This window comes from Acinetobacter endophylla (assembly GCF_053543775.1).
Map to the genome: position 1 here is coordinate 1 of NZ_JBLVOM010000029.1, position 57671 is coordinate 57671.

The 57671-nt window shown below is 45.6% G+C and carries 55 protein-coding genes and 1 riboswitch (1 of these 56 running past the window's edge); of the genes, 29 read left to right on the forward strand and 26 right to left on the reverse strand.

Going from position 1 to position 57671, the window contains the following annotated elements:
- Positions 1 to 445 (reverse strand): DUF4372 domain-containing protein (locus tag ACNPNW_RS03420; protein WP_448766528.1); only part of this gene is annotated, 445 nt, incomplete at its 3' end.
- Positions 446 to 576: 131 nt separating this feature from the next.
- Positions 577 to 1197, reverse strand: a complete 621-nt coding sequence (locus ACNPNW_RS03425) for an LOG family protein (protein ID WP_004732555.1) — start codon at positions 1195 to 1197, stop codon at positions 577 to 579.
- Between the two features lie 332 nt (positions 1198 to 1529).
- Here ACNPNW_RS03425 and ACNPNW_RS03430 point away from each other — a divergent pair, with 332 nt between their 5' ends.
- From ACNPNW_RS03430 to ACNPNW_RS03455, 6 genes are all read left to right on the forward strand, one after another.
- A complete protein-coding gene (locus ACNPNW_RS03430; protein WP_448766529.1) occupies positions 1530 to 3107 on the forward strand; it encodes a TerC family protein in 1578 nt (525 codons plus the stop codon).
- 73 nt (positions 3108 to 3180) lie between these two features.
- Entirely contained in the window at positions 3181 to 3645 is a 465-nt protein-coding gene (locus ACNPNW_RS03435; protein ID WP_253147161.1) for a YchJ family protein, read from the forward strand.
- Positions 3646 to 3706: 61 nt separating this feature from the next.
- Positions 3707 to 4351 carry a trimeric intracellular cation channel family protein gene (locus ACNPNW_RS03440; protein WP_004644893.1) on the forward strand — a complete coding sequence of 215 codons (645 nt, stop codon included), beginning with the start codon at positions 3707 to 3709 and terminating at the stop codon, positions 4349 to 4351.
- Between the two features lie 129 nt (positions 4352 to 4480).
- The gene (niaP, locus tag ACNPNW_RS03445) at positions 4481 to 5800 is read left to right on the forward strand and encodes a niacin transporter NiaP (protein ID WP_448766530.1); all 1320 of its coding nucleotides are present in this window, start codon (positions 4481 to 4483) and stop codon (positions 5798 to 5800) included.
- Between the two features lie 165 nt (positions 5801 to 5965).
- Positions 5966 to 8185: a DNA topoisomerase IV subunit A gene (parC, locus tag ACNPNW_RS03450; protein ID WP_448766531.1), complete on the forward strand. Its 2220-nt coding sequence runs from the start codon at positions 5966 to 5968 to the stop codon at positions 8183 to 8185.
- A 150-nt stretch (positions 8186 to 8335) separates the two neighbouring features.
- Positions 8336 to 10012, forward strand: coding sequence for an AMP-binding protein (locus ACNPNW_RS03455; protein WP_216986393.1), 1677 nt, complete (start codon positions 8336 to 8338; stop codon positions 10010 to 10012).
- A gap of 50 nt (positions 10013 to 10062) precedes the next feature.
- On the opposite strand, the gene ACNPNW_RS03460 is transcribed toward ACNPNW_RS03455, so the two are convergent.
- A complete protein-coding gene (locus tag ACNPNW_RS03460; RefSeq protein WP_004732541.1) occupies positions 10063 to 10443 on the reverse strand; it encodes a hypothetical protein in 381 nt (126 codons plus the stop codon).
- Between the two features lie 100 nt (positions 10444 to 10543).
- Here ACNPNW_RS03460 and ACNPNW_RS03465 point away from each other — a divergent pair, with 100 nt between their 5' ends.
- Together ACNPNW_RS03465 and ppa are read left to right on the forward strand one after the other, a co-directional pair.
- The gene (locus ACNPNW_RS03465) at positions 10544 to 10942 is read left to right on the forward strand and encodes an MAPEG family protein (protein WP_005108437.1); all 399 of its coding nucleotides are present in this window, start codon (positions 10544 to 10546) and stop codon (positions 10940 to 10942) included.
- Between the two features lie 117 nt (positions 10943 to 11059).
- Positions 11060 to 11596: an inorganic diphosphatase gene (gene ppa, locus ACNPNW_RS03470; protein WP_004281037.1), complete on the forward strand. Its 537-nt coding sequence runs from the start codon at positions 11060 to 11062 to the stop codon at positions 11594 to 11596.
- Between the two features lie 97 nt (positions 11597 to 11693).
- Here the strand turns inward: ppa and ACNPNW_RS03475 are convergent, their stop codons facing one another.
- Entirely contained in the window at positions 11694 to 13040 is a 1347-nt protein-coding gene (locus ACNPNW_RS03475; RefSeq protein WP_004732534.1) for an OprD family outer membrane porin, read from the reverse strand.
- Positions 13041 to 13639: 599 nt separating this feature from the next.
- On the opposite strand from ACNPNW_RS03475, the gene ACNPNW_RS03480 reads away from it, so the two are divergent.
- The gene (locus tag ACNPNW_RS03480; RefSeq protein ID WP_420937554.1) at positions 13640 to 14368 is read left to right on the forward strand and encodes a TorF family putative porin; all 729 of its coding nucleotides are present in this window, start codon (positions 13640 to 13642) and stop codon (positions 14366 to 14368) included.
- A 48-nt stretch (positions 14369 to 14416) separates the two neighbouring features.
- On the opposite strand, the gene ACNPNW_RS03485 is transcribed toward ACNPNW_RS03480, so the two are convergent.
- Together ACNPNW_RS03485 and ACNPNW_RS03490 are read right to left on the reverse strand one after the other, a co-directional pair.
- Complete coding sequence (locus ACNPNW_RS03485) at positions 14417 to 15907, reverse strand: YifB family Mg chelatase-like AAA ATPase (protein ID WP_448766532.1); 1491 nt, start codon at positions 15905 to 15907, stop codon at positions 14417 to 14419.
- A gap of 66 nt (positions 15908 to 15973) precedes the next feature.
- Positions 15974 to 16201, reverse strand: coding sequence for an accessory factor UbiK family protein (locus tag ACNPNW_RS03490; protein ID WP_004732524.1), 228 nt, complete (start codon positions 16199 to 16201; stop codon positions 15974 to 15976).
- A gap of 277 nt (positions 16202 to 16478) precedes the next feature.
- On the opposite strand from ACNPNW_RS03490, the gene glnK reads away from it, so the two are divergent.
- The 7 genes from glnK to ACNPNW_RS03525 all read left to right on the forward strand — a co-directional run bounded on the left by glnK (position 16479) and on the right by ACNPNW_RS03525 (position 22611).
- Positions 16479 to 16817: a P-II family nitrogen regulator gene (glnK, locus tag ACNPNW_RS03495; RefSeq protein WP_004281042.1), complete on the forward strand. Its 339-nt coding sequence runs from the start codon at positions 16479 to 16481 to the stop codon at positions 16815 to 16817.
- A gap of 59 nt (positions 16818 to 16876) precedes the next feature.
- A complete protein-coding gene (locus ACNPNW_RS03500; RefSeq protein WP_004644905.1) occupies positions 16877 to 18289 on the forward strand; it encodes an ammonium transporter in 1413 nt (470 codons plus the stop codon).
- Positions 18290 to 18429: 140 nt separating this feature from the next.
- A complete protein-coding gene (gene nrdR, locus ACNPNW_RS03505; RefSeq protein WP_004281044.1) occupies positions 18430 to 18894 on the forward strand; it encodes a transcriptional regulator NrdR in 465 nt (154 codons plus the stop codon).
- 2 nt (positions 18895 to 18896) lie between these two features.
- On the forward strand, positions 18897 to 19985 hold the full coding sequence (gene ribD / locus ACNPNW_RS03510) for a bifunctional diaminohydroxyphosphoribosylaminopyrimidine deaminase/5-amino-6-(5-phosphoribosylamino)uracil reductase RibD (RefSeq protein WP_409654575.1): 1089 nt from the start codon (positions 18897 to 18899) through the stop codon (positions 19983 to 19985).
- The gene (locus tag ACNPNW_RS03515; protein ID WP_004644908.1) at positions 19982 to 21274 is read left to right on the forward strand and encodes a DNA adenine methylase; all 1293 of its coding nucleotides are present in this window, start codon (positions 19982 to 19984) and stop codon (positions 21272 to 21274) included. Before ribD ends, ACNPNW_RS03515 begins: the two co-directional genes overlap by 4 nt.
- A 22-nt stretch (positions 21275 to 21296) precedes the next feature.
- Positions 21297 to 21956: a riboflavin synthase gene (locus tag ACNPNW_RS03520; protein WP_420937557.1), complete on the forward strand. Its 660-nt coding sequence runs from the start codon at positions 21297 to 21299 to the stop codon at positions 21954 to 21956.
- Between the two features lie 109 nt (positions 21957 to 22065).
- A complete protein-coding gene (locus tag ACNPNW_RS03525; protein ID WP_086044360.1) occupies positions 22066 to 22611 on the forward strand; it encodes a VTT domain-containing protein in 546 nt (181 codons plus the stop codon).
- A 61-nt stretch (positions 22612 to 22672) separates the two neighbouring features.
- Here ACNPNW_RS03525 and blhA read toward each other — a convergent pair whose 3' ends face one another.
- Genes blhA through ACNPNW_RS03540 form a run of 3 tightly spaced genes read right to left on the reverse strand, consistent with a single transcriptional unit; the run spans position 22673 to position 25177 of the window.
- Positions 22673 to 23302, reverse strand: a complete 630-nt coding sequence (gene blhA / locus ACNPNW_RS03530) for a cell division protein BlhA (protein WP_420937558.1) — start codon at positions 23300 to 23302, stop codon at positions 22673 to 22675.
- A gap of 26 nt (positions 23303 to 23328) precedes the next feature.
- Complete coding sequence (locus ACNPNW_RS03535) at positions 23329 to 23736, reverse strand: DNA polymerase III subunit chi (RefSeq protein WP_448766533.1); 408 nt, start codon at positions 23734 to 23736, stop codon at positions 23329 to 23331.
- Positions 23729 to 25177 carry a leucyl aminopeptidase gene (locus ACNPNW_RS03540; RefSeq protein ID WP_253148003.1) on the reverse strand — a complete coding sequence of 483 codons (1449 nt, stop codon included), beginning with the start codon at positions 25175 to 25177 and terminating at the stop codon, positions 23729 to 23731. Before ACNPNW_RS03540 ends, ACNPNW_RS03535 begins: the two co-directional genes overlap by 8 nt.
- A gap of 156 nt (positions 25178 to 25333) precedes the next feature.
- Here ACNPNW_RS03540 and lptF point away from each other — a divergent pair, with 156 nt between their 5' ends.
- The 4 genes from lptF to ACNPNW_RS03560 all read left to right on the forward strand — a co-directional run bounded on the left by lptF (position 25334) and on the right by ACNPNW_RS03560 (position 30383).
- The gene (gene lptF / locus ACNPNW_RS03545; protein ID WP_448766534.1) at positions 25334 to 26434 is read left to right on the forward strand and encodes an LPS export ABC transporter permease LptF; all 1101 of its coding nucleotides are present in this window, start codon (positions 25334 to 25336) and stop codon (positions 26432 to 26434) included.
- 2 nt (positions 26435 to 26436) lie between these two features.
- Positions 26437 to 27507: an LPS export ABC transporter permease LptG gene (gene lptG, locus ACNPNW_RS03550; protein WP_448766535.1), complete on the forward strand. Its 1071-nt coding sequence runs from the start codon at positions 26437 to 26439 to the stop codon at positions 27505 to 27507.
- Positions 27508 to 27631: 124 nt separating this feature from the next.
- Positions 27632 to 29179, forward strand: coding sequence for a 2,3-bisphosphoglycerate-independent phosphoglycerate mutase (gene gpmI / locus ACNPNW_RS03555; RefSeq protein ID WP_180086768.1), 1548 nt, complete (start codon positions 27632 to 27634; stop codon positions 29177 to 29179).
- Positions 29180 to 29210: 31 nt separating this feature from the next.
- Positions 29211 to 30383: a S41 family peptidase gene (locus ACNPNW_RS03560; protein WP_005263947.1), complete on the forward strand. Its 1173-nt coding sequence runs from the start codon at positions 29211 to 29213 to the stop codon at positions 30381 to 30383.
- Here ACNPNW_RS03560 and ACNPNW_RS03565 read toward each other — a convergent pair whose 3' ends face one another.
- From ACNPNW_RS03565 to gacA, 3 genes are read right to left on the reverse strand one after another with little or no spacing between them, the layout of a single operon-like run.
- Positions 30384 to 31808 (reverse strand): sigma-54-dependent transcriptional regulator, encoded by a 1425-nt coding sequence (locus ACNPNW_RS03565; protein WP_448766536.1) that lies wholly within the window; start codon positions 31806 to 31808, stop codon positions 30384 to 30386.
- A 14-nt stretch (positions 31809 to 31822) separates the two neighbouring features.
- Positions 31823 to 33388 (reverse strand): sensor histidine kinase, encoded by a 1566-nt coding sequence (locus ACNPNW_RS03570; protein ID WP_448766545.1) that lies wholly within the window; start codon positions 33386 to 33388, stop codon positions 31823 to 31825.
- 22 nt (positions 33389 to 33410) lie between these two features.
- Positions 33411 to 34046 (reverse strand): response regulator transcription factor GacA, encoded by a 636-nt coding sequence (gene gacA / locus ACNPNW_RS03575; protein WP_005108454.1) that lies wholly within the window; start codon positions 34044 to 34046, stop codon positions 33411 to 33413.
- A gap of 219 nt (positions 34047 to 34265) precedes the next feature.
- On the opposite strand from gacA, the gene ACNPNW_RS03580 reads away from it, so the two are divergent.
- Positions 34266 to 35327 carry a serine hydrolase gene (locus ACNPNW_RS03580; protein ID WP_420937564.1) on the forward strand — a complete coding sequence of 354 codons (1062 nt, stop codon included), beginning with the start codon at positions 34266 to 34268 and terminating at the stop codon, positions 35325 to 35327.
- A gap of 58 nt (positions 35328 to 35385) precedes the next feature.
- On the opposite strand, the gene thrC is transcribed toward ACNPNW_RS03580, so the two are convergent.
- The 4 genes from thrC to xerD form a co-directional block, all read right to left on the reverse strand.
- On the reverse strand, positions 35386 to 36525 hold the full coding sequence (gene thrC, locus ACNPNW_RS03585; RefSeq protein ID WP_005169011.1) for a threonine synthase: 1140 nt from the start codon (positions 36523 to 36525) through the stop codon (positions 35386 to 35388).
- 56 nt (positions 36526 to 36581) lie between these two features.
- Positions 36582 to 37889 (reverse strand): homoserine dehydrogenase, encoded by a 1308-nt coding sequence (locus tag ACNPNW_RS03590; protein WP_034438395.1) that lies wholly within the window; start codon positions 37887 to 37889, stop codon positions 36582 to 36584.
- Between the two features lie 127 nt (positions 37890 to 38016).
- Entirely contained in the window at positions 38017 to 38826 is an 810-nt protein-coding gene (locus ACNPNW_RS03595) for a DsbC family protein (RefSeq protein WP_448766537.1), read from the reverse strand.
- A 99-nt stretch (positions 38827 to 38925) separates the two neighbouring features.
- The gene (xerD, locus tag ACNPNW_RS03600; protein WP_253102044.1) at positions 38926 to 39843 is read right to left on the reverse strand and encodes a site-specific tyrosine recombinase XerD; all 918 of its coding nucleotides are present in this window, start codon (positions 39841 to 39843) and stop codon (positions 38926 to 38928) included.
- A 174-nt stretch (positions 39844 to 40017) separates the two neighbouring features.
- On the opposite strand from xerD, the gene ACNPNW_RS03605 reads away from it, so the two are divergent.
- The 5 genes from ACNPNW_RS03605 to ftsW all read left to right on the forward strand — a co-directional run bounded on the left by ACNPNW_RS03605 (position 40018) and on the right by ftsW (position 45167).
- Entirely contained in the window at positions 40018 to 40278 is a 261-nt protein-coding gene (locus ACNPNW_RS03605) for a FeoA family protein (protein WP_004281065.1), read from the forward strand.
- On the forward strand, positions 40275 to 42131 hold the full coding sequence (gene feoB / locus ACNPNW_RS03610) for a ferrous iron transporter B (RefSeq protein WP_420937566.1): 1857 nt from the start codon (positions 40275 to 40277) through the stop codon (positions 42129 to 42131). Before ACNPNW_RS03605 ends, feoB begins: the two co-directional genes overlap by 4 nt.
- A 59-nt stretch (positions 42132 to 42190) precedes the next feature.
- Complete coding sequence (locus ACNPNW_RS03615; RefSeq protein WP_420937567.1) at positions 42191 to 42442, forward strand: DUF6587 family protein; 252 nt, start codon at positions 42191 to 42193, stop codon at positions 42440 to 42442.
- A gap of 161 nt (positions 42443 to 42603) precedes the next feature.
- Positions 42604 to 43950 carry a UDP-N-acetylmuramoyl-L-alanine--D-glutamate ligase gene (murD, locus tag ACNPNW_RS03620; RefSeq protein WP_448766538.1) on the forward strand — a complete coding sequence of 449 codons (1347 nt, stop codon included), beginning with the start codon at positions 42604 to 42606 and terminating at the stop codon, positions 43948 to 43950.
- Positions 43951 to 43970: 20 nt separating this feature from the next.
- Positions 43971 to 45167: a putative lipid II flippase FtsW gene (ftsW, locus tag ACNPNW_RS03625; RefSeq protein ID WP_448766539.1), complete on the forward strand. Its 1197-nt coding sequence runs from the start codon at positions 43971 to 43973 to the stop codon at positions 45165 to 45167.
- Here ftsW and ACNPNW_RS03630 read toward each other — a convergent pair.
- The 7 genes from ACNPNW_RS03630 to ACNPNW_RS03660 form a co-directional block, all read right to left on the reverse strand.
- A complete protein-coding gene (locus ACNPNW_RS03630) occupies positions 45156 to 45416 on the reverse strand; it encodes a zinc ribbon domain-containing protein (protein WP_420937569.1) in 261 nt (86 codons plus the stop codon). The genes ftsW and ACNPNW_RS03630 overlap by 12 nt on opposite strands.
- Positions 45417 to 45473: 57 nt before the next feature.
- Positions 45474 to 46394 (reverse strand): tRNA glutamyl-Q(34) synthetase GluQRS, encoded by a 921-nt coding sequence (gluQRS, locus tag ACNPNW_RS03635; protein WP_448766540.1) that lies wholly within the window; start codon positions 46392 to 46394, stop codon positions 45474 to 45476.
- Positions 46395 to 46396: 2 nt separating this feature from the next.
- Entirely contained in the window at positions 46397 to 46924 is a 528-nt protein-coding gene (gene dksA / locus ACNPNW_RS03640; RefSeq protein WP_448766541.1) for an RNA polymerase-binding protein DksA, read from the reverse strand.
- Between the two features lie 210 nt (positions 46925 to 47134).
- Positions 47135 to 47941, reverse strand: coding sequence for a metallophosphoesterase (locus ACNPNW_RS03645; RefSeq protein ID WP_448766542.1), 807 nt, complete (start codon positions 47939 to 47941; stop codon positions 47135 to 47137).
- Positions 47938 to 48573, reverse strand: coding sequence for an NUDIX domain-containing protein (locus tag ACNPNW_RS03650; RefSeq protein ID WP_180037285.1), 636 nt, complete (start codon positions 48571 to 48573; stop codon positions 47938 to 47940). Before ACNPNW_RS03650 ends, ACNPNW_RS03645 begins: the two co-directional genes overlap by 4 nt.
- Positions 48574 to 48649: 76 nt before the next feature.
- Complete coding sequence (gene thiC / locus ACNPNW_RS03655; RefSeq protein WP_180037284.1) at positions 48650 to 50545, reverse strand: phosphomethylpyrimidine synthase ThiC; 1896 nt, start codon at positions 50543 to 50545, stop codon at positions 48650 to 48652.
- Positions 50546 to 50633: 88 nt separating this feature from the next.
- Positions 50634 to 50766: riboswitch (TPP riboswitch) on the reverse strand.
- A gap of 106 nt (positions 50767 to 50872) precedes the next feature.
- Positions 50873 to 51904 carry a hypothetical protein gene (locus ACNPNW_RS03660; protein ID WP_180037283.1) on the reverse strand — a complete coding sequence of 344 codons (1032 nt, stop codon included), beginning with the start codon at positions 51902 to 51904 and terminating at the stop codon, positions 50873 to 50875.
- Between the two features lie 289 nt (positions 51905 to 52193).
- Here ACNPNW_RS03660 and abuO point away from each other — a divergent pair, with 289 nt between their 5' ends.
- The gene (gene abuO / locus ACNPNW_RS03665; protein ID WP_180037282.1) at positions 52194 to 53555 is read left to right on the forward strand and encodes a multidrug efflux outer membrane protein AbuO; all 1362 of its coding nucleotides are present in this window, start codon (positions 52194 to 52196) and stop codon (positions 53553 to 53555) included.
- Positions 53556 to 53646: 91 nt separating this feature from the next.
- On the forward strand, positions 53647 to 54366 hold the full coding sequence (gene phoU / locus ACNPNW_RS03670; protein WP_005108465.1) for a phosphate signaling complex protein PhoU: 720 nt from the start codon (positions 53647 to 53649) through the stop codon (positions 54364 to 54366).
- Between the two features lie 60 nt (positions 54367 to 54426).
- Here phoU and ACNPNW_RS03675 read toward each other — a convergent pair whose 3' ends face one another.
- Complete coding sequence (locus ACNPNW_RS03675) at positions 54427 to 56229, reverse strand: ABC transporter ATP-binding protein (RefSeq protein ID WP_253138221.1); 1803 nt, start codon at positions 56227 to 56229, stop codon at positions 54427 to 54429.
- Positions 56230 to 56380: 151 nt separating this feature from the next.
- Here ACNPNW_RS03675 and ACNPNW_RS03680 point away from each other — a divergent pair, with 151 nt between their 5' ends.
- Positions 56381 to 57001 carry an alpha-ketoglutarate-dependent dioxygenase AlkB family protein gene (locus ACNPNW_RS03680; protein WP_195725481.1) on the forward strand — a complete coding sequence of 207 codons (621 nt, stop codon included), beginning with the start codon at positions 56381 to 56383 and terminating at the stop codon, positions 56999 to 57001.
- A gap of 64 nt (positions 57002 to 57065) precedes the next feature.
- Here ACNPNW_RS03680 and ruvX read toward each other — a convergent pair whose 3' ends face one another.
- Both ruvX and ACNPNW_RS03690 read right to left on the reverse strand, forming a co-directional pair.
- Positions 57066 to 57509 carry a Holliday junction resolvase RuvX gene (gene ruvX, locus ACNPNW_RS03685; RefSeq protein WP_148334353.1) on the reverse strand — a complete coding sequence of 148 codons (444 nt, stop codon included), beginning with the start codon at positions 57507 to 57509 and terminating at the stop codon, positions 57066 to 57068.
- Positions 57502 to 57671, reverse strand: partial view of a YqgE/AlgH family protein gene (locus ACNPNW_RS03690; RefSeq protein WP_004281085.1) — the end only. 385 nt of this gene lie beyond the right edge of the window; the window shows 170 of its 555 coding nt (coding positions 386-555); the start codon falls outside the window, past its right edge; its stop codon occupies positions 57502 to 57504. Before ACNPNW_RS03690 ends, ruvX begins: the two co-directional genes overlap by 8 nt.

Below are 57671 nucleotides of genomic sequence, written 5' to 3' on the forward strand. Positions count from 1 at the left end.
TCATGCTGGCTTTTGAGTCGTGAACTTTGGCCCATTCACATAAGGAAAGCGACAGGTCAATATGACTGGCATCCAGGGAATATAATGGATTCTTAAAGCGAAATTTATGGGCTACTTTTGAGTGTTCATAGTATTTAAGCAACTTGTAAAAGAGCTGTTGATACAAGGCAGCAGGCTGCTGCTCATTGATTCGTGCCAGTGTACTTCGGGGAATAGACTTTGCTCCGAAATGACTCAGTTTGTCCTGTTGGCACTCCAGATTGGATTGAATATCTCTCAGACTTTGCCTGCAGGAAAGTTGAGACATCAAGATGGCAATAAACTGATCCCATCTTGAAGCCGCTCTAAATTTCTGTCCAACATGGTGTACTTTAGCAAGTTGCTCAAAATCCTGTCGCACGACGGGTTTAATAAGCTGATGAAATACGGTATTCTGATGTGACAAAACCTGAATCCTGGTCGTTAAAGTGTTTGTTTGCACTCATATTTTAACGATTTGGACTCAGGTTTTTTATTTAAATCAAACTATGGGACAGCAGTGAGCCAGGTGCTCGCTTTTTTCTTAATTGGAACGGTTTAAACCACAAATCTTTGCGGATGGCCTAAATTGGTTAAAGTTGTATAAATTTCTTCTTCGTGTTCGCAAATGATCAGTTTGGCGCGATGCTGTGGCGGTAAAAAACCATCTTCGACCGCACGGTCCAGCTGTGCAATCAAGGCATCATAGAAACCATTCACGTTATACAGCATCATCGGTTTCTGGTGCTGGTTCAGCTGCCCCCAGGTGGCAATTTCCAGAATTTCCTCAAACGTGCCCAGTCCACCCGGTAGTGCTACAAAGGCACAGGCCCGCTCAGCCATCATAGCCTTGCGTTGATGCATGCTGGTCACCACATGTAATTCAGTGAGCTGGTTATGGGCAATTTCATAATCCAGCATAAATTCGGGAATCACCCCAACGGCTTCACCGCCGTGCTGGATCATGGCATCCGCGACCTGTCCCATCAGGCCGATACTGGCGCCACCATAGACCAGTCCGAAACCATGTTCTGCCAGTCCTTGCGAGAGATGAATGGCTTTTTCTAAATAAACCGGTTTGTTGCCTGCACGTGAACCACAATAGAGTGCCACTAGAGGGCGAGTTGTTTTTGGGGAGTTGTCTTTAAAATAATCTGTCATTTGAATTACGCTTTGCATTTATTTTCTTCACCTTATCATTTTTCTTTCTTGTGACTCTAGCTTAATTAATAAATATGACAATTCTGTGAGCAGCTGCATTTTCACTGCATTACAGCCAGGCAAAATTCATCGATAAACAGCCATGAAAAAGGGTGAATTTCGATTTGATCTTGCTATACTAAAAATTGGTTTCACAACAATAGAACGACGATGGGTAGTGGTAGTTGGCCGTTTAACTTTATAAATCTACGCCAAAAAATTGATCTTATTCAATATAAAAAATTCTGTTTTGCTGTGTCACAGCGTCAGGTGATTCCATGCTGCAGTCCTGAGCTTCAGGAGCCAAGCGTATGATCTTTGAATGGATGTCAGACCCTTCAGCCTGGGTCGGTTTACTCACGTTGATTGTTCTTGAGATTGTACTCGGGATCGACAATCTGGTTTTCATTGCTATTTTGGCGGAGAAACTGCCACCAGAACAACGTAATACGGCGCGGATTGTCGGCTTGATGCTGGCCCTGCTGATGCGTTTGATCTTACTGGCCTCGATTGCCTGGGTAGTGACCCTCACTGATCCACTATTCCACATCTTTGATCATGCTTTCTCGGGCCGCGATCTGATTCTATTGTTTGGTGGGGTGTTCCTGCTGTTTAAAGGCACCATGGAACTGCATGAGCGTCTGGAAGCCAAACCCGTCATCAAAGAAGAAAATCCGGTCCATGCGGTATTCTGGATGGTGATTGTCCAGATCGTGGTGCTGGACGCCGTATTCTCATTAGACAGCGTGATTACTGCGGTTGGTATGGTCAAAGACCTGTCAGTGATGATGATTGCCGTGATTATTGCCATCGGGATTATGCTCTGGGCATCCAAAGCTCTGATGGATTTCGTCAACAGACATCCGACCGTGGTGATTCTGTGTCTGGGCTTCCTGATGATGATCGGCTTCTCGCTGGTGGTCGAAGGCTTCGGTTTCCATATTCCGAAAGGTTACCTGTATGCTGCAATTGGCTTCTCGGTGATTGTCGAATTTATTAACCAGACCATGAAACGCAATCAGGAAAAAATGGTGACCACCACCGACATGCGCTACCGTACTGCTTCAGCAGTGATGCGCATGCTCGGCGGCAAACCTGCTCAGGACAATGATTCTTCTGAGCCGGAAGATGTTCTGGCGACACGTGCCTTTGCTGATGAAGTCTTTAATGATGACAATGGCATCTATCATAGTGTCATGGTACAGGGCGTACTGGGTCTGTCTGAACGTCCGGTCAAATCAGTGATGACACCGCGTCCTGAGCTAGAATGGATTGATCTGGACAATGATGCTGACAGTATCAAAGAACAGTTATTGCAGATGAGCCACTCGCGTCTGATTATCGCCCGGGGTGAACTGGATAATATTGCCGGTGTGGTACTGACCCATAAAGTCCTCAACGAATACATTGAAACCGGGGTGCTGGATTTTGAAAAGCATTTACGTGAGCCAGTCATCGTGCATGAAAATGCCCAGGTACTGATGGTGATGGAGCAATTGCGTCAGGCTCCATTGCAGATGGCGATTGTCCTGAATGAATATGGTTCGATTGAAGGGATTGCCACCCCAATTGATGTACTGGAAGCGATTGCTGGTGAATTCCCGGATGAAGATGAGCTGCAAGCCGCCGCAGAAAGCCTGGAAGATGGTAGCCTGATTCTGGATGGTTCTACCGATATTCGTCACGTTTCCTTATTGCTGGATCGTGATCTGGTCAATGAAACCGAAGAATATTCAACTTTATCTGGTTATGTATTGTTCCATATGGCACGTTTACCGCATAGTGGTGAAAAGTTTGAAGCAGACGGGCATATCTTTGAGGTCGTGACGATGGACGGTCATAAGATCGACAAAGTGCATATCATTCCGCAGCTTCCTGCACAGGACTAGACTCTAGCCAATGTTTGGCCTGTAAAGTTTGCTAAAATAGCCCGCATTGTCGGGCTATTTTTATGGAACTGAAATGTCAGAAGCATGTCCATGTGGACAAGGCGAATATCACAGCTGTTGTCAGCCACTGCATGCAGAGCAAAAGGTCGCAGAGACTGCACAGCAACTCATGCGTTCCCGTTACAGTGCCTTTGCCAAGCATGAAATCGATTACATTAAAACCACGACTGCGCTGGGTCAGCAACAGGCGCTGGACCTGCAGGCAATTAGTGAATGGAGTAAAGCCAATCAGTGGTTAAAACTTGAACTTGTTCAAATCAATGAAAAACTAGATAAAAATCATGCCTTGGTCGAGTTTAAGGCACATTATCATGATGGCAAGCAGGCACAGGTTCATCATGAAGCTTCGCATTTTGTGAAGTTTGAAGGTCGCTGGTATTTTCTGGATCCGACTACAAACCAGACCATCACCATGAAACAGGCCTGCATTTGTGGTTCGGGGAAAAAATTTAAGCAATGTTGTGCCGGATTCTTATAACTTTCACACAGATTTAGCTTAGAATAGCCGCCATCTCATAGCCTCAGGTGGAAGCAGGGCGATGTTACTGACCGTCATCTATATTATTGCAATTACCGCTGAAGCCATGACCGGGGCACTGTCCGCTGGCCGGCGCAGCATGGACTGGTTTGGCGTGATGATTATTGCCTGTGTCACGGCACTGGGCGGTGGTTCGGTCCGTGATGTTCTGCTCGGACATTATCCCTTGACTTGGGTCAAACATCCCGAATATCTGGTGCTGACCTGTTGCGCCGCCTTCGTCACCATCCTGATTGCCAAATGGATGCGACAGTTACGTAATGTCTTCCTGGTACTGGATGCCTTGGGGCTCATTGGCTTTACCATTATTGGCTGTCAGATTGCCCTGGAAATGGGACATGGTTTTGTGGTCAGCGCCGTTGCGGGTGTCTTGACCGGTGTGTCTGGCGGGATTTTGCGTGATATTTTATGTAATGACGTACCGCTGGTGTTCCGCCGTGAACTGTATGCCAGTATTGCCTTTGTTTCAGTGATTTTTTACTGGTTATGTAGTCACTACGGCTTGTCGCAGGATCTGACCATTCTGTCTACCCTGATTTTTGGTTTTAGCTTACGTTTGATCGCCATCTATTTTGGTCTGGAAATGCCAAAATTCATTTATAAAGATGATGATGAACACTCGGCATCCTCCAAAGACGAATCTTGATTTTTAAATGTATGAAGTGCGGCAATAAAAATAGCCGCATTCAGCTCAATTCGTAGTATAAAAAGTATAAAGCAGCCCACCTGTTGAGAAAGCAGCATCTCCCGTTCCACCTGATCAGAGATTTTTGTTATGGATTTAGTTTCTCGCATACAACGCTTACCAATTTGTAGGTTTCACTATACCTTGCTGGTGGTGATTGGACTGGGCTGGATGTTTGATGCCATGGATACCGGATTGATTTCCTTTATCCTGGCAAAAATGGCTGAAGACTGGCAGATGACTGCCGATCAGAAAAGCTGGGTGGTATCCATCGGTTTTGTTGGCATGGCAATCGGGGCGATTTGTTCAGGTGGTCTGGCCGACCGGTTTGGGCGTAAAACAGTCTTTGCTGCAACGCTGGTCATTTACAGTCTGGCCACGGCAGCTTGTGCTTTTGCACCGAATCTGACCTGGCTGCTGGTATTCCGTTTTATCGTCGGGTTGGGTCTGGGTGGGCAGTTGCCCGTAGCGGTGACGCTGGTCAGCGAATATATTCCTGCGCATGTGCGTGGCCGTTTTATTGTGTTGCTGGAAAGCTTCTGGGGACTGGGCTGGTTAGTTGCTGCCTTGGTATCTCGTTTTGTCATTCCTGATTTTGGCTGGCAAACTGCCTTCCTGATCGGTGGCTTGCCGGCACTCTATGCGATTGTGATCTGGAAAATGGTGCCGGAATCGATTCCTTTCCTGATTAACCGTGGCCGTATAGAAGAAGCCTCGGCACTGGTCAAAAAGATTGAGCGTCAATGTGGCGTTCAAGTCTATGAAATTTTTGAAGTGAAACCAGTCGCAGAGAAGCAGCATATTTCATTTTCCCAGCTATGGTCGGGTATCTTTGCGCGCCGTACGCTCATGCTCTGGCTGATCTGGTTCGGTATTATATTTTCTTATTATGGCATCTTTACTTGGTTGCCAAGTTTGCTGGTCAAAGAAGGCTATAGCATCGTCCAGTCCTTTGAATACGTGCTGATTATGATTTTAGCGCAGTTGCCCGGTTATCTGGTGGCAGCATGGCTGGTCGAAAAACTCGGTCGTAAACCGACCTTGGCAGGTTTCATCGGCATGTGTGCCATCTCGGCATATTTCTTTGGCCAGTCGGGCAGTGTCACCGAAATTGTGATCTGGGGCTGTCTGATGTCCTTCTTTAATCTGGGTGCCTGGGGTGTGCTTTATACCTATACCCCGGAACAATATCCGACCAATATCCGTGCCTTTGGTTCAGGCTGGGCTGGCGCCGTAGGCCGGATTGGCGGTATCGCGGCACCTTTTGCCGTAACCCATCTGATGGGTATGCCGAATGGCTTTAGCTATGTCTTTACCATGTTTACGGCAGTTCTGGTCGCTGTCGCGATTGTGATTCTGGTCTTGGGTGAAGAAACCAAAGGCAAGACCCTCGAATCGATGGGCTTATAAAGGGAATGATTTTTTAGTTGCTTAGGGCCTATAAAGTGGATATTTTTAGGCCATAAGACACAAATTGTCGCGCTGAACGATTTGATGCCCTTGTGTCATCTACAGCCACGACTTAGCATAAGAAACATTGATACAAAAACGAATTATTTAGGACTATAGGTTGTTATGACAAGCCTTGCGCATCATGCGACAGAAAACCGCTCCGTAGCAGAATTTACCGAACAAGCTTATCTGAATTACGCCATGTACGTGATTATGGATCGGGCACTCCCTCATATTAGCGATGGCCTGAAACCGGTACAGCGCCGGATTGTCTATGCCATGAGTGAGCTGGGCCTGAAATGGACCAGCAAACCAAAGAAATCGGCACGTACAGTCGGTGACGTACTGGGTAAATACCATCCGCATGGTGACTCGGCCTGCTATGAAGCCATGGTGCTGATGGCACAGCCCTTTAGTTATCGTTACCCGTTTATTGAAGGGCAGGGCAACTGGGGTTCACCAGATGATCCAAAGTCTTTCGCAGCGATGCGTTATACCGAAGCCAAGCTTTCCCAGTACAGTGAACTATTACTGTCTGAACTGGGACAAGGCACCTGTGAATGGCAGGACAACTTTGACGGTTCCATGAAAGAACCGGTGAACTTGCCGGCACGTGTACCGAATATCTTGCTGAATGGGACCACTGGCATTGCAGTCGGTATGGCCACTGACATTCCACCGCATAACCTGCGTGAAGTGGTCAAAGGTACCATTGCGCTGATTCGTAATCCGAACCTGACCGATGAAAAAATTGCAGAATATATTCCTGCGCCCGATTTGCCGACCAAAGCCGAAATTATCACGCCGCCTGCTGAACTGTTAAAGATTCAAACCACAGGTCGTGGCAGCTACCGCATGCGTGCGGTCTATAGCGTCGATAAAAACGAAATTATCATTACCGAACTGCCTTATCAGGTGTCAGGTTCCAAAATCATCACCCAGATTGCCGATCAGATGCAGGCCAAAAAATTACCACTGGTCAGCGATGTAAGGGATGAATCGGATCATGCCAATCCAACCCGTTTGGTCATTGTCCTGCGTTCGAATCGTATCGATGCCGAATCGGTGATGAGTCACTTGTTTGCTACGACCGATCTGGAATCGAGCTACCGCGTCAACATGAACATGATTGGTGCGGATGGTCGTCCACAGGTAAAATCGATTCGTCGTATTTTGCTGGAATGGATCGAGATTCGTAAAACCACGGTAACGCGCCGTCTGCAATATCATCTGAATAAGATCGAAAAACGTCTGCATATTCTCGGTGGTCTGATCATTGCTTATCTGAATATTGATGAAGTGATTCAGATTATTCGTGAAGAAGATCAGCCCAAGCCGGTACTGATGCAGCGTTTTAATATTGACGAAATTCAGGCCGAAGCAATTCTGGAACTGAAATTGCGTCATTTAGCCAAGCTTGAAGAAATGGAAATGCGCCGTGAGCAGGAAGAACTGGAAGCAAAAGCGGCAGTAATTCGTGAACAACTGGCCAATCCAGAATCTTTAAAAAGCCTGATCATTTCTGAACTGAAAGACGATGCCAAGAAATTTGGTGATGATCGCCGTTCGCCAATCGTGCAGCGCGCTGAAGCGGCGGCAATTAATGAAAATGAAATGTTGCCGGCCGATCCTGTAACAGTGGTGTTATCAGAAGCTGGCTGGATTCGCTGTGCCAAAGGTCATGAAGTCGATGCAGAAAATCTGAATTTCCGTGCCGGTGATCACTACTTGAGTCATGCACAGGGCAAATCCAACCAACGCGTTTATGTATTAGATGACACTGGGCGTAGCTATGCCTTGGCCATCAATACGCTACCATCTGCGCGTGGTCTCGGCGAACCGCTCAGTTCAAAACTGTCTCCTGGCAGTGGGGTAGGTTTTAAACAGGTTCTGGTGGCAGAGGATGAAACTGAAATTCTAGCAGCAAGCAACAAAGGCTATGGCTTTAAAACCCAGGCCAAGCAGCTGGATACCAGTGCCAAAGCCGGGAAAGCTTTCCTGAATTTATCTGAAGGGGCAGAGGTCATGAACCTGCAGCCACTCGATGATGCCACGCATGTTGCACTGCTCAGTTCAGCAGGACGCCTGTTGATTGTTGATTTAGCAGAATTACCTGTATTGAACAAAGGTAAAGGAAATAAATTGATACAACTTGAAGGGTGTGATCAAATTTTGTCCATGACAATATTCAAGCTTGATGAAATAATTCAAGTGCTTGCAGGACAACAGCAGTTAAAATTAAAAGGGGATGATTTGCGCAAATATATCGGCAAGCGCGGTGCGAAAGGACAGCTTTTACCACGCGGATATCAAAAAGCAAATAAACTGTTGATTCAAAGATAAGACTAGCATCCATCCTGTGAAATACGTTATATATGAACAACGATTCAACAAGATGGATGCAATATTGCACATATACAAGTCTAAAAATGGCGTGTGATATTGAAAAAAACAGTTGAAATACTAAGGATTATGATTGGAGAGATGGCCATTATGGAAAAAATTTGGTTTGCTGAATACCAAAAAACAGGGATTCCAGAAACAGTAGAATTACCAGCAGAAAATACTTCTCTAGTAGATGTTTTTGAGCGTAATTTCCAAAAATTCGGCTCGCGTGATGCCTTTATCTTTATGGATAAGGCCATGACTTTCAATGAACTGGAAGAGGCGAGCCGTAAGTTTGCAACTTATCTACAAAGCTTGGGGTTGGCAAAAGGTTCACGTGTGGCAGTGATGATGCCAAACGTTCTTCAGTATCCGGTTGTGGCACTTGGGGTGTTCCGCGCAGGTTTGGTACTGGTCAACGTGAATCCACTCTACACATCGCGTGAACTTGAGCATCAATTGAATGACTCTGGCGCTGAAGTGCTGGTGATTATTGAGAACTTTGCTTCTGTTTATCAAGCAATTATTGGTAAAACACCAGTGAAGCATGTCGTAGTAGCTTCTGTCGGTGACATGCTGGGTGCCTTGAAAGGAACACTGGTAAATTTTGTATTGCGTTCTGTACGCAAGCAAATTCCAGCTTGGGATATTCCAGGCCATGTGAGATTTAATACGGCGTTATCTAAAGTTAATCCAAGCAACTATAAACGCCCTGAATTGACCCTTAGCGATACAGCAGTTCTTCAGTACACAGGTGGTACGACGGGTGTATCTAAAGGTGCTGAACTGACACATCGTAACCTAGTTGCGAACATGTTGCAGTGTGACGGGATCTTCCAGAGTAAATTTGGTGCGCAAGATGGTCAGCCAGATGACCGTATTTTCTGTGCTTTGCCGCTTTATCATATCTTTGCATTCATGGTATGCGCACTTTACGGTATGTACAAAGGTCAGGCGAACGTTCTGATTCCAAACCCGCGTGATTTACCTGCGGTGATGAAAGAACTACGTAAATATCAACCGACTTTCTTCCCGGCAGTAAACACGCTGTTCAATGCGTTGGTAAACAATGAAGAGTTCAAGCAACTTGATCATAGCAAACTGAAAATGGCGATGGGCGGCGGTATGGCCGTACTTCCTTCTACTGCAGCAGCATGGAAGAAAGTCACTGGAACCAATATCGTTGAAGGTTATGGCTTGTCTGAAACTTCTCCGGTTGCAACAGCAAACCCACCTGCGTCTGAAGAATTCAGCGGCACTATTGGCATTCCATTGCCATTGACTGAAGTGGCTATTCTGGATGATGAAGGCAATGAAGTTCCACTGGGTGAGCAAGGTGAAATTTCAATTCGTGGTCCTCAGGTCATGAAAGGCTACTGGAACCGTCCAGATGAAACTGAAAAAGTCATGGTGAACGGCTTCTTCCGTACCGGTGATATCGGTGTCATGGATTCACGTGGTTATGTGAAAATCGTAGACCGTAAGAAAGACATGATTCTAGTGTCTGGTTTTAACGTCTATCCATCTGAGATTGAAGAAGTTGTAGCAACTCATCCAAAAGTACTGGAAGTGGCCGCGATTGGTGTGCCAGATGAAAAATCAGGTGAAGTACCAAAATTGTTTGTCGTGAAAAAAGATCCATCTTTAACCACAGAAGAAGTTTTAGCATTTGCTAAAGAAAACCTGACCGGTTATAAACGTCCACGTTATGTCGAGTTTATGGATGAATTGCCAAAATCAAACGTAGGTAAAATCCTGCGTAAAGATCTGCGTAAAACAGCCTAATACCTCAAAGAAAAAAAGCGCCGTTAGGCGCTTTTTTTGATTTAGGCTTTTTATTTTTTCATTAACCAGCGGTCAAAATACGGACGGCCTACGCCAACCACCCCCAAGAAGATAAACATGGTGCCAAACTGACGGGTAAATCCGGTTTGATTAAAGCTGCCATAACTTAGAATGTTATCGATCACACAATAAACCAGAATCGCGACCAGCCAGTGCCAGAGAGGCGTACGCTTGATACCTACGAAATAAAAGGCAATCCATAAAATGGCAAAGGTGAAGATTGGCGACCAGATATTCATATTGGCACAAATGACGGCCATTAAAAATGCCACGATCGGTAGGACAATTTTTAATACGCGATCCACTTGACGTTGATGCTGGCGTTGTTTCTCGAGGACATCGAACATTTCATTTTGATCAGGTGCGACCATAGTGAATCCTTAACAAGTAATAAAAAGCACTCTATTTAACAAAATTTATTCACGAAATGCCATGCTATGATAGAGATAAAATTTTCATGAGAAAAAACAGATGCACAGCATTAGTGGGGTTATTTATCTCATTTTGGCCGCTTGTCTTTTGCCTTATGTGTTTACATTGATTGCAAAAAAATCAGCAGGCTTCAGCAGCAAAGACAATCAGAACCCACGGGCATTTTTAGAAAAGTCTTCAGGACTGGCCAGTCGCGCCAATGCTGCCCAGCAGAACAGCTTTGAAAGTTTACCACTCTTTATTGCTGCTATTTTAATGGCGGAATATATGGTAGTACCGCAAAGTGTAGTGATGACTTTTGGTGTGGCTTATCTGGTTTTTCGTGTGTTGTACGGAATCTGCTATTTGGCCAACTGGGCGACTTTACGCTCCATCGTATGGTTACTCTCGATGTTATGTCCGGTGGCTTTATTGCTGCTGATCATCAAGTTGGTTTAAGTCATCAAGTCTGCGGACATATTTACAGTTCGATATTTTAAAATCCAAAAAAATCTTTAAAAACCGTTATAATTGTCGCGGTTTTTTAAAAGATATAACTTGTTAAAGAGTGATGCTATGAGCTACAGCAATATCCCAGCGGGTAAAGATGCGCCAAACGATATCTATGTGATCATCGAAATTCCTGCAAATGCAGCACCAATCAAATACGAAATCGATAAAGATTCTGATGCGTTATTTGTAGACCGTTTCATGGGTACAGCAATGTTCTACCCAGCAAACTACGGTTATGTACCAAACACACTATCGCTTGATGGTGATCCATTAGACGTACTGGTTGTAACGCCTCATCCAGTAGAGCCAGGTTCTGTGATTCGTTGCCGTCCTGTCGGTAAATTGAACATGGAAGATGACGGTGGTGTTGATGCGAAACTGGTTGCAGTTCCACATGACAAACTGACTCCAATCTACAAAGATGTTCAGGAATATACTGATCTTCCTCCATTGTTGATTAGCCAGATCGAACATTTCTTCCAGCACTACAAAGATTTAGAGCCAGGAAAATGGGTCAAGCTCAGTGGTTGGGAAGGTGCTGATGTTGCGAAGCAAGAAGTACTGGACTCAATTGCTGCTTATGCAGAAGCAAACAAATAATTGCTTTTTGTTGTCCAGGTTTTAACTTTTTAAAGCCTGCAATAAAAAAAACCTGCACAATGTGCAGGTTTTTTTTATTGCTTGAAATTCGTGTGAATTAGAATAATTTCACAGGAATATCTAACCAGATACGCCATTCATTAGTGTCACCAATGTAGTTGCCAGCTTGGTAGTTATCGCTAGCACGTAGGTAAGAGTGACGAACACGTAAGCTGCTATCTTTGGCAAAACCAGATTGAACCGTATATTTTACCTGGTTAAAGAACTCACGTTCTTGAGCATCACCAGTGATTAATTGAGAGCGATCATTTTGATTAGCAACATCAATATCCCAACCATATACAAATGCAGAAGTCCAAGATAGGCCAGGAACATTCATTGCACTGAAATCGTAAGTGTATTGAAGCTGTGCTGATTTTTCATCATTACCAATGAAGTCAGACAGGTATGAGTTCGGCATATAAATGGTTTGATGACCATCACCTACACCTTGACCTAAACCATAGTCATAACCTGTATTACCTGTATTTTGTTGGTAAGCTAGCATGACATTGTGTGGGCCTTTATTATAGGTCGTAGAAATTGCCCAAATATTGTTGCTTAACTTATTTAGATCATTTGTGGTATGCGAATAAGTGTATGCACCACCATCTGACTTTTTATCCCAATCAGTATGATAGCCACTAAAGTCATGAGTTAAAGTACTACCATTCGCCAATGCATAACTATAGTTTGCATTAACATAATGACGCTCTAGGCGGTCTTTAATGTCTGTACCATAGTAAGAAGCATTCACTGCATCATTAAATTTGTATTTTGCACCCCAAACTATTGCGCGATCCAATTCATTACCATCAGATTTGATCTGGCTTGAACGCTGGTTTTCAGTAAATTTACCAGCAACGAGGCTTAAGTTTTCGATTTCATTACTTTCAACCAATACACCTGTAAAGTATTCAGGTACTAAACGCGCAGTATTGCTTGCAAGTACAGGTAAGTCTAAAACCTGAGTACCATAAGTAGCAGTCGTGTTTGAAACACGTGCTTTTACATATGCGCCGCCACGTGCCCAATGATCATAAGCTGAACCATCCGGATGTTGAGGAATCATGTCATTACCGGCATGTGCATTTTCACCCAATTTGAAAGATGCATCACCGATAATACCGGCACCAAAGCCGACTACACCTTTGGTAAAACCAGAGTCTAATTTAACGATCGCAGTCTGAGCAGCTGAACTTGTATCATTAACAACTTCACGTGCACCGGTTTGATTGTCGTTATAGTTTGTTTTATCGCGGTGCAAATAGCCGGTACGGAAAAGTACAGAACCTTCTGCGTCTTCTACAAAACCTTTCGATTCGCTTTGCTCGCTAGCGAAAGCGGTAGAAACCAAAGCAGCCTGAATCAAAACTGCTAATGTTAATTTTTTTGAATTTTGCATTGGGAAGAGAGCCTTATACAAATTGATCGGAATTTTTTAGGAATTGTATAAGAATTGCTGAAAAAATGTCATTTTTTATTGGATATATTCCACTAAAGTTTAGATTTTTTTAACTCAAATTAAACAATAGCAAGGATTTGAGGTGATTAATTTCTAACCTATCGGTAAAAATTGAGTAAAAACATAATTTTATTGGAAAGTATAAATGATATTTCTAAAGTGGTGAAATGAATGTGATCAGCTTATTTATTTTGAAACGTGCGAAAAATATGATCAAAAATTACGCACTATTTTCCAGCAGAAATTTCATTCATTGTAAAAATGGAATCAAAATGGGGCAAATTGTAAACAATTATGTATAAGTATTAAAAAAGTGAATAAATACGCTTGAATGCTTTTATTTAAGAAAAGGCCAAAATAGTTCAGTTTTTCAAAATTAATTTTTTTAATTAAAAACAATTACTTAAGTTTTATTTGTGTTTTTAGATTTATTATTTTGATTGCTTTTATCCAGATTGGCATAGCTCTTGCAGATTTTGAACTTGAGTTTAATCAATGACCATAAAAAACGTCTCAGGACGATCTGGGGGAGTCGAAGAATGAAATTTATATTAAAAACATTATCAATCGCGGTACTAGGAGCCGCATCAACTCTCAGTTTTGCTGAGGAACCTACTGCTGAACATACGGTTTCAGGAAATATCAGCGTGCTTTCAAGCTATAACTTGCGCGGTATTACCAATGCTCCTGAAAATAGCGGAGCGACCTTGCAAGGTGGGCTGGATTACAACCATGCATCAGGCTTCTATGCAGGCTGGTGGGGATCAACATTAGACTATGGCGATGATTTGCCAAATGCCTTTGAAAATGACTTTTATGCAGGTTATAACGGTTCAATTAATGAGGATTGGGGTTATACAGCAGGTTTAGCTTATTATTACTATTATGATATTGGCAATACCGGTTCAAATGGTTTTGAAACCATGCTCGGTCTGACTTATAAAGATTTTGGTGTTACTGCTCAAACATTACTTGAAGATCTTGATTGGGGTAATGCAGGGGATACTTATCTAAAAGGAACCTATAGCTACGCACTGCCAAAAGACTTTAGCCTGGATACCGCACTTGGCTTATATATCTATGCAAAAGATGGGGATATAGAAGGTACGGAAAACAGTTTCGGTTTTCGTCATTTCGATATAGGTCTCAGCAAGCCACTGGGTGATACAGGTGTGACTGCAAGCATGAATTATACGGTTGGAGGTTATGATCGTTTTGAAGAAAAACAAAAGAATAAAGTGGTATTTGGACTTGGCTATAGCTTCTAATTCTATTTAGATAAAAAAGGCGACTTATTAGTCGCCTTTTTTAATGACTTAAATTTGCTGTTGCCCCCGATAAGACAAGGCTTCACTAAGATGTTGACTTTGAATATCTGGACTATGATTTAAATCGGCAATGGTTCGAGCAACCCGTAAAACGCGATGATACCCTCGTGCTGATAAGTTCAGTTTTTGCTGTGCCAATTCAATCATTTTCTGTGCAGACTGATCTAATGCGGCATATTGCTCTAACTGCTTTGGGCTCAGACTCATATTCAGGGTATTTTGTCGTTGCATCTGGGTTTCATAAGCAGCGATGACCCGTTGTCTGACCGTTTCGGAGTTTTCTGTAGGCCGATTGTCCTGTAATTCATGCGCCTGTAATGGTGGTACATCGATATGCAAATCAATCCGATCCAGCAGAGGGCCTGAAATCCGGCTCTGATAGCGTTTAATACTTTCAGGTGAACATTGGCAGCGAATATCCTGATTAAAAGCATAACCGCAGGGACAGGGATTCATGGCAGCCACCAGCTGAAAATTGGCTGGAAAGGTAATTTGGCGTGACGCTCGGGAAATGACGATTTCTTTTGCTTCCAAAGGCTGACGCAGAACTTCCAGTACTTTGCGGTCGAATTCTGGTAGCTCGTCCAAAAATAAAACCCCTAAATGTGCCAAGGTAATTTCTCCTGGCTTGGGGTGTGAGCCGCCACCGACCAGTGCCACCGCAGAAGCAGTATGGTGTGGTGCTCGAAAAGGCCGTTGTCCAAAAGGGTGATTGGCATTCGCCACCGAATAAATACTCGCCACTTCCAGATTTTCCTGCGTCTTTAAGGGCGGCAAAATACTGGCCAATCGAGAAGCCAGCAAGGTCTTGCCTGTTCCGGGTGGGCCTCGAAACAGCAGGGAATGACCACCTGCCGCAGCAATTTCCAAGCCACGCCGTGGTCGTAATTGTCCTTTTACATCCGCCAGATCAAACTTATAAAAATGGTCTGTATTGAGTGGACTGGCTTCTATTTGCGGTAAGCGCTGCGCTTGGGAAAGATGTTCACACACTTCTTTTAAATGATTGGCTGCAAAGACTTTAAAGTCTGGGAGCTGACAGTCTTCCTGTGCATTGGGGCCAGGCAAAATCAGTTGATGCTGGTCACTTTGACAGGCAATGGCAATACTTAAGGTGCCGCTGACAGGACGTAATTGACCATCGAGGGCCAATTCTCCAATAAATTCAAGATGCTCGGTGCAATTTTCAGGCAGCTGCCCAGAGGCCACTAAAATCCCTAATGCAATCGGTAAGTCCAGACGTGAGCCATCTTTTGGCAGATCTGCAGGGGCCAGATTAATGGTCAGACGTTTGGTTGGAAATTGAAAGCCGCTATTCAAAATGGCAGAGCGTACCCGGTCTTTACTTTCACGTACCGCCGCTTCGGGAAGCCCCACTATAGTGAGCGAAGGCATACCCGAACTGACATGAACTTCGACTTCAATTAAAGGCGCATGCAGGCCCAGCAAGCCTCGCGTATAAATTTTGGCAAAAGACATTATTATTGTTCCAATTTGGTGCGTTATTTTTATAGTTCTGGTGTCTTTTATGCACTGTAGTTGTGCTTATTTTTTGTTCGAAATTCTCTCTTCTAATGCTTCCACCTGTTTGAGCAAATCATTCAGGCGATGATTGGCATTATTTAGGGCAGTACGCTGACGTTCTATTTCTTCTTTAGACACCAAATCCATTTTCGCCACAGCTTCATTTAACAAGGCACGGATATTATGTTCCAAATCTTTCTTAGGTTGTTCGACTTGCTGCAAAATTGCTTGTAATAAAGTTTCAATCATTGTCTGATCCATCGCCGTAGAAAGGAACCGACAGTTTAGCATTGCTAAAATGCAGACTATAGTATTTCAGACAAAATATAGACTTATTCGATTAAAGATATTGTAAAAATCCACATAAAAAATGTCTATTTTTTGAAGATTCAAAGCCTTTATCCGTATAAAATAAGGTATAAATAAACCACATGCCGGGCTTTCTAACTTCCCCCGACCTTAGGAATCTTGGCATGAAATTTGAACGTAAAACCTTACTGGTGAAATAAGCCGAAGGAAAACAAACATGAAGCTCGTAACTGCAATTGTAAAACCTTTTAAATTAGATGATGTTCGCGAAGCATTGTCTGAAATTGGTGTTCAAGGCATCACTGTAACTGAAGTGAAAGGCTTTGGTCGTCAAAAAGGCCACACTGAACTCTATCGTGGTGCTGAATACGTTGTAGATTTCTTGCCGAAAGTCAAAATTGAAATCGCGATTAGCGATGAAATGGTAGACGCGGTGATTGAATCTATTACTCGTGTGGCGAGCACTGGAAAAATCGGTGACGGAAAAATTTTCGTGACTAACTTAGAACAAGTCATCCGTATTCGTACAGGTGAAACAGGTGCAGACGCTGTCTAACTTGGCACGAAGTTTGCTGAGTACCTAATAACTCACAAAAACTTGGTTGGGGGATACGAATGAAAAAAATGCTACTCGCGTTCGGCATGGCCGGCGCTCTTTTTGGTGGTTCTGTTGCATGGGCTGAAGAAGCTGCAACAGCAACAACACCGACAGAAGAAATTGTGCTTGTTGAAGAAGCAGGCGATACAACAAATACAACAACAGACACTACAGCAGCAATTGCTGAAGCAGCGCCAGTTGAAGCTGCAGCACCTGCAGAAGAAGAACCAACTCTAGATACCGGCGATACCGCTTGGGTTTTAACCTCTACCGCTCTAGTCTTACTCATGACCATTCCTGGCTTGGCGCTATTTTATGGCGGTATGGTCCGTAAGAAAAACGTTCTGGCGACGATGGCACATAGCTTTATTGCTGCGGCGGTGGTCAGTATTGCTTGGGTGATTATTGGTTATACCCTAGCTTTCGGTGAAGGCAATGCCTTTATAGGTGGCCTGGATAAGTTCATGTTGGCCGGTATTACCACAGAGGCACTTTCAGGCACGATTCCTGAAATCCTGTTTGTGATTTTCCAAATGACTTTTGCCATCATTACGGTTGCCATCATCAGCGGTTCGATTGCAGAACGTATGAAATTTGGTGCTTTCGTTGCTTTTATCGCACTTTGGGTGGTGATCGTCTATGCACCAATTACCCACTGGGTATGGGGTGGTGGCTGGTTAGGTAACGACGGCGCGCTTGATTTTGCTGGTGGTACGGTTGTACATATCAACTCGGGTGTTGCCGGTCTGGTAGCAGCGTATATGCTGGGCAAACGTATGGGCTTGGGCCGTGAATCTATGGCACCACATAACCTGACCCTTACTGTAATTGGTGCATCTTTACTCTGGGTAGGCTGGTTCGGTTTCAACGGTGGTTCTGCATTAGGTGCCAACGGTTCTGCAGGCTATGCTTTGATCGTGACTCAAGTCGCAGCGGCAGCAGCAGCCATTTCTTGGTTAATCACTGAAAAACTGGCACGTGGTAAAGCTTCTGTACTGGGCGGCGTATCGGGTGCAGTTGCTGGTCTGGTGGTCATTACTCCAGCTGCAGGTTTTGTGACTGTAGGCGGTGCATTGGCGATGGGTCTGATCGGTGGTGTGGTGTGTTTCTGGGGGATTACAGCACTGAAACGCGTATTGAAAGCCGATGATTCTTTAGATGCTTTTGGCTTGCATGGTGTAGGTGGTATTGTCGGTGCGATTTTAACCGCGTTCTTTGCTAGCGAATTCATCATGGGTGACAATGCCCCTGCCAATGTCATGCATCAGCTTTGGGTGCAAGTGGAAGGTGTACTGGCGACAATTGCTTACTCTGCGATCATGACCTTCATTATCCTGAAAGTCATCGACTTGATCATTGGAATCCGTGTGGCATCTGATGATGAGCGTATGGGTCTGGATTTAAGCCAACATGGCGAACGTGTCGAATAATAATAAATACACCATAATCAATATATAGTGTAAAACAGCCCGAATGGGCTGTTTTTTTTCTATATGTTGCGTAAAACTCTACAAAGTTTGTAATTTTTGCTACACTCGGAATCCATCTGGATTTGTTCAATTAAACCGCTATGCATTGCCCATTTTGCAATACTGCAGACAGTAAAGTGATTGATTCACGCCTGGCAGCTGAAGGCTGTCAGATTCGTCGTCGCCGTGAATGTGTCAGTTGTAATGAACGCTTCACTACCTTTGAAAGCTATGAAGTGGTGATGCCGCGCGTCATCAAGTCGGATGGCAAGAATGAACCTTTCGATGAAGCCAAATTACGTCGTTCCCTGATGCATGCCTTGCAAAAACGCCCGGTGACCCAGGAGCAGATTGAAACGGTGCTGAGCGATATTCAGCTACAGATTCGTCGTTTAGGTGAGCGTGACGTGAAATCTCGTACTATTGGTGAAATCGTGATGCAGTCTTTATTTGCTCTGGATCATGTTGCTTATGTGCGTTTCGCTTCGGTCTATCAGGATTTTCAGGATGTTGAAGCTTTTCGTCATCAGATTGAACAGATGCAACAACGAGAATTACAAGAATAAGCATGGTTGAACTGAATCAAGATCAAGTCTGGATGCGCCGGGCCATTGAATTGGCTCGTCAAGGGCAATATTCCACCAAACCGAATCCGAATGTCGGCTGCGTCATTGTTAAAGATGGTGTGATTGTTGGAGAAGGTTTTCATCCTCAAGCCGGCCAGCCACATGCTGAAGTGTTTGCGTTGCGTCAGGCCGGTGAACAGGCACGTGGTGCAACCGCTTATGTGACTTTAGAACCTTGTGCGCATTATGGCCGTACGCCGCCTTGTGCCAAGGGTCTGGTTGAAGCAGGTGTGGCTAAAGTTGTCGTGGCCTGTCCAGATCCCAATCCGCTGGTGGCTGGCAAGGGTGTACAGATCCTGAAAGATGCCGAAATCGAAGTCGAGATTGGCATCTGTGAAGATGAAGCGCATCAGCTGAATCAAGGCTTCCTGAAAGCCATGGCGACCGGTATGCCTTATATGCGTTTAAAAATTGCCTCAAGTCTGGATGGCCGTACCGCGATGGCATCGGGTGAATCAAAATGGATTACCGGTGTAGCAGCACGTCAGGATGTACAGCACTGGCGTGCGATTTCAGGCGCAGTGATTACCGGGATTGATACGGTTCTTGCGGATGACTGTGAACTGAATGTGCGTCAACTGGATGGCCTTGAAGATATCAAGACTGTGGTGCAACCGAAACGGATTATTCTGGACCGTCAGGGGCGTTTACCACTCAACGCAAAAATTTTAGTGCAACCTGAAACAGTGATGGTCATGGGGCCATTTCGTCAAGAGCTTGCAGACCTGGGTGTGCTACACTTGCCGGTACAGCCTTTAGCAGAATTATTAAAGCAACTGGTTCAGCAGCATCAGATTTATGATGTCCTGGTGGAAGCAGGGGCGACCTTATCTACGGCATTTTTACAACAAAAATTGGTTGATGAACTGATCAGTTACGTTGCACCGACCCTATTGGGTCAGTCTGCGCGTACCATGTTTAATGCAGAATTTAGCCATATGGCCGAACAACTCCGATTTAAGCTGCGCGATGTAACTCGCTTAGGTGATGACGTGCGCTTCAGGCTAATTCCTTTTCAAGAGACACTATGAGTTCAGAGTCTACGGTTTATCATAAACGTCGCCATGCGGCACGTACCACCGATGAATATCTTTTCCATCAGCTGGTTCCTTATCTGGGCAATAAACGCCGTTTACTGCATTTAATTCTGGAAGCGTTGGAAAGTACGGGAACTCTGAACCGTGCTGATGGTCGTGCGCCGATTTTTGCTGACTTTTTTGCAGGTTCAGGCGTGGTCTCGCGCTTGGCCCGTCAGAATGGCTATCGTGTGATTGCCAATGACTGGGAGCCGTATAGCCACGCGCTGAATCATGCGGTACTGGCCTGTACTGAAGCACCGGCATTTAAAGAACTCGGTGGCTATCAGAAAGCGATTGATTATCTGAACCGTCTGCCGGAAGTTAAAGGCTGGGTGACGCATAACCTGTGTCCGCGTAATGATGAAATTTATGATCCAGCCCGTGATCGTTTGTTCTTTAAACGTCGTAACGGCATGCGTATTGATGCCATCCGTCAGCAGATTGCAGCCTGGCAGGCACAAGGTGCAATTGATGATGTGGAAATGTCTGCCTTGCTGGCACCCTTGCTGTATTCCGCCAGTTTTGTCAGCAATACTTCAGGCGTTTTCAAAAGCTTTCATCATGGCTGGGGCGGGAAAACCCAAACTGCGCTGGAACGGATTGAATCATTGCTGTGGCTGACTCCAAGCCGTTTTTGCGAGTCGGATCAGAAAAAGGGAATGGCCGCAGAAATGTGGTGTGTCGATGCCCAGCATCTGGCCAACCAGATGAGCGGCTTTGAAGTAGATGTAGCTTATCTGGATCCACCGTATAATCAGCATGCTTATAGCAGTAATTATCATGTGCTGAATGCGCTGACCTTATGGGATCAGGCCGATTTACCGACTCCGGATACCAAGGGCTTTAAGAGCGGGATTGACCGGGCATGGCGCAAAGAGCGTCCGAGCCAGTACAATTCCTCTAAATATGCCAAAGAAGCTTACGAGAGCCTGTTGGCCACCATCAATGCACGTTTCATTCTGACCAGTTATTCAACTGACGGTAATATCAGCGCTACCGATTTGTTACAGGCCAATCTGAAACGTGGCCGGGTGACCTTGCTAACCCAGGATGTGCCGCGTTATCGTGTTAGCAAACAGCGCCAGTCTGAACGTGCCCGCGTGCTGGAATTTATTGTGATTACCGATACCCACGCCAAGTCAGGTCCACCGATCCGTCAATTACTCAGCCAGCTGCATCATTATGCAGAATTGGGTGGTGTGGATACGACCGGCGTTAGTACCCAGTTGGCCCTCTGGTAAAAGAATTGAAAAGGAAATAAAAATGTTTACAGGTATTATCGAAAGCCTCGGCAAAGTCGAAAGTCTGCAAAGCGTTGGAGGCGATGTGCGTTTACGCATCCACACCGATCTAGACATGTCCGATGTACATCTGGGTGACTCTATTGCGACCAACGGCATCTGCCTGACCGTGATCGACTGGGGCGAGAACTGGTATACGGCTGATGTTTCCCGTGAAAGCCTGAACCGGACTACACTCGGCACCTGGAAAGCCGGTCAACCTGTCAATGTCGAAAAAGCCATGTTGCCGACTACGCGTTTTGGCGGTCATATTGTGTCAGGTCATGTCGATGCAGTCGGCGAGATCACGCTGGTTCGTGAAGATGCACGTTCGATTTATTATGAAGTCACTGCACCTGCTGAAATTGCCAAATATCTGGCAGAAAAAGGTTCGGTTACAGTCGATGGTATTAGCCTGACGATTAATCATTTGCGTGGTAGTGTGATTAGTCTGAACCTGATTCCGCATACTGCTGAACGGACCAATATTGGTACCTGGAAAGTTGGCAGCAAGGTCAATCTGGAAGTGGATGTATTGGCACGTTATATCGAGCGTTTATTGCTCGGTGATAAAGCCGCCGAAACCACTGAACAATCGAAAATCAGCATGGATTTTCTGGCTGAAAATGGTTTCTTAAAATAAGAGAAATGTTGATTTACTAAACAGTCTGATTGAAAAATTAGACTGTTTTTTTATTTTTCGGGATAATCAGCAGTTCAACTTGCAAATATTGCCTGGGTGGACGGGTCGAATGCTCGATTTTTTACTTAACTTGGAACAGTCATTGCCGCTATTGCTCGATCAATACGGGGTATGGATTTATGCAATCCTGTTTCTGGTGATTTTTGCAGAAACCGGTTCGGTGTTTTTCTTTTTCCTGCCCGGCGACAGTTTATTGCTGGCTGTGGGCGCTTTGTGCGCCAGCAGCGATCTGGTGACACTGCATTCGATGGGGCTGTTGTTATTCACTGCCTCGGTGCTGGGCTATAGCGTGAATTATTACACCGGAAAAGTTCTCGGTTTAAAATATTTCAATCAACATTCACGTTATTTTAAGCCGGAATATATGGTGAAAACCAATCACTATTTTATGAAACATGGCGGTAAAACTATTTTAATCGCACGTTTTATTCCCTTTGTCCGCTCATTTGGCCCTTTTGCCGCCGGTTCAGCGCATATGAGCTTTGCCACATTCAGCTTTTATAATATTGCGGGTGGCATCCTCTGGATTAGTACGTTATTAAGCATTGGCTACTTGCTCGGAAATGCTGCCTTTATGCTGGCAGATTTTTTCTAAGACGCGACATAGAAGACAAAAAAGCCCGAATTTTCGGGCTTTTTTAATCTGAAAGGATCATTTAAATATTGCGTGGCTGATCAGAAAATTCCGAATTTTTCAGCATATACTCGATTTCTTCTTTGGCCGCCGCACGCATTTTTTCACGCAGTGCATTGACGGTCTGTTCAATCACGGTTTCTGCCTCAAGTTCCAGACGTAAACGCACACTTTCTAATTCGGATAAAATGCTCTGGTCCTCAATCTGGATGCGACCTCTGGCAAAATCAAAAGTCGTCACAGGATTTTTTGCATAACGTGCGACATAGTGCTGCACTTCAGCCTCTAGATGCGTCTTTATTTCAGCGAGCGCCTGACTCTGTTCGCTAAATTTACGCTGTTCCTCATGACGTAGCTGTTCCTGATAGGCCTGTTCTTCAGCACGTTTCTCGGCTAAGGCTTTTTCGAGCGCGAGTTGTTTGCGAATACGGGCTTCTTCAATTAATTCGGCCTTACGCTGTGCATAGGCAGCTTCAATCTTGCGATCAGATTCCTGTTGCAAGCGCTGGTCGCGATTCTGCCATTCTTCCAAAGACGTTTCTGGCTTTAAAATATCGCAGATCCGAGAGAGGTCATCGATAAAGGTCTGACGTACAGCTTCCGGCACATTTAACCAGCGCTGTTTAAAATCGGGACCTACATTTAATGCCACGTGCCTCTCCTTGTGGATGATATCGGTTAAAGCTTATGGGTGTCCGGCTCAATACCTAAACGACGATATTGCTTAAATTTTTCACGTCCCAGCTGTTTCGCTGTTTCATGATTTTCAATGATCTCAATAATGTGACTAAATTTTGCGTAAGGTTCAAGTGCTTCCGGATTAAAATTGAAAATAATCCAGTCGGACTGTTGCGGTAGTGTTGCCGAAATACAGACCGTCGCCTGAGGCTGATCAATACCATGTGGAATAAAACTCGCTGGGTCAAAACCCCACAGACATTCATCCAGCTGTTGTTGCAATTCGGCATCGGCACACAGTAACCAGATCCGCGCCGGCTGACGCAGAATCTTACGACATAAACGACAAGTGCTGTCCACTTGTCGTTCAGGGCTTTTTTCAAATAAATAAAAGCTGACTTTAGCCATTGCTTTGAACGCGATTCGCCAGGAACTGCATCAATAATGGGACTGGACGGCCGGTCGCCCCTTTATTTGTGCCTGAATTCCACGCCGTACCTGCAACATCGAGATGTGCCCAGCGATATTCACGGGTAAAACGTTGTAAGAAGCAGGCAGCGGTCACAGAACCGGCTTTTGGCCCACCAATATTGCCAATGTCGGCAAATGGTGAATCCAGCTGTTCCTGATAGTCATCCAGTACCGGCATACGCCATACCCGGTCAAAGGAGTGCTGGCCGGCAGCTTCCAGTTCTGCTGCCAGTTTATCATCTGGCGTGAACAGACCCGTCAGCACTGAACCTAAAGCGACCACACAGGCACCAGTTAAGGTTGCGATATCAATCACCAAAGCAGGGTTAAAACGTTTTACATAAGTCAAGGTGTCACACAGCACCAGACGACCTTCGGCATCGGTATTCAGGATTTCAACCGTCTGACCACTCATGGTGGTTACGATATCGCCAGGACGGGTGGCTTTGCCTGAAGGCATGTTTTCTGCTGCAGCAATGGTTCCCACCACATGTAGAGGTAAGCGGGACTCACACAGTGCACGCATCGTACCGAGTACAGAGGCTGCACCGCACATGTCGTATTTCATCTCGTCCATGCCTGCGCCCGGTTTAAGTGAAATACCGCCAGTATCAAAAGTAATACCTTTGCCGACCAAGACTACCGGTGCTTCGCTACGTTCTGACTGATATTCCATGCTGATAATACGGCCCGGACGGTCTGAACCTTTACTTACCGCAAGGAAGGCACCCATGCCTAAATCTGCCATCTGCTGTTCATCCAGCAGAGTGACTTTAAGCAGCTCCGGATATTCAGCCGCCAGAGCTAACGCCTGTTCTGCAAGATATTCAGGGAAACAGATATTGCCCGGACGGTTGCCCAGATCACGTGCCAGGTTTTGTCCGCTTTGCACCGCTTGTACCAGTTGCAACTGTTCGGTAGTTAAGACGCTATGGGTCGCAATCAGGTCGATCTGTTCAAGTACAAATTCATTTTTCTTGGATTTGTACTCATCATAACCATAGCTGGCCTGAGTCAGGAAGAGTACAAACAGATAGTGGAGTTCTTGTGGAAGTTGTGTCAGATCTACAGAAATCTGTTTGAATTTTTTTTGAGTGACTTGAATAATAGTTTGCGCGATCTTTGCAAGTTTTGCCGGTTGCAGTTCAGCGACCTTGCCTAAACCAATTAGTGCTGCATGGCTGGACTGGCTCACCTGACCAATCAGGCTCAGGCTTTCCGCCAACGCTGCCTTGAATTGAGAGGCTTCAATTAATGTGTCTAAATTATTGATTTGATAGGTTGCGGTTGTATTCTGAAGTTGTTCTGAGTCAACTAAAATCAACAAAGATTGACTTGATCCATTCTCTGGGAATGACGTATTAATTGTAAGTTTCATATTCTGTTTTCACGCCTGTCTAGATGGGTAAATCATTCAGTCATTGAAACATTTATCCGAATAGATTTTCAATGGGCAGGGCGGCCTAGGTTTTATATTTTTGCTATTCGGGTAAACTAGCACTCGTTTTATGGACCTTATTTTGGAAGAATTAATTTGATTATTCGGCGTTATCTGGTCAAGCAAGTTGTCTCGACATCCTTGGTGGTGATTGCCTTATTGACCTTGATCATGATGGGCGGTCGACTGATCAAGTATTTTGGTGTCGCGGCGCAAGGCCGTCTGGATGCAGGCATTTTATTTAGCATTATTGGCTACCGTTTGCCTGAATTCTTGACCCTGATTCTTCCGCTCGGTTTCTTTATTGGACTGATGCTGGTGTTTGGCCGTTTATATGTCGACCATGAAATGGCCGTGATGAATGGCAGTGGCGTCAGTCGGCATCAATTGGCGCGTCTACTGGTGCCGATGACCCTGGTGTTTTTGATTGCTCAGGCCGGATTGATGCTGTGGGCTGCGCCGTGGGGCATTCGCCAGTTTGAAGCCCTGACCACCAGTCAGGCGGTACGTACCGGCTTTGACCTGGTGCGACCGAAAGAATTTATCTCCTCTGGGCCCTATACCATTTATGCCGGTGACCTGTCTGAAGACCGTAAAAACTTAAAAGATATATTCTTCTATCAGCGCGCGCAAAAAGAAGGCAAGCCGGATGTGATGATTCTGGCGCAGGAAGCGACCCGAATCGAAATACCGAATGATGCTGCCAATGTGGTAGATCTGGTCCAGGGGCGCCGTTATGAGATTTATCCGGGTACACCGCAGTATACTCAAGCTGAATTTGAAAGTTATCGTCTGCGCCTGGAAAGTAATGAAGAAGTAGAGTTTGCCAGTACTGACGTTGAAGCCTTGCCGACTTCGCAATTATGGAAGAACCGTCAGGATCCTGTGGTGGCCAGTGAACTGGGCTGGCGGGTGTTTGTGCCTTTTGCCATTTTGATTGCCCTGATCCTGGCGGTGGCCTTGTCTGAGGTAAGTCCACGACAGGGTCGTTATCTTAAGTTATTTCCTGCCCTCATGATCTTTGCCAGTCTGATTGTAGCCCTGATGGCAGTAAAGACCCGGATCAGTAAACAGGAAATGGGAATCTGGGCCTATCCATTGATCCTGATTGCCTATGCAATTGCAGGTGCCTTGTTCTCACGTAAACAGAAATTGGGTCCGAAAATCAAGAAACAGATTCAGCGAGTGAGGTCTTAACAATGTTGGCACGTCGTATAGTTGCAAAACATGTGACCCAAACCACTGCGCTGGCTATGCTGGGTGCAACCGCGGTATTGGCGGGTTTACAGGTTTTATTTACTTATCTGGGTGAGCTGGGCTCACTCAAAGAAGGGTATGGCGCCTGGGATGCCTTGAAATATGTACTCTGGGAAGCGCCGAAATATTTATATGAAATCCTGCCGATTTCTGCACTGATTGGTGCAGTATTGGGACTGGGCACATTAGCTTCGAATAGTGAGCTGATCGTGATGCGTTCGGTGGGTGTAAGCTTATGGCGTATAGTCGGCTGGGTCATCCGTTCAGCCCTGTTGCTGGTGGTGTTGTCTTTTGCCTTAAGTGAGTGGGTGATTCCGTATACCACTGAACAGGCCAAAAGCGTCAAGAGTGCCAGTAAAGCCGCTCAACTCGGTGAGGTCCGTGGTTACTGGACCCGCGAAGGTCAGCGCTTTATTTATATCGATTATGCTAACTCACAAGGTCAGTTGAAAAATGTGCAGATGCTGGACTTTGACCAGAACTATCGTTTGCGCGGTACCTTGCAGGCAGATCAGGGCCAATTCGTTAAAGATGGTTCCTGGACGCTGGACAACACAGAGCAGTTCGATATTCTCCAAAATGGTAATGCCATATTGGTCAAGCAGCAACAGCAACCTTTAGCGCTGGCATTACAGCCCAAGTATGTGCACATGGTGACGATTGATCCAGAAGATTTATCGCCAAGCCAGCTAGTGAGTTTCATGAGCTATATGCATGAATATAGCCAGGTACCAAAAACCTATCAGTTGGCCTTCTGGCAAAAACTCGGTTCGCCTTTTGCCCTGATTGCACTAGTAGTGATTGCCTGTTCATTTATCTTCGGGCCGTTGCGTCAGCAATCCATGGGTTTTCGTCTGGTGATAGCTTTATTTGCCGGACTGGGTTTCTTCTATCTGCAGGATTTCCTCGGCTATGCCAGCTTGATTTACGCACCATCTCCGGCCTGGTTCGTGTTTATTCCGATTCTGATCATGTTCGGCATCGGCGGATACTTGCTGCATCGGGCGCGCTAAACCATAGGAAAATAGAACAAATCAATCATCATGAGAGGCCTAAACCATAGCCGGGTCATGGCCTCTTTTTATAAACTTCGCTAAAATAGAGCGATTAATTCGTAGACGAACAGAGTATTTCATTATGACGGATGCAACTGCTGGCAAAATCCCTCACGTTTTGGTGATTATGGATGGTGTGGGTCATCGCGAAGCGGTCGAAGACAATGCGTTTTTAGCAGCTAAACGACCAAATTTAACTGCGATACAGGACAAGCATCCGCATGGTTTGATCTCGGGTTCAGGTGAAGATGTCGGCCTGCCAGATGGCCAGATGGGTAACTCTGAAGTCGGACATATGAACCTCGGCGCAGGTCGTGTGCTGTATCAGGACTTTACCCGAATTACCAAAGACATTCGTACTGGCGACTTCTTTGAACATGAAGTACTGGTCGATGCAGTAGAGAAAGCCAAAGCTGCAGGTGGGGCAGTACATTTGCTTGGCCTTTTGTCTGAAGGTGGTGTGCACTCCCATGAAGATCATATTGTGGCGATGGCAGAGCTAGCGCTAAAACGCGGTGCGCAAGTCTATTTACATGCATTCTTAGATGGTCGTGATACGCCGCCTAAAAGCGCACAACCTTCTTTAGAAAAACTCGATGCCTTATTCGCTCAATATCCAGGTCAAGGTCGTATTGCCACCATGATCGGCCGTTATTTTGCCATGGATCGTGATAATCGTTGGGATCGTGTTGAACAGGCCTATCGCTTGCTCACTGAAGGTGAAGCAGTTCGTACGGCTACCAGCGCAGTTGAAGGTCTGGAACAGGCTTATGCGGCTGATGAGTCGGATGAGTTTGTCAAATCGACCCGTATTGGCGAGCTGGCAAAAATTCAGGATGGCGACAGTGTCGTATTCATGAACTTCCGCGCTGACCGTGCCCGTGAATTGACCCGTGCATTTGTAGAAAAAGACTTTGCAGGTTTTGAACGTAAAGTCGTGCCGAATTTGGCGAAGTTTGTCATGCTGACGCGTTATCAAGCCACGATTGATGCGCCTGTGGCCTACATGCCAGAAGCGTTGAAAAACTCGATTGGTGAATACTTATCTGATTTGGGTAAAACCCAGCTGCGTATCGCGGAAACAGAAAAGTATGCGCATGTGACCTTCTTCTTCAGCGGCGGCCGTGAAGATGAATATCCGGGTGAAAAACGTATCCTGATTCCATCGCCAAACGTAGCCACTTATGACCTCAAACCGGAAATGAGTGCTTATGAAGTGACTGATGAGCTGGTGGCTGCGATCAATTCAGGTGAATTTGACCTGCTGGTCGTGAACTTTGCCAATGGGGATATGGTTGGTCATACTGGCGTATTCGATGCTGCGGTGAAAGCAGTAGAAGCGGTTGATACCTGTTTGGGCCGGGTTTACGAAGCCGTGATGGCGCAAAAAGGTCATATGATTGTGACTGCCGATCATGGTAACGTAGAGCAGATGCAGGACTATCACAGTGGTCAGGTACATACTCAGCATACCACTGAACTAGTTCCATTTATTTATGTGGGTCCAACTCAGGCCACGATCGCAGAAGGCGGTGTACTGGCAGATGTCGCACCGACTTTATTAAGCCTGATGCAAGTTCCGGTACCTGCTGAAATGCAAGGTCGTAACCTGATTCAGCTTGATGCATAATTTTCGATAAAATTCTAAAAAAGGTCAAAGAATGGCAAGAACACGCTGGAAGTCTGTTGTAATACCATGCTTACTGATGTGTTTGAGTCATTCAGCCTGGGGGGCGGGTTCAAATGAGCCGGCATTCGATGATATGGAAATGGATGGGCAGGTCTATTCCGAAATTCCTGTGGCATCCATTCAAGAATTCGTACAAATTTATGGCATCGTAAAAGATAATTATATTCAAGATAAAAATGACGATGCCTTGTTTCAACAGGCCATTCAGGGTCTGGTCAGTGGCTTAGATCGCTATTCCCGTTATTTGTCGCCTGAAGATTATAAGCAACTGCGTGAATATACCGAAGGTGATCTGGCCAGCATTGATTTTGATCTGCAATTTGACCCGCGGTTGAAGCAATGGGTAGTTCAGGGACTGAGTTCCGATGCTGATTCAGCCAAGCAGGGACTTCGAAATGGCGTCACGGTTTATAAAATTGACGATCAGGTATTAAATAGCCTGAATCAGGAACAAGTCCGGCAGTTATTGAGCGGAGCCGTTGGCTCTACGCTCATGATTCAGCTCTCCCCGCAAAGTCCGGCCGTTCGTCTGGTCCGCAATACCAAACTGGATACTGAAATTAAATCGAGCCTGCACAATAATCAGGTTCTGGTTTTACAGGTCAAGGTTTTTCAGCAAGATACTGCCAATGAAATCAAACGTCTAATCGAAAGCTATGCCGACAAGCGCTTAAAAGCCGTGCTATTTGATTTACGCAATAATCCCGGTGGCTTACTCTCGGCTGCAGTTGAATCTGCCGATTTATTTTTGAATCAGGGCGTGATTGTGTCGACCAAAAGCCGCGCTGAAGGTAATCAGCAATTTCAGGCCTTGCCGAGTTTTGAGTTTCAGAATCTGAAAGTTGGGGTATTGATTAATAACCGCTCGGCTTCTGCAGCAGAAGTGTTTACAGCAGCCCTGAAAGAACATAACCGTGCCTGGGTCGTAGGCGAAAAAAGCTATGGCAAAGGCGTAGTACAGAAACTCTTTCCTTTAAGCAACGGTTCGGCTCTACAGATGACAGTATCGCAATACTTTAGCCCGAGTGGCCAGATGATTGAAGGGCGGGGCGTACAGCCGCATTTCAACTATCCGTTTAAGCAGGAAATGCGTGAGGAGAGTTATCTGGAACATGTCACAGACTTGCTGCTCCTGCAAAAATAATTATTCGTCTTCTTCGGTATCCAGTCCGAACTTTTTCAAACGATAGCGCAGGGAACGGAATGACATGCCGAGTTTTTTGGCGGCCAGTGTCCGGTTCCAATGGGTCAGATTCAGCGCATTCAGTAAAATTTCTTTCTCGACCTTTTCCAAATATAGTTCTAGACCCTCTTCAGGCAGCTTTTTAGGTGCAATCAGGGTTTCGGTCGCAGTGATCTCGCTGGTGAGCGTATTCATCTCCTGAGGGCTGTTTAGCGCCTGACGCAGCGGTGCACTCTGCAAATGCTGAAGATCAATCCGCTCTTCATCACTTAAAGTAATCGCGCGTTCCATAATATTACGCAATTCACGCACATTACCTGGATAATATTGTCCCAATAAGAAATCTTTGCTACGTTCGGTCAGTTTTTTATTGGGAATGCCCCATTCCTGGCAAATCTTCTGAATGAAATGTTCGGCCAATAGCAGAATATCCTGACCGCGTTCACGTAATGGCGGTAAAGTCAGATCCATTACATGAATACGGAAATATAAATCCTGACGGAATTTGCCTTGTTGCACCAAGGCTTCCAGATCCTGATGCGTGGCACTGATCACACGGAAATCCACATCAATTTCGGTATCCGAACCGAGTGGACGAATACGTTTTTCCTGTACGGCACGTAACAATTTGACCTGCATAGAAAGCGGTAATTCTGCAATTTCATCCAGAAACAGACTGCCACCATGGGCAGATTGAATCAGTCCCTGTTTGTCCTGAGCAGCGCCGGTAAAGCTGCCTTTCTTATGCCCAAACAGTTCGCTTTCCATCAACTCAGTCGGAATGGCGCCACAGTTAATCGCAATAAAAGGACCTTCATTGCGGTTACTCAGGCGATGGACCAGATTGGCCACGACTTCTTTACCTGTTCCCGATTCACCAGTGATAAAAACCGGTGCTTGGGATCGGGCAATTTTTTGTAAGGTAATACGTAGTTGCTGGATCGGCAGGGATTGTCCAATCAGCATTTTATGTTCAAGCGCTTCATTTGGATTATTATGCGAATAATCCACCGGTTTATTCAGGGCTTTTTGTAAGAGTTGTTCCAGATGTTTCTGATTGATCGGTTTGCTGACAAAATCAAAGGCCCCGGCTTTGAGCGCAGCAATGGCGATTTCCATGTTGCCATAGGCGGTCAGAACTGCGACCGGAAGTGCCGGATAGAGGCTGCCAATCCAGTCCAGTAACTCCAAACCATTGCCATCGGGCAGATTTAGGTCAGTCAGACAGGCATCATATTGATGATTGGCAAGGCATTTTTTAGCATCTTCCAAACGGTGGGCAATGTGCGTACGAATTCTCATGCGCAGCAATGACATTTGCATGAGGGTACACAAATCTTCCTCATCATCCACCAAAAGCACCAGTGGTTGTTGTTCCCCATTCATCTTCCTTGACCCCTTTAAAGCGTAATACGTTGACAGCTGATGCGAAAGCATGCGCCCTGTTCTTGTTGTATATAGTTTAATTGTGCCTGATTTGCTTCGCAAAAACTATGTGATAAATACAATCCTAATCCGGTACCACTAATCGATGTGCTAAAAAAGGGTTTGAACAATAGAGCTTGATCATGTACGGCTACGCCAGAGCCAAAATCCCGTACATCAATCCAGACCCGATGTTCATAAGGATGCACATTCAGCTGAATATAGGCTGCATCTGCTGAATTGTGACGAATGGCATTACGAATCAGATTAATCAGGATTTGCCGGAATTGTGCTTCATCAAACTGAATCACTAGCGGGATATCAATATTAAATTGAATCTGATCGCGAATATCGGCCAGATCTTCCTGGATAAATAACGGGATAAATTCATTGAGATGAATCGGTATCGGGTGGGTTTCTTTATTTTTGACCATATTCAGCGTGTCCTGAATAATCCGGTCAATCCGGGTCGCCTGTCGGCCAATCATCTGCTGGAGTAGCTGTTGCTGTTCAGTTTCCGAGTCCAGATATAAATCATTGGCTTGCACAATGGCAGCTAGGGGGTTGCGAATTTCATGGGCAATACTGGCCGAGAGTTGACCCAGTGCAGCAAGTTTAAGTTGCTGCACCTGCTGATTGAGTTTTTTGGCATCCTGTAACACCAGTAGCATTAGAGTCTGATGTGGCACAATCAGTTTTTGCACCTGCACATGAATATTATAGCGACTTTGCTGAGATTCAAACTGAAAGCGCTCACCATTTTCCAGTGTCTCAAAATGGATCAGTTCAAATAAATCCGGCTGTGATTGAGATAATGTGAATTTCTCATGGCCGTATTTGGACTCAATTCCAAGAAGATTACAGGCGGCAGGATTACTGAGTACCACATGGTAGTTTTCATCCAGAACCAGATAGCCGGTTTCAATCTGTTCCAGAATATAGCGGTTGATATTCTGTAAGCGATGCAGTTCCAGCGACTGAGAAAAATTCAGATTTTCCAGAATCTGAAAACGACGCACGGCAATTTGTCCGGTGCCATAGACCACAAAAAACAAAAAGGCCAGCAAGGCGCTATTACTGATATTGCTTAAGGAAGAGAAGGCAAAAATACTGCCGATAAAATGCTGATAAATAACGCTGATGACTGCAATGAGCGTGACGACCAAGGCCTTTTTTGCATCTAATAATAAAGATGCAGAAAAGATAGTAATCACAAACAGCAGCCCAATTTGCAAATTAGGACCGTCGCTCGCCAAGGTCAGCAAACTTAAAACGCAGACATCGCTAAAGAAAATCATGATCAGCTGCGGCTGGATTAGGCGTCTGATCCATTTCAGCGCAAACAGCTGTACGGTATTGATCGCAACCCCGATTCCCAGCGCATAATAATACAGCTGCGGGTATTGATAATCGCTGGTGAGTTCGGGATAGGTCAGCAGAAAAATCAGCAGCAGGCCGGTGCTGATCAGCAGACGATAAGCGCTATACCAGATACCGAGATGATATTGATTGAGCGCAGAATAACTGGATTTTTGTGCCATATGCACCGGAACTCGTTAAAAGCTAAGGTTTAATGAGTCCATAGCGCATGGCTAGATGAGTCAGTTTGACATCGCTATCGATATTCAGTTTTTCAAAAATACGGTAACGATAAGTATTCACTGTTTTAACACTGACAAAGAGTTTATCGGCAATTTCCTGGGCGCTGATACAATTCACCACCATCATCGCGACTTGCATTTCCCGTTCTGAAAGGGCATCAAAAGGGGATTGTTGTGTATCAGAAAGGTAAGAGCTGGCTAACTGTTCCGCAATGTCTGCACTGAAATATTTGCCGCCTTGCATGACTTTATTAATCGCACGGACCATTTCCGAAATCGGGGCCCCTTTGGTGATATAACCTTTGGCACCGGCTTTCAATAACAGGGACGGATAAGGTTCTTCTGCCAGACCGCTGACCGCTAGAACTTTGGTTTCCGGCGCACTCTGAAGTAGACGGCGCGTGGTTTCTACGCCGCCAATACCCGGCATATTCACATCTAACAAAACTACATTAGGATGATGTTGACGAACCAGAGAGATCGCTTCTTCACCAGATTCAGCTTGTCCAATTACCTGAACCTCCGCATGGTCTTCTAGCATTCTGCAAATTCCAGTACGAACTAATTCATGGTCGTCCACAACTAAAACTGTGATCACCTACGCTCTCCCTCTGTTAAAAAAATCATTTTTTTGTTACATAAAGCAAAATAAGCTTGCAATGAAAGTACAAAATTAGCAATCCTATTCGCAAGATTAAATCTGAAACTTATCACACAGTGTCAAGAACAAAAAATGTTCTGCATTGTGTTTAAATGTAAGGCATATTAGAGGTAATACGCAAATCAATCTTACCTCTGTTAGTTGAGTGAAGGAATAGTGAAGAAAATAAACAAGTCTTTAAGGCATCTACTCGGCCTGTCCGTGTTAATCAGCATGAGCACGACAAGTTTTGCTGAAATCATTATGAATTCTGGCACGGCAGAGGGCGGTTCCAGCATTAGTTGGTCTTCTGAAGAAGTTAACCAGTTAATGAGCGACGATTTTAATGCATTTGCCAATGAACCGTCGCCACCCGGGTCTGCCACAGTGACTACCACTTTGCGTCAGGCCGGCACAGCAGCGCCAACAACAGCCAAACCTGCTTATACTGCGCCGCAGATTATTGATACGAATCATTTTAGTAATCAACCTTCTGTCAATGCGCGGGCTGCACTGGTCATGGATGCACAAACCGGTGAAGTGCTGTTTAGCAAAAATACCAATACTGCCTATCCGATTGCATCGATTACCAAGCTGATGACAGCAGTGGTGATTTCTGATGCACGTCTGAATATGTCGGAAAAAATCACCCTGCAACAGGCTGATTTTTCCTGTTCAGGGTGTAAAAGCTCAAGCTCGACTTTAAGAGCAGGGGACAGTATGAACCGTGCTGAAGCTTTATTATTTGCTTTGATGAAGTCCGAGAATCCGGCTGCTGCCGCTTTGGCACGAACCTATCCGGGTGGCCGAAGTGCATTTATTGCAGCGATGAACAGTAAAGCCAAAGCTTTAGGCATGAACTCTTCCCGCTTTATGGAATCAACCGGCTTGCATCCTGGAAATGTGGCATCGGCGCGTGACTTGGGGATTTTAGTCAATACGGCTTCTCAATACGGCCTGATTCGCCAGTTCTCGACCACCCCGAGCTATGACTTTAACTTGGGCTATCGTGTGCTGAAATCGAATAATACCAATGCGCTGGTGCGTAATGGTGGCTGGAATATCAATATTTCCAAAACCGGTTTTATTAATGAAGCAGGGCGTTGTGTGGTGATGCATACCACTTTGAATAACCGTCCGGTGGCAGTGGTCCTTTTAGGTGCCAACAGCTCACAGGCCCGTACCAATGATGCGACCCGTTTAATGAGTTGGGTTAGCCAGCAACCTAAACGAATCTAATTGATTGGTTCATAAAAAAAACCCTGCACTTGCAGGGTTTTTTTAATTCTGTTCGAAATTACATATTCGATAGAATAGAGTCTTTCACTTGAGCCATAGTTGCATCAATCGACAACATCACGGCATCAGCACATTGCTTGATGGCAGTGTCTGGATCTTTCAGACCGTTACCCGTTACGGTACATACGATCACTGAACCTTCAGCAATTTTACCCGCTTTAATATCACGGATTGCACCGCCCACAGACGCAGCAGATGCCGGCTCTACGAACACACCTTCATACATAGAAAGCAGACGTTGAGCTTCCAGAATCTCCGCATCAGTCAGTTCATCGAACCAGCCGTTTGAATCACGAACAACCGCTTTAGCATGATTGAAGCTTTGCGGATTACCGATACGAATCGCAGTTGCAACAGTTTCCGGGTTTTCTACTGGACCGCCGCGAAGGAACGGTGCAGCACCAGAGGCTTGGTAACCTGCCATGATTGGCAAGCCAGCCGGTTTAGGACCAGTAAAAGCATCAGTTTCAGCATCGTAAACGACTTGCTCAAATTCTTCTTTCGACTGGTTGGCAACCGCTTCGGTATAACCCATCCAGTGTGCAGTGATGTTACCCGCGTTACCGACTGGCAGGCAGTGATAATCCGGTGCACGACCTAAAGCTTCAACGATTTCATAAGCAATGGTTTTTTGACCTTGCAGGCGGTATGGGTTGATTGAGTTTACAATCGTTACCGGTGCCTGATCGGCAACTTCTTTCACTAGACGCATACCGTCATCGAAGTTACCGCGAATTTGCATGGTGATCGCACCATACATCATCGCCTGCGCCATTTTACCCATGGCAATTTTGCCTTCAGGGATGAGCACGAATGCTTTGATGCCGGCACGCGCAGCATATGCAGCCGCCGCCGCAGAGGTGTTACCAGTAGATGCACAGATGATGGCTTTAGAGCCTTCTTCAACGGCTTTGGTCACGGCCATAGTCATACCGCGGTCTTTAAATGAACCAGTCGGGTTTAAGCCCTCGTACTTCACATAAATTTCAACATCTTTACCAATAATGCGTGGAATATTCTCAAGCTTGATCAGTGGAGTATTACCTTCACCCAAAGAGATCGCACGAGTAGTTGCAGACACTGGTAAACGGTCGCGATAGCGGTCAACTAAACCAGTATAACGATTGGCATTCGACATGATGATGTTCCAATTGTGTGTAGAGCTTGGCAAGGGGAATCCTCCCCTCAACCCGATTAATTATCAAGCGATTCTAAACGAATTCGTACAATTTCGCCATGAATGACGGGTAATGCTTGAATTTGTGAAAGCGCTGCATCCATTTTTGATTCCTTGACTGGATCAGTCAGAATCACGATAGGAATAAGGTCTTTGGATAAACGTGGTTGCTGCATGATCGCATCAATACTGATGCCGGCACGACTGAGAATCGTGGTCACATCAGCGAGCACGCCCATCTGATCTTCGGCATTAATACGGATGTAATAGCCGGTGGTCATTTGTTCACGACTCAAGATCGGTAAATCACTGAGCGCTTCGAAGGCCAGTTGCGGAATGGTTCCTGCGCCGTCTTCTGTGTAAATAATGTCACGGACAATATCAACCACATCGGCAACAACCGCAGAAGCCGTTGGTCCCGCACCCGCGCCAGCACCATAGTACAGTGTTGGGCCAACCGCATTCGCTTGTACCAGAACCGCATTTTTCACGCCGTTAACATTGGCAATCAGCTGGTCATCTGGAATCAGGGTCGGGTGTACACGGAGTTCAATCCCGGCATCGGTACGGCGTGCAATACCCAGGTGTTTAATCCGGAAACCGAGGTCTTCGGCATATTTCACGTCTTGTGCAGTGACTTTGCCAATGCCTTCAGTAAAGACTTTGTCAAACTGTAGCGGAATACCAAAGGCACATGAGGCCAGAATGGTGAGCTTGTGCGCAGCATCAATACCTTCCACATCAAAGGTCGGATCAGCTTCAGCATAACCCAGTTCTTGAGCCTCTTTCAGCACATCTTCAAAAGCACGGCCTTTTTCACGCATTTCACTGAGAATGAAGTTACCCGTGCCGTTAATAATACCGGCCAGCCATTCAATCTTGTTGGCTGCCAGACCTTCACGAATCACTTTAATAATTGGGATACCACCAGCCACTGCGGCTTCATAGGCAATCTGTACGGCATTGTCTTCAGCCGCTTTAAACAGTTCATTACCATGTTCAGCCAAGAGCGCTTTGTTGGCCGTTACAATATGTTTGCCATGTTTCATGGCTTCCATAATAATTTCAAAAGCAGGATGAATTCCGCCCATCACTTCAACCACCACGTCTACATCAGGTTGACGGACGATGTCCATCAAGTCGGCACTTTGTTTAACCGATTCTGGTAGATCCAGATCAGGACGTGGACGACGGGTGCCTACATGGGTAATTTCAATTTCACGACCGGTGCGACGTTTGATCTCAGCAGCATTTTCTTTTAATAGTTTCAAGGCACCACCACCTACAGTACCAAGACCGAGGATTGCCAGACGAACTGGTTTCACGTCACACTCCAAATATAAACAGTTTTTTACAAGAGCCTAGATCATAGCTAAAAAACCCGCCTGACTCTAGGGTCATTTCAGAATATCTTTATCTATAAAATAAAGTTAAATAACGTATTAAAATGAGTTATTTAAGCCGATTCAATAATTCCGATGTAGACAGGTAACCGCCCAGATAAGTACCTTCTGAATTATAAATGGCAGGGGTGCCATTCACGCCCATATTCAGACCCATTTGATATTGATCTTGAACAGGATTTTCACATTTCTTTGTACTAATCTGTGCACCCGCAATCGCTTGGTCAAAGGCACTGCGACGGTCGGCACTGCACCAGATTGCTTCCATGGCCGGCATATGCTGTTCACCACGCGGCCAGGCGATATAACGCACTTCAATGCCTTTGGCATTCATCTCATCCATTTGCTCATGGAATTTATGGCAATACGGACAGCTGACATCGGTAAACACATAAACCACATGCTTGGCTTTGCCTTTAGCTGGATAGACCAGTAAGTCGGCTGGCTTGAGTTCAGCAAAGAGTTTATTGTTGATGCCTGCTTGCAGGTTCTCGCTGACATTGTGCAGCTGTTTATCGCCGAGACGGATCACATCGCCCTGAATCAGGTATTTACCGTCACTGGTGACATAGACCGCAGACATGCCTTCCAGACTCACCCAGTACAGGTTTGGCACTTCAGTAGCTTTAATTTCGGTAATTTTGGCATTGATGCCAGCAGTTTTGAAATGCTTTTCCAGCGTAGAAGCCAGACGCTGTTCTGCATTACGTTCTGTCAGGGTAGAGGCTTCGCCCGTCGCCGGTGCGCTTGCAGTCAACTCTTGCTTTTTATCGTTATTAGTGGAATTGGAACACGCAGTCAGACCCAAACCAGCAGCAAGTGTGCAAGCCATAAAAATTTTTGAGCGGGCAAATGTCATAAAAAACCCTTTTCTTCTTGGATTAAAAACAGAGCATTAGCATAACAAAAAAAAATAGCCACACGTCAAACTTCTCAGTTTATTCCGTCCGGATCTAATTTAAGCTCGTGGATGATGGGTCGCGTGTAGCTGTTGCATCCGTACCTGCGCCACATGAGTATAAATCTGGGTGGTAGACAGATCACTATGTCCGAGTAACATCTGTACCACACGTAAGTCTGCGCCATGATTGAGTAAATGGGTGGCAAAGGCATGGCGCAAGGTATGCGGTGACAGTTCGGATTGAATTCCGGCCTGCAGCGCATAACGCTTAATGGCATACCAGAAATTCTGCCGGCTCATGATGCCGCCATGCTGGGTCAAAAACAGATAATCGGTCGAAGTTTTATACAGTTGCGGACGGGCTTCATTCAGATATTTTTCTACCCATTCACAGGCCATTTGTCCCATCGGCACCAGACGTTCTTTATTGCCTTTACCGACAATCCGTAAATAACCCTGTTTTAAATTGATCAGTTCCAGACGCAGGTTAATCAGTTCGGTCACCCGAAGTCCGCAGGCATACAGCACTTCAAACATGGCACGATCGCGCAGCCCTAATGCCGTGTTGATATCCGGGGCATGAATTAAGGCTTCGACATCTGCTTCGGAGAGATCTTTGGGTAAGGCCCGGCCCAGTTTTGGGGTTTTATGTGCAGCCACCGGATTGTCGCTACGCAGTTTTTGCTCACGCAGAAATTTATAAAATGAACGCAAGGCAGACAGGCAGCGGGCAATCGAACGTGGACTTTTTTGCTGTTTGGTCAGTGCAATCAGCACATCGGAAATATCATCATGATTCCATTCCGGCAGAGGCTTGCTCAGGCATTCTGCACATTGCACCAGATCGGACAAATAGGCATTGCGGGTATGCGGGCTGACTGTTTGTGCAATCAGATAATCACGAAAACCCTGTAAATAACTGAACGCATCAGGAATCTGGACAGGGGCAGGAATACGGGGTTTTTTATTCAGCATAGGGTGAAAGGATCTGATCTGAAAAAGCGATAATCGGGATTGGTATTCTCCACTGTAGTGTAATTTTATGACAGTGTCGATGTGGTATAAGGCTAAATCGAAATGTAATTAATCTTATTTGTTAATTATTCTCATTTGTTTGTATACTGTACAAAATAGTTTAGGAATTTCACGGTGCGTTTGTCTGATTTAAAAGCAAAACAAATTGCCATCATTCGAAAAGTGAGTCGAACAACTGATGGTGAAAGTGCTCTACACGATGTCGTCGCGAGTCGTTTGGAAACTTTAGGCTTTGTACCAGGTACAAAGGTACAGGTCATTACTAAAGGTATTTTTGGTGGAGATCCCATTTTGATTCAAGTTGGATTCACACGTTTTGCTTTGCGTAAATCAGAAGCAGCCAAAATTGAAATCGAACAGGCGGTGTCGGCATGAGTGATACATTACGTATTGCCCTTGTCGGTAACCCTAACTGCGGTAAAACTTCATTATTCAACCATTTAACCGGAACACGCCAAAAAGTCGGTAACTATGCGGGTGTGACGGTTGAACGTAAAGTCGGTACGTTTCAGCTTGCCTCAGGCAAAGCGGTACGGGTACTGGATTTGCCGGGAACCTATAGTCTGGATGCGACCAGTCCGGATGAAGAAATCACCCGCAATGTGGTACAAGGTAAAATTGCGGAAGAGCAGGAGCAGGATGCATTTTTGTGTGTGGTAGATGCCACCAATCTGAAATTGCATTTGGGTCTGGTGCTGGAAATGATTGCGCTGGGTCGTCCAGTGCTGGTCGTGCTGAACATGATGGATGAAGCACGCCGGCGTGGCATGCAGATCAATACTCAGAAGCTGTCTGAGCGACTGGGCGTACCTGTGGTAGAAACGGTGGCTGTGCGCAGTTCAGGCATTGAAAACCTGAAAAACGCCCTGGATCAAGGCAAGTATTCTGTACCCCAGACCGAACTCAGCGGCTTGAAAGGCGACAGTCACCAGCGCGTGGAAAACATTCTGAATGACGTCGTCAATTTCGTCGATCAGGAAGATAAACGTACCGATTTTCTTGACAGGATTTTTCTGCATCCGGTACTGGGCTTAATTAGTCTGGCCGTGATGATGTTTGTGATTTTCCAGGCGGTATTTGCTTGGGCTGCGCCGTTTATGGATGGGATTGAAACCTTCTTTGGCTGGCTGGGTGAGTTCCTCGGCGAATATATTTCGCATCCCTTACTGAATAGTCTGGTGGTGGACGGGATTATTGCCGGTGCCGGCGGAGTGGTAGTATTCCTGCCGCAAATTCTGATTCTGTTCTTCTTTATTCTGGTACTGGAAGAATCAGGTTATTTACCGCGTGCTGCTTTTCTATTAGATAAGCTGATGTTTAAAGCAGGCTTGTCAGGACGTGCCTTTATTCCATTATTGTCCAGCTTTGCCTGTGCCATTCCGGGGATTATGGCTTCGCGTACCATTAGTGATCCGCGAGATCGTTTAACCACGATTTTTGTTGCACCCTTAATGACCTGTTCGGCGCGCTTGCCAGTTTATGCCTTGCTGATTGCAGCATTTATACCATCACAAACTGTTTGGGGTTTCCTCAATCTGCAAGGTCTGGTGCTGTTTGGTCTGTATATGGCGGGTATCGTGAGTGCCTTGCTGGTGTCTTTTGTGTTGAAATTCTTCCACAAAGATAAATCACAGCACATGTTATTGATGGAACTGCCAAGCTACCGTTTTCCGGACCTGAAGAACGTCTGGATCGGCTTGCTGGATCGCGGCAAAATCTTCTTGAAACGGGTCGGTGGCATCATCTTCGCATTATCGATTGTACTGTGGTTCTTGTGTACTTTCCCACAGCCGCCAGAAGGCGCAACCTTGCCGGCCATTGATTATTCATTGGCAGGGATGCTCGGTCATCTGATGCAGCCGATCTTTGCACCGCTCGGTTTTAACTGGCAGATCTGTATTGCCCTGATTCCGGCGATGGCAGCGCGTGAAGTGGTCGTTGCAGCACTGGGTACAGTGTATGCGATGTCGGCAGTTGATGAAGATGCGATGTCTGAAGGTTTGGCTGCACTGATCAGCGGTGGAGGCGATCTGGGCTGGTCAGTGGCGACAGGTTTGTCTTTGTTGGTGTGGTTTATTTATGCACCGCATTGTCTGGCGACCCTAGCAACGGTGAAACGTGAAACCGGTTCCTGGAAAACTGTCAGTATCATGACTGTTTACCTGTTTGGTCTGGCATATTTCATGTCATTCCTGACTTATCAAATTGCTTCATATTATTTAGGCTAAATCTCAGATTGGCCTTGACCAGTTGAGTTTGCTGCATTGTATACGTATGGGAGATTGAGATGATTGAAATTCTAATTGTGACAGCACTGGTGCTTTGGAGCATGCTGGTTGTCTTTAAAAAGGTGTTTCCGAACACCTCTAACTCAGTCTTCCAGAAGCTGTCTGATGCCTGCGCAGCCAAGGGCTGGCAGCGTCTGGCCAAATGGCTGCAACCGGGTATAGCTGCAGGCTGTGGTGGCAACTGTGCCTGCCCAGTTTCAGAAAAAAGTGTAGAGGAAAAGCCAGCCCAACAAGCGGTAAAATGGAAATAATTTCCTTTTCGAGCTAAATTTTAAAAACCGTCATGATCATGACGGTTTTTTTACGCATGGACACAAAAAAATGTGCAGAAAAGCCAATCAGAAAAGGCATTCAAAACAGCAAAGTGCTACCATTTCGTCAGTTTCAAAATAGACCAAAATATGGGGCGAAAATGTTAATACAACGTGGTGGGTTAAAAGTCGTTGCAGGACTCGGAATATCAGGTGTTGCAGCAGTCAATTTCTTGCATAGTCAGGGCTACCGCGTTGCAGTAACAGATTCTAGAGCCAATCCGCCAGGACATGACCAGATACCCGCTGAGGTTCAGACCAGTTTTGGTCAGTTTGATGCCGAGCTGTTGTTGTCTGCAGAAGAAATCGTGATCAGCCCGGGGCTTGATCCTAAACTTCCTGAAATTCAGGCAGCGATTAACAATGGCATTCCAGTAGTCAGTGAAATCCAGATTTTACGCCGTGCTACGGATAAGCCTATTGTGGCGATTACCGGTTCTAATGCCAAAAGTACCGTAACGACCTTGATTGGCTTGATGGCAGCGGATGCAGGCAAAAAAGTTGCCGTCGGTGGTAACTTAGGCCGTCCTGCGTTAGACCTGACCAAAGATGATCCTGAACTGTATATTCTCGAGCTGTCCAGTTTCCAGCTGGAAACCACCTCAAATCTGGCGGCTGAAGTCGCGGTAGTGTTGAACATGAGTGAAGATCATCTGGATCGTCATGGCGATATGATGGGTTATCACACGGCGAAACACCGGATTTTCCAGGGTGTGAAAAAAGTCGTATATAACCGTGATGACTCTTTGACCCGTCCGTTGGTACCAGACGTAACACCGATGCAAAGCTTTGGTCTAAATGCGCCAGATATGAACCAGTACGGTATTCTCAAAGATACCGATGGCAGCATCTGGCTGGCGCGTGGTCGTGAGCGTCTGCTGAAAAGTACCGAGATGTATATGCAGGGCACGCATAATGTTGCCAATGCCTTGGCCTGTCTGGCACTGGGTGAGGCGATTGGTTTACCACTGGACCGTATGCTTGACACTTTAAAGACTTTTAAAGGTCTGGAACATCGCTGTGAATTCGTTAAAGAAGTGCAAGGCGTACGTTATTATAACGACTCCAAAGGTACTAATATTGGAGCAACCTTGGCGGCGCTAGATGGTCTAGGCATGGCGATTGAAGCCCAAGGCGGTAAGGTCGCGATTATTCTTGGTGGACAAGGTAAGGGTCAGGATTTTAAAGCCTTGCGTGAATCACTCGCTAAATATGCCAAAGTGGCCGTGTTGATCGGTGAAGATCGTCCCGTCATTGAAACAGCGATTGCGGGTACGACTGAACTCATCCATGCGAACAGCCTGCAGCAGGCGGTAGAAATCTGCCAAAAGCACACCCATACCTATGATGTCGTGCTATTGTCTCCTGCATGCGCAAGTTTTGATATGTTCTCGGGTTATCCTGAGCGTGGTCGCAAGTTTGTTGCGTATGTGAATGAACTCAATTAAGAATAACAAGGATTCGTGATATGGCTGGGTTTGCTCAGACTACGATCAATAAATTAAATCAATTTTATACGCACTGGGTACCCAGAATACCTGCTGAAGTGAATCCACGGAATGTATTGATTTTTTGTGTATTGGCTTTGCTCTGTATTGGCTCGATCATGGTGGCGTCTGCCTCGATGCCCTATGCAGAACGTATGCACGAAAATCCGTTTCATTATATTAGTCGGCACGGAATTTCAATTTTTGTCGCTGCCCTAGCAGCTTTGCTGGCTTATAAAATCCCCTTAAAAGTCTGGTTTAATAATACTTTCTTTTTATGGATTATTACCATCGTACTTTTGGTGGCGGTGCTGTTTGTCGGAACGGAAGTCAATGGTTCCAAACGCTGGATTCGGGTCGCAGGCTTTACCTTACAGGCTTCGGAAGTCGCTAAAGTGATGATGGCGATTTTTACCGCAGACTATGTGGTACGCCGTGCGGAAGAAGTGCGGAATAATATCAAGGGTTTGGTCCGTTTAAGTGCCATCATGGGTGCTACCGTCGGTTTGATTATTCTCGAGCCTGACCTGGGTGCAACCGTGGTAATTACCTTAACCATGCTTGGCGTGTTCTTTCTGGCGGGTGCGCCGTGGATTCAGTTCGGTGTGGCCTTTATGACCCTGGTCGGCGCCTTTGCTGCCGCGATTCTGTTAGAACCGTATCGTCTGCAACGTCTGCTGTCTTTTTCAAATCCTTGGGAAGATCCACTAGGTACCGGTTATCAGCTCTCCAATGCCCTGATGGCCTTTGGTCGTGGTGAATGGGCGGGGGTCGGTCTGGGACACAGTATCCAGAAAATGTCTTATTTGCCTGAGGCACATACCGATTTCATGCTGGCAATTTTGGGTGAAGAATTTGGCTTTTTAGGTATTTCGACCATCCTGATTTTGTCCTTCACCATGCTGGTTTGCTGTATCCGTATCGGGCATCGTGCCTTGCAGCATCAATATCTGCGTGCCGGCTATCTGGCCTATGGTATCAGTATCATTTTCCTATTACAGATTCTGGTGAATGCCGGCATGAATATGGGCATGTTGCCGACCAAAGGTTTGACGCTGCCATTTATCAGTTATGGCGGTTCATCCCTGATTATCTGTGCGGTCATGATCAGTCTGATTCTGAAAATTGATTCAACCACACGCCAGGTCAATCCAAGCCGCGAAGAATCAAGCTTCTAGATTGGAGTTCCGTCCTGGCTCTGGCTGAGCATGGTCCAGTACCGTGCTCGGCATTGCGGTTCCACAATTGGAACAGGTCACAAAAGCAGTTTTAGGCTTGGAAAGTGGAATCAAGGGAATAAAAAACAAAGAAAAATAATTACGCTGCTGTTTCAGCTCATAGCCCGAACGGGTACGGCAGACTGGACACAGAAACTGGCTTTTTTCAATTGTTTTGGTTTTAGGGCCGATGCCAAAAATAAAAAACATACTCTTCTTTCTATCTATTTGTCATTATAGAAGTCTAGCTTAAGTGAAAGGCTGTTTTTATAAATAGTGACCTTGTAGCTCAGTTGTATGTGGAATCTGCTCGATATCCCATTGCGCCACTGCCTGTTGCAGCATCCGTTGCGGAGTATCCAGATCAACTTCGGCCTGATGTAAAGCCTTAAGTGCCTGTTTTAATAATTGTGGCGCCTGAGTTAAATCCAGGGCTTGGGCCAGATTCTGTTTTGACAGTTTTTGTCCCTGATCATTCATTGCCAGCGGCAGATGCATATAGCTCAGCTGCGGATAACCGAGTAGCTGCCCCAAATAAATTTGTCGTTCAGTATTATCTAAAAGATCAGCCCCACGTACCACATGGGTCATACCTTGCAGATAATCATCGACCACTACAGCCAGCTGGTAATTAATAATGCCATCACGACGTTTTAAGACAAAGTCCCCCAGATCTTTTTTTAGTTCTGAACAGTGCCGACCTTGCAGCCGGTCTTCAAAACAGATTTCAACATCCTCAACTTTTAAACGAATGGCCTGATGCTCAAAAGCCAGACCCAAGTCACGGCAGGTATCCTGATAGATATGATTGGAACCGAGCATTTTACGGGTACATTGGCAGGCATAAACCAAGCCCTGCTGACGCAATTGCTGGATGACATCTTCATAAATGTCTAAACGGTCTTTCTGGAAAATGATCTCAGCATCAGGTTCAAGCTGAAAGGCGTCCATGGCACGCAGAATATGCTCTTCGCTGCCGGGATAAATACGAGGAATATCGGTATCTTCAATCCGGACCAGCCATTTACCATGATTGGCTTTGGCATCGCAGTAACTGGCAACAGCAGTAATGAGGGAACCAAAATGCAAAGGGCCGGTTGGCGATGGCGCGAACCGGCCCACGTAATTCACTTCAGCTTTCCCTCCCTTTATTAAAGGGAGGGGCAGGGAGGGATTACTTAAAGACATGCTTAACCGTTATTTTGCTTCTCTTTGATCTCTGCAAGGGTTTTGCAGTCAATACATAAAGTAGCCGTTGGACGTGCTTCTAAACGACGCAGACCAATCTCGATACCACAGGTTTCACAGAAACCATAGTCATCATTCTGGATCGCTTCGATCGACTGTTCGATTTTACGAATCAGTTTACGTTCACGGTCACGGGTACGTAACTCAATCGCAAATTCTTCTTCCTGAGTCGCACGGTCATTCACATCTGGAAGAGCAGTATTTTCGTCTTGCATCGTATTCAGGGTACGATCCACTTCTGACATCAACTCAGCTTTCCAAGCCAGCAAGATTTGGCGGAAATGCTCAAGCTGACCTTCAGACATGTATTCTTCATTTTTTTTAGGTTGATAAGGTTCAATACCAAATAAGCTAGCAGTAGAACCACCGTCAGTCGTTTTAGGCTTAGATTTGCGTACGCGCTTTGCAGCTTTCTCTTCTACAACATCAGTTTGATTGTCTAAGACTTGATTTTGGTTGTCATTCGCCATTTAGGGCATTCCTCATCTATGCGTATGATTGCTACGCAAAAAATATGGTGATATGCAGTTTTTTATCCACCCTGTAGAAAGATTATCCTCCTATGGGGGCCGTCATCATATAGACTTTTTATGCTTATTGATAGTCTTTGATGTCTGGACTATGCATATCACATTTCCTTTGGTTGCAATAAAGTAATGCAAAAAAAACAAATTGAAAAGTTAATAACCTGAAATTTCGGTATTAATATTTTGCTGGCTCAATGCCACCCGTTCAATATAGGTATCAAACTCACCATTTTGTTGCAAATGTAATACACGATAACCTGGTGCCGCCTGATCTAGCGCGAAATCTTCGCTTTTAGGTTTAAACTGTACACTGGTCGATGGCGTGGATAAAAAGTAGATACCATGCCATTCGTTACAGGAATCCTGATGCACATGACCAAACAGAACCAGCTTGATATTCTGATGCCGAGCCAGTACATCTTTCAAATCTTCAGCATTTTTCAGCCGGTGCTGATCAATCCAGTGCGATTTCATCGCAAAAGGATGGTGATGACAAGCCACAATGACATGCTGATGTTTAAATTCAAGCAATAATTGGTCCAATTGATCGAGTTGAGCCTGTTCCACCCAGCCATCGATCTTGCCTTGAACAGCACTATTTAACAGGATCATGGTCCAGGTGCCAAAATGAATGGCATGTACCTGATTCGCATTCTGGTGAAAAGGGAACACCCGAGAATCGTCATGGTTACCTGGAATCTGATAATGCGGCACGTTTAAAGACTGGACAAATGCTAAATAGCGCTGATAAGTCTGTTCGACCGGCACCTGCGCCAGATCACCGGTATGAATCAGTGCATCCATTTGGGGGAAACGTTGTTGGATCTGCTGCATCACTTCATGAAAACTCTGCTCGGGATTCATCCGGGCAAATTCCAGCTCTTCCCGATCCATCAGATGAGTATCAGAAATCTGGATAATGGTCCAATCCGGCTGTGTGCTTGACTGCTGAAAACTCATGTCTTTCCCCTTAGACATATTCCTGCAGTATGAATATGTTGTTGCAACCATTGCAAGGCCATAATGACAGGTGCATTTCTTAAGCGACCATTCGTGAGCAAGGACGGAATATCGGCATAATCCAGAATATGCAGCTGGATATTTTCACCTTCATCCGGCATGCCAAAAACACCACCCTGTTCAGGTAATTCGGTCTGGGCCACATATAAATGAAATAATTCGGAACATGCTCCGGCGGAAGGATAGAAGCTGAAAATGTGCTGTAGCTCATCCAGGGTACAGCCTGATTCTTCAAGTGCCTCGCGGCGGATGCACGCTTCAGGCGCTTCATTGCCATCCAGAACGCCAGCAATCACTTCGAGTTGCCAAGGAGAATCGATATCGTCCAGTCCACCAATCCGGAACTGTTCAATCAGGCCGAATTTCTGCTGTTGATGGTTGTACATCAGCACACCCGCTGCTTCTGGCCGGTGAATCAGCTCACGTTGCAAAACAGGGGTTGAGCTTTCCTGATTAAATAAACGGTGTTTCAGGCTGACTTGTTCTACCTGAATAAATCCCCGGTACAAGAACTCACGTGCCTCTACGCTAAAGTCTTTTTTATTATAAGAGGCCTGTTTAATAATATTCATATGCTCAGATAGAATGAATTGATTTATTTTCATCCTATCTGAGTTTTTTTTGAAGACAACTGTTTTTTTTACAGTTTTATAGTTTGTGGTATAAATTTTGACCAGATTTGTGGAAGCTGGCTTTCATCTGATCCATACCCGCTTCAATTTCGGCCTGAGAGCTTGCTGGCTGATCAGGATTAGCCTGTTGACTGGCATAATCACGAACATTCTGGCTAATCTTCATTGAACAGAACTTCGGTCCGCACATGGAACAAAAGTGCGCAGATTTATGCGCCGCTTTCGGCATGGTTTCATCATGCATGCTGCGCGCCGTGTCCGGATCCAGACTCAAGTTAAACTGGTCTTCCCAGCGGAACTCAAAACGCGCCTTGGACAGGGCATTATCCCGGGCCTGTGCTCCCGGATGACCTTTGGCCAGATCGGCTGCATGCGCGGCAATCTTGTAGGTAATAATGCCGTCTTTGACATCCTTTTTATTGGGTAAGCCTAAATGCTCCTTAGGAGTGACATAACACAGCATTGCAGTACCATACCAGCCAATCATCGCAGCGCCGATGGCTGAAGTAATGTGGTCATAACCCGGTGCGATATCGGTGGTGAGTGGCCCCAAGGTATAAAATGGCGCTTCCTTACAGACTTCCAGTTGCAGGTCCATATTTTCCTTGATCATATGCATCGGGACATGCCCCGGACCTTCGATCATCACTTGAACATCATGCTCCCAGGCACGATGGGTCAGTTCGCCCAAAGTTCTGAGTTCGGCAAATTGTGCTTCGTCATTGGCATCCTGCACACAGCCTGGACGTAGGCCATCGCCGAGACTGAACGATACGTCATAAGCTTTCATGATTTCGCAGATTTCATCGAAATGGGTATACAGGAAGTTTTCCTGATGATGTGCCAGACACCACTGCGCCATGATCGAACCGCCACGCGATACGATACCGGTCAAACGGTTGGCCGTCAGCGGTACATATCTTAAAAGCACGCCGGCATGAATGGTGAAATAGTCCACGCCTTGTTCGGCTTGTTCAATCAGGGTGTCTTTAAAGATCTCCCAGGTCAGGTCTTCGGCCACACCATTGACTTTTTCCAGTGCCTGATAGATTGGTACGGTTCCGATCGGCACTGGAGAATTCCGGATAATCCATTCCCGGGTTTCATGAATATTCTGGCCGGTTGACAGATCCATAATCGTATCTGCACCCCAGCGCGTCGCCCAGGTCATTTTCGAGACTTCTTCTTCGATACTTGAACCGAGTGCAGAATTACCAATATTGGCATTGATTTTCACCAAAAAATTACGCCCGATGATCATCGGTTCTAGTTCCGGATGATTGATATTGGCCGGAATAATCGCGCGTCCTGCGGCGACTTCCTGACGCACAAATTCTGGCGTGATTTCGCGTAAATTCTGGGCACCAAAATTCTGGCCCGGATGTTGGCGCATATCGACACCTTCATGCTGGCGCAGGTTTTCACGAATGGCGATGTATTCCATTTCCGGGGTGATGATGCCTTGCTTGGCATAATGCATCTGGGTAATGTTGCAGCCACGTTTGGCTTTACGTGGTTTTTGGATATGTGCGAAACGGATCGCGGCTGTGCGGATGTCGCGTAAACGCTGGCGGCCAAATTCAGAACTGAGCTGATCCAGAATTTCGCTATCGTTGCGCTGTTCAATCCAGCTTTCACGAACATTCGGCAGACCTTTGTTCAGGTCAATCGTCACGTTGGGGTCGGTATACACACCCGAAGTGTCATAGACCATCAAAGGTGGATTATGTTCGCCACCCAGACTGGTCGGGGTTTCACTTAAGGAAATTTCCCGCATGGGTACCTGAATATCAGGACGGGAACCTTGCAGATAGACTTTACGTGAAGCGGGCAGAATCCGTGTTAGATCACGGGCTTCCTGTTCATGAGCGGAGAGAGAAGTTTCAGAAGAAAGATTCGTTAACTGGTTCATGGCTATGATCCTTATGAATGACATCAACGAATCAAGCACGACCAAAAACGTAGGCAGATTTATCCTGAACAGATAAAGCAAGGGTTGAGTTTTTAGCTGGCTTGATTCCTACGCAGGTATTAACCTGATCAGGTTCAACGGTACTCATGCTCAATTCCTGATAACGACAAAAGGAATCACATGATCTCAGCGAGGATTTACTCGCGCTCCGTCAAGCGAGGCTAAAGCTTAGCTCAGTTTAGGCAGAATAAACAGGTTTAAATCTCTCAACTTTAAGCAAGGAGTGATTCAGACCTTGTCAAATGAACTGACTCTATCACTGATGAACTAGATGCAGATGGCATCGGTAAAACAGTCTTTATCGTATTTTTGTGAGGGCGGACTGATCTGGGCATAGTACAGAATCTGTTCTGCTTCCGAACGGTTTCTATAATCAGCAGGCAAGGCTTGCTGGCGCTGTTCCGGAGTCATGTCCAGAAATTCCAGAAACAGGCGTGCCTGTGTGGACAGCATGGATTTCTGGCCGCTCGACAGCCCAATAATAGTTTCCAGATGACTGGTATCGACAGCATAACGATCGCGATAATCTTCAGACACCGGTGATTGCTCGGTACCTCTAAACAGGAAATAGGTATATTGCTTCAGCAGATATTCGGCATCTCTTTTATAGCTGCTATTGGGATAAGTCTTGAGATAATCTTCCCAAAGCAGGCTGCGGGCTGCAATATCAGCGGCTTCAATCTGCAGGCGTTTTTCCACCAGTACTGGTTCCATATTCTGTTCCGCCAGATTTTCAATAAAGGCTTTTTCAGCGGCCGGTAAATAAGGAGCAAAAATACGCGCTAGATATTCCGGACTGCGGCGATAATGTAAAGTGCCATCTCCCAGATCCAGCAGTTCTACATAAGCCTGCCCCTTGTGTTTTAACAGATACTGGTCACGTGAGGTGAGCTGTTGAAAATGCGCGTGCTGAATGGTCGGATGCTGGGCCATTTCCAGTGCATACTGCTCAAAGGCGCGTTGCTGAAATTCGGTGCGATCCACCTTTAAAAAGCGCTGATACATTTCAGTAGAGCGCAACATCAGATTTTTCTGCTCTGCCAGTTCCATTAAGGGCAGGCACACTTTAAGATCCTGATTAATCTGTTCCAGCGCAAAAGTCGTACGCTGGTCATTAATCTGGGACATGTTTTTTTCAATATTCTGGCACATGAGGCTGAAGTCATTGACTGGACTTTGGGCTTGACTCGCTTCAGGCTGTTCAATCTGGAGCTGTGATTCTGAGGGCTGCTGACAGCCTCCCAGAAACAGCAAACTGCCGGCAATGAAACAGGCTTTGAATATCGACGGGAATGGCATTAACACTGTGCTTCAGGACTCTGTATAGGTGAATTCAGAAAATAACGGCCTTACTGGGAGGTATATTGTATAGATCAAATTAAAATACTATGTTTAGTATTGTGAATTGCTTTGTTACATTGCAGACAGAGATCTTGAAAATTGAATTAATCGTGAATAAAACGCGATAGTTATATTAAAAAGTTAATAAAAATCATACGTAAAAATTCGAGAGATCTCTTTAGTATGGCTTAGCTTAAAGCGCCAGAATTTTTTGATCTGAATGGCTGTTAGGGGTTAACACTATAAAATGAAATTAAAACTCAGTGTCATGGCCGGTTTATTGCTATTAATTAGTCCGGCGATTTTTGCCCTGGATTTACAAGAAGCGTATGCACGCGCCCAGCAAAATGATCCAAATTGGCAGGCGAATGTGTTGCAGTACCAATCTGATCAGCTCAATCTGGGGATTGCAGGCGGAAATTTGCTGCCGACCGTGACTTTATCTGGAAGTGTGACCCGTAAAAACCAGTCCGTCAACAACTCAGAGTCTGAAGGTTTGCCTGCTGAATTTGGTGAGTTGCAAAGTTCCAGTACAACCAGCCGTCAGGTGGCCTTAACCGCACGCCAACCTTTATTTCGCTGGGATGCCTGGCAAGGTTATAAGCAGGTCAAGACCTCGGTCGAACTCAGTGAAGTCAATCTGCGTCTGCAAAAACAGCAGCATATTTTACAGGTGGCCGAAGCCTATTTTAATGTCTTGCGGCAGCAGTCTTTGACTACGGCTTATTTACAGGAAGAGCAGGCGCTGTCTGAACAGTTACGCATGATGAATGCTAAGCTGAAAGAAGGTTTGGTGGCGCGTAGTGAGGTCAGTGAAGCTAATGCCCAGTATCAAAGTGCCCAAGCCAACCGGATTTCGACTCAAGTTCAGCTGGTACTGGCCCAAGAACAGCTGGCACAGTTAATCGGCCCTTATCAGGAAAATCTGGCGGTATTACGCAACGATTTCCAGTTCCAGAAACCGGTTCCAAGTGATATGCAGTCCTGGACCGAATTAGCACAAAGCCAAAATCTGAATATTCTGCAAGCGCGTCTGCAAAAGCGCTATTCTGAAGATGCCAAACGGGTCGAACAGGCTGCGCTCTATCCGCAGGTCGAAGCGGTCGGAACCTATGGCTATTTAAAGCAAAGTCCGGCTACGATCATGTCCAGCAATGGAGATTTCGACCAGATTGGGGTGGAGGTGAACTGGAATGTATTTAGCGGTGGACGCACGCAAAAAAGTATCCGTCAGGCCGGCGTTAATGTGCAAAAAAGTGAAGCGCAACTGGATGCAGCCATCCGTAAAGCCAATACCGATGTGAAACAGTCCTTTATGCAGGTAGAAACCGATCAGGCCAAACTGAATGCACGTAAAGCCGCGATGGACTCTTCGGAAATTGTCTCACAAGCGTCCAGAGCCCAATATCAGGAAGGCTTAAAAACCATGGTCGATGTGTTGCTGGCACAGCGTAATGCCTTTTCTGCCAAGACCGATTATTTGAATGCCAAATATGATTATCTGTTGCATGTGCTGCAATTGCAGGCCTCGGTCGGGCAGTTAACCGAAAAGGAACTGGCAGAGCTGAATGCCTGGCTGATTGAATATGATTCGCCTCAGCCTCTATGAGGCTACTATTGTCATCAAACTTTCATCATAGATATGCTTTAATATGATTTATTATTGATCATTGTCCTCTATCGTTCAGGAGTAGCTTTCCTTGTGTCCAAATAATCCTGTATTAAGTCATCACATTTCTTCGCAATTTAATGAAGAACTGCAGGACGTAAATACCAAATTCATGACGATGGGCGGACTGGTAGAACAGCAGGTAGCTAATGCCATTCATGCCCTATTGGACACAGATGTCTCAATGGCAGTAGATGTGCAGTTTCAAGATAATGTCGTCAATCAGATGGAACGAGATATTGATGAAGCGCTGACCCTGATTCTGGCGCGCCGTCATCCTGCCGCGATTGATTTACGTATGGTGCTTGCCATGTCCAAGGCCAATACCGATCTGGAACGGATCGGCGATGAAGCCTCGAAAATAGGCCGAATTGCACAAAGCTTATGTGAAGAGGGCGGCTCACCGCGCGGTTATATGGAAACCCGGCATATTGGCAACCAGGTGCGGGTGATGATTCATGATGCACTGGATGCTTTTGCGCGTCTGGATGTAGATCAAGCTTTGAAGGTCATGTTGGCAGATGCGGATATTGACCGTGAGTATCAATCAGCCACACGTACGCTTATGACTTATATGATTGAAGATCCGCGGCATATCAGTCGTGTCATCAATGTATTATGGGTGCTGCGTTCACTCGAAAGAATTGGCGATCATGCCCGGAATATTTCGGAACAGGTGATCTATATGGTCAAAGGTTTTGATGTGCGTCATACCAGCGTTGAAGAAATTGAACAGAAAGTTCAGCGTTAAACGTTCCAGACTTAAATAAAAAAACCTCCAGCTCGGAGGTTTTTTATTGGGATAGAAAAGCTAACTATGAGTTTCTTCCTCAGCATCATCTTCAAAAGTTTTGGCAATTTTTTCAATATTTAGGCTCTTGGCCATCGCATCAAAGATTTCCTTATATACGCCTTGCTGATGATAAAGCTGATCGTGTTCACCATGTTCAGCAATCGTTCCTTCTTTCATCACATAGGTATAATCTGCATCAATAATCTGCGACAGGCTATGCGAAATGATGATCACGGTACGGCCTTGCTTGATCTGGTCCAGACTTTGTTTGATCTGTTCCGTGGCAATTGCATCCAGACTCGCCGTCGGTTCATCCAGAAAAATGATTGGTGGATTTTTCAGGAACATCCGTGCCAAGGCAATCCGTTGCTGCTGGCCGCCAGACAGCATCAAGGCATCGCTGTCATAGCCATCCGGTAACTGTAAAATCTGCTCATGAATCGAGGCTTTTTCTGCCGCTTCAATTACATCCTCCATTGAGGCAGTAGTTTTGCCGTAGCGGATATTGTCAAAGATGGTGCCCTGAAAAATATGGTTTTTTTGCAAGACCAGACCAATATGATCGCGTAGATATTGGGTGTCATAATCTTTCAGGTCAATGCCATCCAGTTTGATCTGGCCTTGCTGTGGTTCATAAAATTTATCCAGCAAACTGATCAGGGTGGATTTTCCGGCACCCGATAAGCCCACCAAGGCGGTAATTTTATTGGGACGAATTTCCATATCAATATCTTTCAGGGCATGGTGGCCGTTTGGATAATAAAAATTCACGCCACTCAGTTCAAATTTTCCTTGGACAATCGGTTTCTGCTGACCGCTTTGTTCAATTTCATCATCTGCTTCCAGAATCTTGAAAAAGCTTTCTGAATAGATCATGGCGTCATTTACTTCATCATAAATCCGGTGCAGGGATCGGATTGGGGCAGAGACATTATTAAATAGCAACACATGAAACATGATCATGCCAATACTCATCTGGCCATCCAGCACAAAGTAGGAGGTTAGAATAATGATGAGTACAATCCCGATCTGTTCCAGAAAAGTTTTCAGGCCATCAAATAGGAAACTGGTCTGGCGGGTTTTCATCTGATTGTCGGTCAGTTCACGCTGTAAACCGAGCTGCTTTTCCGATTCAATCGATTCGCGGTTAAAGGATTTGATTACGGTAATCGAGTTGATGATGCTGAGAATGCCCTGACTCTTTTTCTCCCGACCATCGCGAAGACTGCGGCGCCAGCCCCCCAGCTTTTGCGCCTGTTTATAGGTCAACCAGAAATAGATCGGGACAATGGCAGTCGCGACCAGACCGACATAAACATTGGCATAATACATTAACCCCAAAGCCACAATGGCACTGGTAAATAACGGTAAAATATCAATAAAGAAGATCTGAACGAGACGGGTCAGTGAACCAATACCACGGTCAATCCGGGTCTGTAATTTACCGGCCTGGTTATTTTCCTGATTAAAAAATTCCAGACGATATTTTAAAAACTTTTCAATAATCCCTTGGGCCAGATCCTGAGAGACAAAAATCCGCAGTTTCTCTCCATAGAACTTCTGCCCGAACTGGACAAAGGCATTGATAATTTCTTTGCCAAGCAAAATCGCCGAAATCGTGATCAGAATATGCCAGCCTTGCTCCAGTCCTTGACCGGTTTCGAGTAGCGAATTGATGCTGTCGACTGCATATTGCAAGGTAATGGCATTGACCTGTGCGGTGAATGAACCGATCAGGGTCAGAATCAGCGTGGCAATCACCAGCAACCGATAAGGCTGAACAAAGGGACGAAGTTTCTGAAACAGCTGCCATAAGTTCATAAAAGGATTATTTTTATTGTGAAAATTGAATTCAGTCTAGGCAGGAATTAGGCAAGCCACAAGCATAAATGTTGTAGTCATTTGTGAAGAGCAGTTGTAATCTTTTAGGTCGAATGTCAGTATTTTCATGTGGATACTGGATCTGATTGATATGACGCTCGATTTATTTGCACCCCAGCCGCAAGCCAATGTATTACCTTTTGATGGGGTAGTAGAAGATTATGGCCTGATTTTGGATCAGGAACAAAGCCAGCAGTATCTACAGCATTTTCTCAGTCAGCTGGCCTGGCAACATGATGAAGTGCATTTATTTGGCAAGCACCATGTCACAGGTCGCCAGGTGGTCTGGTATGGCGATGAACATTATCAGTATCGTTATTCTGGTACGCTCAAACAAGCTCAGGTATGGACACCCGGATTATTCCGTTTAAAGCAGCATATTGAAATTCTGGTCGGTCATCCCTTTAATTCCTGTCTGGCCAATTTGTATGAAGATGGTTCGCAAGGCTTGGGTTGGCATAGTGATGATGAGCCGGCTTTATATACAGGTACTTCTCGGGAAAATGTCATCGCTTCTCTGAGTCTGGGAGCCACCCGCAAAATGAGCTTTAAGCATAAAATTCGCAGTGATAAAGTCGATGTGCTGTTACATAGTGGGCAATTAATTGTGATGCGTGGCGCGACACAGCAACACTGGAAGCACAGTATCAGCAAAACCAGCAAAGTTTTAACACCAAGAATTAACCTGACTTTTCGTTATTTTTATCCTTAAGAAGCATTTTGGAGCATAAAAAAGCACCCTGACGGATGCTGATTTAAAAAATTTTCAAAACAGATTAAGGCGTGATCCCGGCAGGATGACGATACCAGCTTTCAATCAACAAGGCAGCCGCAATGCTGTCGGCAGAGAGTTTTTTGCCGCGACCTTGAGCCTGATAATGATCCAGCTCATCGCGTGCTTCACGGGTGGTCAGACGTTCATCTACCATCCAGGTTTCAATATTGGTCTGATGACGTAAACGGCGGGCAAATTTTCGCGCCCGTGTCGACAGCTCGGATTCACTATCATCCATGTTCAATGGCAAACCGACCAGAAATAAATTCGGTTGATGGCTTTTCACGATTTTGAGCAGTTCATCCCAGTTGGGGATACCATCTTTCATGGGAAATAAGGGCAGGGGATTGGCACTTGCAATCAGGGATTGTCCAACTGACATTCCCATTTTTTGTGTACCAAAATCAAACGCCATAATGGTTTGTGGCACGTTTACATCAGGCATGTCCAATCTCGGAAGATAACCAGTTGCGGTCTACACCCATTTTTTTATAGGCAGCGTCCCAACGGTCGTTATAAGGGAGGTTAAAAATCAGATCCATATCGGAATCACAAATCAGCCAGTCACCACGGGCAATTTCCTGTTCCAGCTGGTGTTTGCCCCAAC

Excerpts from the sequence above, each read along its gene's own strand:
- murD (WP_448766538.1), top strand. The coding sequence starts at position 42,604 with ATGTTAATACAACGTGGTGGGTTAAAAGTCGTTGCAGGACTCGGAATA.
- ACNPNW_RS03460 (WP_004732541.1), bottom strand. The coding sequence starts at position 10,443 with ATGGTCGCACCTGATCAAAATGAAATGTTCGATGTCCTCGAGAAACAA.
- glnK (WP_004281042.1), top strand. The coding sequence starts at position 16,479 with ATGAAGCTCGTAACTGCAATTGTAAAACCTTTTAAATTAGATGATGTT.
- ACNPNW_RS03535 (WP_448766533.1), bottom strand. The coding sequence starts at position 23,736 with ATGGCTAAAGTCAGCTTTTATTTATTTGAAAAAAGCCCTGAACGACAA.
- dksA (WP_448766541.1), bottom strand. The coding sequence starts at position 46,924 with ATGGCGAATGACAACCAAAATCAAGTCTTAGACAATCAAACTGATGTT.
- ACNPNW_RS03570 (WP_448766545.1), bottom strand. The coding sequence starts at position 33,388 with ATGGCACAAAAATCCAGTTATTCTGCGCTCAATCAATATCATCTCGGT.
- ruvX (WP_148334353.1), bottom strand. The coding sequence starts at position 57,509 with ATGCCTGATGTAAACGTGCCACAAACCATTATGGCGTTTGATTTTGGT.
- ACNPNW_RS03660 (WP_180037283.1), bottom strand. The coding sequence starts at position 51,904 with ATGCCATTCCCGTCGATATTCAAAGCCTGTTTCATTGCCGGCAGTTTG.
- lptG (WP_448766535.1), top strand. The coding sequence starts at position 26,437 with ATGTTGGCACGTCGTATAGTTGCAAAACATGTGACCCAAACCACTGCG.
- ACNPNW_RS03515 (WP_004644908.1), top strand. The coding sequence starts at position 19,982 with ATGAGTTCAGAGTCTACGGTTTATCATAAACGTCGCCATGCGGCACGT.
- ACNPNW_RS03425 (WP_004732555.1), bottom strand. The coding sequence starts at position 1,197 with ATGCAAAGCGTAATTCAAATGACAGATTATTTTAAAGACAACTCCCCA.
- ACNPNW_RS03540 (WP_253148003.1), bottom strand. The coding sequence starts at position 25,177 with ATGAAACTTACAATTAATACGTCATTCCCAGAGAATGGATCAAGTCAA.
- ACNPNW_RS03650 (WP_180037285.1), bottom strand. The coding sequence starts at position 48,573 with ATGAATATTATTAAACAGGCCTCTTATAATAAAAAAGACTTTAGCGTA.
- ACNPNW_RS03675 (WP_253138221.1), bottom strand. The coding sequence starts at position 56,229 with ATGAACTTATGGCAGCTGTTTCAGAAACTTCGTCCCTTTGTTCAGCCT.
- ACNPNW_RS03435 (WP_253147161.1), top strand. The coding sequence starts at position 3,181 with ATGTCAGAAGCATGTCCATGTGGACAAGGCGAATATCACAGCTGTTGT.
- ACNPNW_RS03680 (WP_195725481.1), top strand. The coding sequence starts at position 56,381 with ATGACGCTCGATTTATTTGCACCCCAGCCGCAAGCCAATGTATTACCT.
- ACNPNW_RS03615 (WP_420937567.1), top strand. The coding sequence starts at position 42,191 with ATGATTGAAATTCTAATTGTGACAGCACTGGTGCTTTGGAGCATGCTG.
- ftsW (WP_448766539.1), top strand. The coding sequence starts at position 43,971 with ATGGCTGGGTTTGCTCAGACTACGATCAATAAATTAAATCAATTTTAT.
- ACNPNW_RS03480 (WP_420937554.1), top strand. The coding sequence starts at position 13,640 with ATGAAATTTATATTAAAAACATTATCAATCGCGGTACTAGGAGCCGCA.
- thrC (WP_005169011.1), bottom strand. The coding sequence starts at position 36,525 with ATGTCGAATGCCAATCGTTATACTGGTTTAGTTGACCGCTATCGCGAC.
- ACNPNW_RS03630 (WP_420937569.1), bottom strand. The coding sequence starts at position 45,416 with ATGTTTTTTATTTTTGGCATCGGCCCTAAAACCAAAACAATTGAAAAA.
- ACNPNW_RS03475 (WP_004732534.1), bottom strand. The coding sequence starts at position 13,040 with ATGCAAAATTCAAAAAAATTAACATTAGCAGTTTTGATTCAGGCTGCT.
- niaP (WP_448766530.1), top strand. The coding sequence starts at position 4,481 with ATGGATTTAGTTTCTCGCATACAACGCTTACCAATTTGTAGGTTTCAC.
- thiC (WP_180037284.1), bottom strand. The coding sequence starts at position 50,545 with ATGAACCAGTTAACGAATCTTTCTTCTGAAACTTCTCTCTCCGCTCAT.
- ACNPNW_RS03430 (WP_448766529.1), top strand. The coding sequence starts at position 1,530 with ATGATCTTTGAATGGATGTCAGACCCTTCAGCCTGGGTCGGTTTACTC.
- ribD (WP_409654575.1), top strand. The coding sequence starts at position 18,897 with ATGGTTGAACTGAATCAAGATCAAGTCTGGATGCGCCGGGCCATTGAA.
- ACNPNW_RS03565 (WP_448766536.1), bottom strand. The coding sequence starts at position 31,808 with ATGAATGGGGAACAACAACCACTGGTGCTTTTGGTGGATGATGAGGAA.
- ACNPNW_RS03525 (WP_086044360.1), top strand. The coding sequence starts at position 22,066 with ATGCTCGATTTTTTACTTAACTTGGAACAGTCATTGCCGCTATTGCTC.
- ACNPNW_RS03490 (WP_004732524.1), bottom strand. The coding sequence starts at position 16,201 with ATGATTGAAACTTTATTACAAGCAATTTTGCAGCAAGTCGAACAACCT.
- parC (WP_448766531.1), top strand. The coding sequence starts at position 5,966 with ATGACAAGCCTTGCGCATCATGCGACAGAAAACCGCTCCGTAGCAGAA.
- gluQRS (WP_448766540.1), bottom strand. The coding sequence starts at position 46,394 with ATGTCTTTAAGTAATCCCTCCCTGCCCCTCCCTTTAATAAAGGGAGGG.
- ACNPNW_RS03440 (WP_004644893.1), top strand. The coding sequence starts at position 3,707 with ATGTTACTGACCGTCATCTATATTATTGCAATTACCGCTGAAGCCATG.
- ACNPNW_RS03485 (WP_448766532.1), bottom strand. The coding sequence starts at position 15,907 with ATGTCTTTTGCCAAAATTTATACGCGAGGCTTGCTGGGCCTGCATGCG.
- ACNPNW_RS03645 (WP_448766542.1), bottom strand. The coding sequence starts at position 47,941 with ATGAGTTTTCAGCAGTCAAGCACACAGCCGGATTGGACCATTATCCAG.
- ACNPNW_RS03465 (WP_005108437.1), top strand. The coding sequence starts at position 10,544 with ATGCACAGCATTAGTGGGGTTATTTATCTCATTTTGGCCGCTTGTCTT.
- ACNPNW_RS03500 (WP_004644905.1), top strand. The coding sequence starts at position 16,877 with ATGAAAAAAATGCTACTCGCGTTCGGCATGGCCGGCGCTCTTTTTGGT.
- nrdR (WP_004281044.1), top strand. The coding sequence starts at position 18,430 with ATGCATTGCCCATTTTGCAATACTGCAGACAGTAAAGTGATTGATTCA.
- ppa (WP_004281037.1), top strand. The coding sequence starts at position 11,060 with ATGAGCTACAGCAATATCCCAGCGGGTAAAGATGCGCCAAACGATATC.
- ACNPNW_RS03520 (WP_420937557.1), top strand. The coding sequence starts at position 21,297 with ATGTTTACAGGTATTATCGAAAGCCTCGGCAAAGTCGAAAGTCTGCAA.
- abuO (WP_180037282.1), top strand. The coding sequence starts at position 52,194 with ATGAAATTAAAACTCAGTGTCATGGCCGGTTTATTGCTATTAATTAGT.
- xerD (WP_253102044.1), bottom strand. The coding sequence starts at position 39,843 with ATGCTGAATAAAAAACCCCGTATTCCTGCCCCTGTCCAGATTCCTGAT.
- ACNPNW_RS03560 (WP_005263947.1), top strand. The coding sequence starts at position 29,211 with ATGGCAAGAACACGCTGGAAGTCTGTTGTAATACCATGCTTACTGATG.
- gpmI (WP_180086768.1), top strand. The coding sequence starts at position 27,632 with ATGACGGATGCAACTGCTGGCAAAATCCCTCACGTTTTGGTGATTATG.
- feoB (WP_420937566.1), top strand. The coding sequence starts at position 40,275 with ATGAGTGATACATTACGTATTGCCCTTGTCGGTAACCCTAACTGCGGT.
- ACNPNW_RS03595 (WP_448766537.1), bottom strand. The coding sequence starts at position 38,826 with ATGACATTTGCCCGCTCAAAAATTTTTATGGCTTGCACACTTGCTGCT.
- ACNPNW_RS03455 (WP_216986393.1), top strand. The coding sequence starts at position 8,336 with ATGGAAAAAATTTGGTTTGCTGAATACCAAAAAACAGGGATTCCAGAA.